Origin of the sequence: Micromonospora palythoicola, from assembly GCF_036689795.1 — a bacterium.
Lineage (GTDB): Bacteria > Actinomycetota > Actinomycetes > Mycobacteriales > Micromonosporaceae > Micromonospora > Micromonospora palythoicola.
Genome location: NZ_JBAGKI010000040.1, coordinates 1 through 52,325, shown reverse-complemented (window position 1 = coordinate 52,325; position 52,325 = coordinate 1). Strand labels below are relative to the sequence as shown.

The 52,325-nt window shown below is 70.8% G+C and carries 55 protein-coding genes and 2 tRNA genes; 19 read left to right on the top strand and 38 right to left on the bottom strand.

The features are described 5' to 3' along the window. Nucleotides 1–558: 558 nt before the first annotated feature. On the top strand, nt 559–786 hold the full coding sequence (locus V5O40_RS18270) for a hypothetical protein (protein WP_093411487.1): 228 nt from the start codon (nt 559–561) through the stop codon (nt 784–786). Between the two features lie 4 nt (nt 787–790). Here the strand turns inward: V5O40_RS18270 and V5O40_RS18265 are convergent, their stop codons facing one another. The 6 genes from V5O40_RS18265 to V5O40_RS18240 form a co-directional block, all read right to left on the bottom strand. Then, complete coding sequence (locus V5O40_RS18265) at nt 791–1,588, bottom strand: carbon-nitrogen hydrolase family protein (RefSeq protein WP_332906580.1); 798 nt, start codon at nt 1,586–1,588, stop codon at nt 791–793. 63 nt (nt 1,589–1,651) lie between these two features. Further along, nucleotides 1,652–2,947, bottom strand: coding sequence for an ATP-dependent Clp protease ATP-binding subunit ClpX (clpX, locus tag V5O40_RS18260; protein ID WP_269737835.1), 1,296 nt, complete (start codon nt 2,945–2,947; stop codon nt 1,652–1,654). A 207-nt stretch (nt 2,948–3,154) separates the two neighbouring features. Next, entirely contained in the window at nt 3,155–3,817 is a 663-nt protein-coding gene (locus V5O40_RS18255; RefSeq protein ID WP_093411492.1) for an ATP-dependent Clp protease proteolytic subunit, read from the bottom strand. A gap of 14 nt (nt 3,818–3,831) precedes the next feature. Beyond that, a complete protein-coding gene (locus V5O40_RS18250) occupies nt 3,832–4,473 on the bottom strand; it encodes a ClpP family protease (protein ID WP_204015390.1) in 642 nt (213 codons plus the stop codon). Between the two features lie 170 nt (nt 4,474–4,643). Then, on the bottom strand, nt 4,644–5,990 hold the full coding sequence (gene tig, locus V5O40_RS18245; protein ID WP_332906579.1) for a trigger factor: 1,347 nt from the start codon (nt 5,988–5,990) through the stop codon (nt 4,644–4,646). Nucleotides 5,991–6,147: 157 nt separating this feature from the next. Next, a tRNA-Pro gene (locus V5O40_RS18240) sits at nt 6,148–6,221 on the bottom strand. Nucleotides 6,222–6,502: 281 nt separating this feature from the next. On the opposite strand from V5O40_RS18240, the gene V5O40_RS18235 reads away from it, so the two are divergent. Next, nucleotides 6,503–6,576 (top strand) — tRNA-Gly (locus V5O40_RS18235). A 271-nt stretch (nt 6,577–6,847) separates the two neighbouring features. Here V5O40_RS18235 and V5O40_RS18230 read toward each other — a convergent pair. From V5O40_RS18230 to V5O40_RS18220, 3 genes are all read right to left on the bottom strand, one after another. Further along, nucleotides 6,848–7,417 carry a hypothetical protein gene (locus V5O40_RS18230; protein ID WP_332906578.1) on the bottom strand — a complete coding sequence of 190 codons (570 nt, stop codon included), beginning with the start codon at nt 7,415–7,417 and terminating at the stop codon, nt 6,848–6,850. 296 nt (nt 7,418–7,713) lie between these two features. After that, nucleotides 7,714–8,094, bottom strand: coding sequence for a VOC family protein (locus tag V5O40_RS18225; RefSeq protein ID WP_332906577.1), 381 nt, complete (start codon nt 8,092–8,094; stop codon nt 7,714–7,716). A gap of 300 nt (nt 8,095–8,394) precedes the next feature. Further along, nucleotides 8,395–8,907 (bottom strand): hypothetical protein, encoded by a 513-nt coding sequence (locus tag V5O40_RS18220; RefSeq protein WP_332906576.1) that lies wholly within the window; start codon nt 8,905–8,907, stop codon nt 8,395–8,397. Between the two features lie 150 nt (nt 8,908–9,057). On the opposite strand from V5O40_RS18220, the gene V5O40_RS18215 reads away from it, so the two are divergent. Together V5O40_RS18215 and V5O40_RS18210 are read left to right on the top strand one after the other, a co-directional pair. Beyond that, entirely contained in the window at nt 9,058–9,630 is a 573-nt protein-coding gene (locus V5O40_RS18215; protein WP_332906575.1) for a hypothetical protein, read from the top strand. Between the two features lie 31 nt (nt 9,631–9,661). Continuing rightward, nucleotides 9,662–9,943, top strand: coding sequence for a hypothetical protein (locus tag V5O40_RS18210; RefSeq protein WP_332906574.1), 282 nt, complete (start codon nt 9,662–9,664; stop codon nt 9,941–9,943). 213 nt (nt 9,944–10,156) lie between these two features. Here the strand turns inward: V5O40_RS18210 and V5O40_RS18205 are convergent, their stop codons facing one another. Continuing rightward, the gene (locus tag V5O40_RS18205; protein ID WP_332906573.1) at nt 10,157–11,191 is read right to left on the bottom strand and encodes a fatty acid desaturase family protein; all 1,035 of its coding nucleotides are present in this window, start codon (nt 11,189–11,191) and stop codon (nt 10,157–10,159) included. Between the two features lie 137 nt (nt 11,192–11,328). Between V5O40_RS18205 and V5O40_RS18200 the strand changes: the two genes are divergently transcribed. Next, nucleotides 11,329–12,609: a sensor histidine kinase gene (locus V5O40_RS18200; protein WP_332906572.1), complete on the top strand. Its 1,281-nt coding sequence runs from the start codon at nt 11,329–11,331 to the stop codon at nt 12,607–12,609. Continuing rightward, nucleotides 12,561–13,196 carry a response regulator transcription factor gene (locus tag V5O40_RS18195; protein ID WP_332906571.1) on the top strand — a complete coding sequence of 212 codons (636 nt, stop codon included), beginning with the start codon at nt 12,561–12,563 and terminating at the stop codon, nt 13,194–13,196. Before V5O40_RS18200 ends, V5O40_RS18195 begins: the two co-directional genes overlap by 49 nt. 25 nt (nt 13,197–13,221) lie before the next feature. Here the strand turns inward: V5O40_RS18195 and V5O40_RS18190 are convergent, their stop codons facing one another. Further along, nucleotides 13,222–14,280, bottom strand: coding sequence for a hypothetical protein (locus V5O40_RS18190; RefSeq protein WP_332906570.1), 1,059 nt, complete (start codon nt 14,278–14,280; stop codon nt 13,222–13,224). Continuing rightward, nucleotides 14,277–14,606, bottom strand: a complete 330-nt coding sequence (locus V5O40_RS18185) for a PadR family transcriptional regulator (RefSeq protein WP_332906583.1) — start codon at nt 14,604–14,606, stop codon at nt 14,277–14,279. The genes V5O40_RS18190 and V5O40_RS18185 overlap by 4 nt, the downstream gene beginning before the upstream one ends. A 122-nt stretch (nt 14,607–14,728) precedes the next feature. Between V5O40_RS18185 and V5O40_RS18180 the strand changes: the two genes are divergently transcribed. Beyond that, nucleotides 14,729–15,403: a DUF1028 domain-containing protein gene (locus V5O40_RS18180; RefSeq protein WP_332906569.1), complete on the top strand. Its 675-nt coding sequence runs from the start codon at nt 14,729–14,731 to the stop codon at nt 15,401–15,403. 222 nt (nt 15,404–15,625) lie between these two features. Here V5O40_RS18180 and V5O40_RS18175 read toward each other — a convergent pair whose 3' ends face one another. Then, nucleotides 15,626–16,165: a hypothetical protein gene (locus V5O40_RS18175; protein ID WP_269737847.1), complete on the bottom strand. Its 540-nt coding sequence runs from the start codon at nt 16,163–16,165 to the stop codon at nt 15,626–15,628. A 110-nt stretch (nt 16,166–16,275) separates the two neighbouring features. On the opposite strand from V5O40_RS18175, the gene V5O40_RS18170 reads away from it, so the two are divergent. Both V5O40_RS18170 and V5O40_RS18165 read left to right on the top strand, forming a co-directional pair. Continuing rightward, complete coding sequence (locus tag V5O40_RS18170) at nt 16,276–17,505, top strand: GNAT family N-acetyltransferase (RefSeq protein ID WP_332906568.1); 1,230 nt, start codon at nt 16,276–16,278, stop codon at nt 17,503–17,505. Between the two features lie 130 nt (nt 17,506–17,635). Further along, nucleotides 17,636–17,962, top strand: a complete 327-nt coding sequence (locus V5O40_RS18165) for a hypothetical protein (protein WP_332906567.1) — start codon at nt 17,636–17,638, stop codon at nt 17,960–17,962. 67 nt (nt 17,963–18,029) lie between these two features. On the opposite strand, the gene V5O40_RS18160 is transcribed toward V5O40_RS18165, so the two are convergent. The 4 genes from V5O40_RS18160 to V5O40_RS18145 form a co-directional block, all read right to left on the bottom strand. Continuing rightward, a complete protein-coding gene (locus tag V5O40_RS18160) occupies nt 18,030–18,497 on the bottom strand; it encodes a ribose-5-phosphate isomerase (protein WP_332906566.1) in 468 nt (155 codons plus the stop codon). A gap of 69 nt (nt 18,498–18,566) precedes the next feature. Then, entirely contained in the window at nt 18,567–19,763 is a 1,197-nt protein-coding gene (locus tag V5O40_RS18155; RefSeq protein WP_332906565.1) for a DUF1015 family protein, read from the bottom strand. Nucleotides 19,764–19,875: 112 nt separating this feature from the next. Next, nucleotides 19,876–20,217, bottom strand: coding sequence for a hypothetical protein (locus tag V5O40_RS18150; RefSeq protein ID WP_332906564.1), 342 nt, complete (start codon nt 20,215–20,217; stop codon nt 19,876–19,878). 168 nt (nt 20,218–20,385) lie between these two features. Continuing rightward, nucleotides 20,386–20,985, bottom strand: coding sequence for a mycothiol-dependent nitroreductase Rv2466c family protein (locus V5O40_RS18145; RefSeq protein ID WP_408631905.1), 600 nt, complete (start codon nt 20,983–20,985; stop codon nt 20,386–20,388). A gap of 240 nt (nt 20,986–21,225) precedes the next feature. Here V5O40_RS18145 and pepN point away from each other — a divergent pair, with 240 nt between their 5' ends. Both pepN and V5O40_RS18135 read left to right on the top strand, forming a co-directional pair. Further along, nucleotides 21,226–23,775 (top strand): aminopeptidase N, encoded by a 2,550-nt coding sequence (pepN, locus tag V5O40_RS18140; RefSeq protein ID WP_332906562.1) that lies wholly within the window; start codon nt 21,226–21,228, stop codon nt 23,773–23,775. Nucleotides 23,776–23,853: 78 nt separating this feature from the next. After that, the gene (locus V5O40_RS18135; protein ID WP_281582095.1) at nt 23,854–24,417 is read left to right on the top strand and encodes a Uma2 family endonuclease; all 564 of its coding nucleotides are present in this window, start codon (nt 23,854–23,856) and stop codon (nt 24,415–24,417) included. 58 nt (nt 24,418–24,475) lie between these two features. Here V5O40_RS18135 and V5O40_RS18130 read toward each other — a convergent pair whose 3' ends face one another. From V5O40_RS18130 to V5O40_RS18055, 16 genes are all read right to left on the bottom strand, one after another. Then, nucleotides 24,476–24,889, bottom strand: a complete 414-nt coding sequence (locus V5O40_RS18130) for a DUF5130 family protein (RefSeq protein ID WP_332906561.1) — start codon at nt 24,887–24,889, stop codon at nt 24,476–24,478. Further along, on the bottom strand, nt 24,876–25,184 hold the full coding sequence (gene ctaJ, locus V5O40_RS18125; RefSeq protein ID WP_456299391.1) for an aa3-type cytochrome oxidase subunit CtaJ: 309 nt from the start codon (nt 25,182–25,184) through the stop codon (nt 24,876–24,878). The genes V5O40_RS18130 and ctaJ overlap by 14 nt, the downstream gene beginning before the upstream one ends. A gap of 46 nt (nt 25,185–25,230) precedes the next feature. Then, a complete protein-coding gene (locus tag V5O40_RS18120; RefSeq protein ID WP_332906560.1) occupies nt 25,231–26,694 on the bottom strand; it encodes an amidase in 1,464 nt (487 codons plus the stop codon). 121 nt (nt 26,695–26,815) lie between these two features. Beyond that, entirely contained in the window at nt 26,816–27,244 is a 429-nt protein-coding gene (locus V5O40_RS18115; protein ID WP_332906559.1) for a PIN domain-containing protein, read from the bottom strand. Beyond that, nucleotides 27,241–27,459 carry a type II toxin-antitoxin system VapB family antitoxin gene (locus V5O40_RS18110; RefSeq protein WP_332906558.1) on the bottom strand — a complete coding sequence of 73 codons (219 nt, stop codon included), beginning with the start codon at nt 27,457–27,459 and terminating at the stop codon, nt 27,241–27,243. Before V5O40_RS18110 ends, V5O40_RS18115 begins: the two co-directional genes overlap by 4 nt. A gap of 28 nt (nt 27,460–27,487) precedes the next feature. Then, nucleotides 27,488–28,498 (bottom strand): amidohydrolase family protein, encoded by a 1,011-nt coding sequence (locus V5O40_RS18105; RefSeq protein ID WP_332906557.1) that lies wholly within the window; start codon nt 28,496–28,498, stop codon nt 27,488–27,490. Further along, a complete protein-coding gene (locus V5O40_RS18100) occupies nt 28,498–29,022 on the bottom strand; it encodes a 3-hydroxyanthranilate 3,4-dioxygenase (RefSeq protein WP_332906556.1) in 525 nt (174 codons plus the stop codon). Before V5O40_RS18100 ends, V5O40_RS18105 begins: the two co-directional genes overlap by 1 nt. Next, nucleotides 29,019–29,447, bottom strand: a complete 429-nt coding sequence (locus V5O40_RS18095) for a RidA family protein (RefSeq protein WP_332906555.1) — start codon at nt 29,445–29,447, stop codon at nt 29,019–29,021. Before V5O40_RS18095 ends, V5O40_RS18100 begins: the two co-directional genes overlap by 4 nt. 247 nt (nt 29,448–29,694) lie before the next feature. Continuing rightward, entirely contained in the window at nt 29,695–30,468 is a 774-nt protein-coding gene (locus tag V5O40_RS18090; RefSeq protein ID WP_332906554.1) for a 2-keto-4-pentenoate hydratase, read from the bottom strand. Beyond that, the gene (gene dmpG / locus V5O40_RS18085) at nt 30,465–31,520 is read right to left on the bottom strand and encodes a 4-hydroxy-2-oxovalerate aldolase (protein ID WP_332906553.1); all 1,056 of its coding nucleotides are present in this window, start codon (nt 31,518–31,520) and stop codon (nt 30,465–30,467) included. The genes V5O40_RS18090 and dmpG overlap by 4 nt, the downstream gene beginning before the upstream one ends. Continuing rightward, on the bottom strand, nt 31,517–32,446 hold the full coding sequence (locus V5O40_RS18080) for an acetaldehyde dehydrogenase (acetylating) (RefSeq protein ID WP_332906552.1): 930 nt from the start codon (nt 32,444–32,446) through the stop codon (nt 31,517–31,519). Before V5O40_RS18080 ends, dmpG begins: the two co-directional genes overlap by 4 nt. Further along, nucleotides 32,443–33,237 (bottom strand): 2-keto-4-pentenoate hydratase, encoded by a 795-nt coding sequence (locus V5O40_RS18075; protein ID WP_332906551.1) that lies wholly within the window; start codon nt 33,235–33,237, stop codon nt 32,443–32,445. The genes V5O40_RS18080 and V5O40_RS18075 overlap by 4 nt, the downstream gene beginning before the upstream one ends. After that, nucleotides 33,234–34,715, bottom strand: coding sequence for a 2-hydroxymuconic semialdehyde dehydrogenase (locus V5O40_RS18070; protein WP_332906582.1), 1,482 nt, complete (start codon nt 34,713–34,715; stop codon nt 33,234–33,236). Before V5O40_RS18070 ends, V5O40_RS18075 begins: the two co-directional genes overlap by 4 nt. A 20-nt stretch (nt 34,716–34,735) precedes the next feature. Beyond that, the gene (locus V5O40_RS18065) at nt 34,736–36,067 is read right to left on the bottom strand and encodes an FAD-dependent oxidoreductase (protein WP_332906550.1); all 1,332 of its coding nucleotides are present in this window, start codon (nt 36,065–36,067) and stop codon (nt 34,736–34,738) included. Next, nucleotides 36,064–37,347 (bottom strand): kynureninase, encoded by a 1,284-nt coding sequence (gene kynU, locus V5O40_RS18060; RefSeq protein WP_332906549.1) that lies wholly within the window; start codon nt 37,345–37,347, stop codon nt 36,064–36,066. The genes V5O40_RS18065 and kynU overlap by 4 nt, the downstream gene beginning before the upstream one ends. Nucleotides 37,348–37,363: 16 nt before the next feature. Beyond that, complete coding sequence (locus tag V5O40_RS18055) at nt 37,364–38,257, bottom strand: tryptophan 2,3-dioxygenase (protein WP_332906548.1); 894 nt, start codon at nt 38,255–38,257, stop codon at nt 37,364–37,366. A gap of 148 nt (nt 38,258–38,405) precedes the next feature. Between V5O40_RS18055 and V5O40_RS18050 the strand changes: the two genes are divergently transcribed. The 3 genes from V5O40_RS18050 (at nt 38,406) to V5O40_RS18040 (ending at nt 40,350) form a co-directional block, all read left to right on the top strand. After that, on the top strand, nt 38,406–38,885 hold the full coding sequence (locus V5O40_RS18050; protein ID WP_332906547.1) for an Lrp/AsnC family transcriptional regulator: 480 nt from the start codon (nt 38,406–38,408) through the stop codon (nt 38,883–38,885). Nucleotides 38,886–38,958: 73 nt separating this feature from the next. After that, nucleotides 38,959–39,504, top strand: coding sequence for a hypothetical protein (locus V5O40_RS18045; protein ID WP_332906546.1), 546 nt, complete (start codon nt 38,959–38,961; stop codon nt 39,502–39,504). Between the two features lie 12 nt (nt 39,505–39,516). Beyond that, on the top strand, nt 39,517–40,350 hold the full coding sequence (locus V5O40_RS18040; protein ID WP_332906545.1) for a class F sortase: 834 nt from the start codon (nt 39,517–39,519) through the stop codon (nt 40,348–40,350). Nucleotides 40,351–40,397: 47 nt separating this feature from the next. Here V5O40_RS18040 and V5O40_RS18035 read toward each other — a convergent pair whose 3' ends face one another. Then, nucleotides 40,398–40,904, bottom strand: a complete 507-nt coding sequence (locus V5O40_RS18035; protein WP_332906544.1) for an HNH endonuclease — start codon at nt 40,902–40,904, stop codon at nt 40,398–40,400. A gap of 251 nt (nt 40,905–41,155) precedes the next feature. Here V5O40_RS18035 and V5O40_RS18030 point away from each other — a divergent pair, with 251 nt between their 5' ends. The 3 genes from V5O40_RS18030 to V5O40_RS18020 all read left to right on the top strand — a co-directional run bounded on the left by V5O40_RS18030 (nt 41,156) and on the right by V5O40_RS18020 (nt 44,303). Next, nucleotides 41,156–42,208: a mechanosensitive ion channel family protein gene (locus tag V5O40_RS18030; RefSeq protein WP_332906543.1), complete on the top strand. Its 1,053-nt coding sequence runs from the start codon at nt 41,156–41,158 to the stop codon at nt 42,206–42,208. A gap of 223 nt (nt 42,209–42,431) precedes the next feature. Next, the gene (locus V5O40_RS18025) at nt 42,432–43,811 is read left to right on the top strand and encodes an MFS transporter (protein WP_332906542.1); all 1,380 of its coding nucleotides are present in this window, start codon (nt 42,432–42,434) and stop codon (nt 43,809–43,811) included. A 63-nt stretch (nt 43,812–43,874) separates the two neighbouring features. Next, a complete protein-coding gene (locus tag V5O40_RS18020; protein ID WP_332906541.1) occupies nt 43,875–44,303 on the top strand; it encodes a globin in 429 nt (142 codons plus the stop codon). Nucleotides 44,304–44,345: 42 nt separating this feature from the next. Here the strand turns inward: V5O40_RS18020 and V5O40_RS18015 are convergent, their stop codons facing one another. From V5O40_RS18015 to ettA, 4 genes are all read right to left on the bottom strand, one after another. After that, the gene (locus tag V5O40_RS18015; protein WP_164447459.1) at nt 44,346–44,930 is read right to left on the bottom strand and encodes a type III secretion system chaperone family protein; all 585 of its coding nucleotides are present in this window, start codon (nt 44,928–44,930) and stop codon (nt 44,346–44,348) included. 130 nt (nt 44,931–45,060) lie between these two features. Further along, nucleotides 45,061–45,741 (bottom strand): hypothetical protein, encoded by a 681-nt coding sequence (locus tag V5O40_RS18010; protein WP_332906540.1) that lies wholly within the window; start codon nt 45,739–45,741, stop codon nt 45,061–45,063. Beyond that, on the bottom strand, nt 45,738–46,181 hold the full coding sequence (locus tag V5O40_RS18005) for an acyl-CoA thioesterase (RefSeq protein WP_332906539.1): 444 nt from the start codon (nt 46,179–46,181) through the stop codon (nt 45,738–45,740). Before V5O40_RS18005 ends, V5O40_RS18010 begins: the two co-directional genes overlap by 4 nt. Before the next feature lie 14 nt (nt 46,182–46,195). After that, complete coding sequence (gene ettA / locus V5O40_RS18000; RefSeq protein WP_332906538.1) at nt 46,196–47,872, bottom strand: energy-dependent translational throttle protein EttA; 1,677 nt, start codon at nt 47,870–47,872, stop codon at nt 46,196–46,198. A 342-nt stretch (nt 47,873–48,214) separates the two neighbouring features. Here ettA and V5O40_RS17995 point away from each other — a divergent pair, with 342 nt between their 5' ends. Both V5O40_RS17995 and otsB read left to right on the top strand, forming a co-directional pair. Beyond that, nucleotides 48,215–49,615: an alpha,alpha-trehalose-phosphate synthase (UDP-forming) gene (locus V5O40_RS17995; RefSeq protein ID WP_119579773.1), complete on the top strand. Its 1,401-nt coding sequence runs from the start codon at nt 48,215–48,217 to the stop codon at nt 49,613–49,615. A gap of 41 nt (nt 49,616–49,656) precedes the next feature. Continuing rightward, the gene (otsB, locus tag V5O40_RS17990) at nt 49,657–52,218 is read left to right on the top strand and encodes a trehalose-phosphatase (protein ID WP_332906581.1); all 2,562 of its coding nucleotides are present in this window, start codon (nt 49,657–49,659) and stop codon (nt 52,216–52,218) included. Nucleotides 52,219–52,325 lie beyond the last annotated feature (107 nt).

Here is a 52,325-nt window from a genome sequence, read left to right as displayed (position 1 = left end):
AACTCAGCTCCACCCGGTGAAACCTCGTTTGGGGCAACCGCTCCAAACTATCCGAGCCGCGCGTTCAGGTCAACCTGAAGATCAGGCTTCCGGAACTTGGCTCAGGCCCACGCCACCGCCCGCCTTTCGGCGGTAACGACTGTCGCGGAGAACCGCAGACCGGCCGATCACCACTGAAGGCGACCCGCCCGGCTCCTGCCGGCTCCAGAACACTACCCGGTCAGCTTCGCGATCGCAACTCCATCTCGCAGAGTCGCCCCGCACCGCCCGGTCTCAGCGGCGCGTCGATCTGATCGTCGCGCAGCTGGCGCCCGTTCTCGGCCGGTTTGCCCCGGCCTCCCGCGTGCAGAGAGAAAGTTACGCGGACGCCCGAGAGAAGGCAAATCAGCCCACGTCGATGCGCTGCTCGGTTCGATCATTGCGGGCGGGCGGACGTGCCCTGCGGGCGGCCCGACGTGCGGCAGGGTCACCGAGACCTGGCCGGGGACTGACGCGGTTCTCGCTGAGTATCTTCGCGCCGACGACCACCATGGGTTCCGGCGTGCCAGAGTGTCTGGCATGGATGACGTGTCCCGGCCCGTAAGCCCGGTCCTCGCCGAGGACGCGCTGCTCGGCCTCCTCTTACCGATATGGCAGCTGCTCATCGGAGCGTTCGTACTCTTCGCGGTCCTCGTTTCGATCGGCCGCCTGGCCCGACGCGGCCCGTCCCGGATGAGTACCGCCCTCCTGATCACCGCCGCCGCCATCGCCGGCTTCGCACTCGTCGGTGTGTTGCTTCAGGGATAGGGCGTCAGAGCCGACGGTTCGCCAGGCTCGGCAACTCGACGCGGATCCGCTCCAGGCAACCCAGGTCGATGTCGGTCACCGCGAGCCCGGGGCCGTCGGGCACCTGGGACAACACCGTCCCCCACGGATCGACCAACATGCTCCGCCCGTAGCAGGTGCGGCCAGGTTCGTGGTCGCCGGTCTGTCCGGCCGCCGCGACGAAGCACTGGTTCTCGATCGCGCGGGCCCGCAGCAGCACCTCCCAGTGGTCCCGGCCGGTGTGCATCATGAAGGCCGCCGGCACCACCAGCAGCTGGGCACCGCCGACGGTGGCCAGTTGTCGGTAGAGCTCCGGGAAGCGCAGGTCATAGCAGATGGTCAGACCCACCCGAAGCCCCTCGACATCGACCACAACCGGCTGGTCTCCGGGGGCGACCGTCGCGGACTCCCGATAGGAGACGCGGCCAGGAATCTCCACGTCGTACAGGTGGATCTTGCGGTAGGCGGCGGCGAGCGTGCCGGAACGGTCGAAGACCAGGGTGGTGTTCCAGGTACGGTCCGGATCGGGGCCGGCCTCGTGGAAGGAGCCGGCGATCAGCCAGACCCCGCGCCGACGGGCGGCGGCGGCGAAGAAGCTGCCCACCCGGCCGTCCACGGACTCCGGCGCCGGCATTCCGGCGCCTGGGCCGAGATAGTCGACGTACTCCGGCAGCAGCACCAGGTCCGCGCCGGCCTCGGCCGCACGGTCGATCAGGCTTTCCGCGGCGGCGAGATTCGCCTCTCGGTCATGCCGGGAGTTGAGCTGGCAGACGGCGACGCGCATGGCTGCCAGCGTACGGGTGAGCGGGCGGCCGGGCACAGTCTGCGGTCGTGGGCCCAGCCGGGATCAGGCGGACTTCTCCTCGCGCTCGCGCCGGGCGCGGCGCCCCGTGAACTCGCGCGGAACGATCGTCGGGTTGACGTTCTCCAGTACGGCCTCTCGGGTGATGAGCACCCGGGCGGCGTCAGGGTTGCTGGGCACCTCGTACATCACGGAGAGCAGGACCTCCTCCATGATGGCGCGCAGCCCGCGGGCGCCGGTGCCCCGCAGCATCGCCTGGTCGGCGATTGCTTCGAGGGCCGGCCGCTCGAACTCCAGCTCGACGCCGTCCAGCTCGAACAGGCGCTGGTACTGCCGGACCAGGGCGTTGCGCGGCTCGGTGAGGATCCGCACCAGCGCGGTGCGGTCCAGGCTCCGGACACTCGTGATCACCGGCAGCCGGCCGATGAACTCGGGGATCAACCCGAATTTGAGCATGTCCTCCGGCATCACCTGGCTGAAGATGTCGTCGGTGGAGCGGTCCGAGACGGCGCGGAGCCGGGCGCCGAAGCCGGTGCCGCCGTGCCCCGTCCGGGCCTCGATGATCTGGTCCAGGCCGGCGAAGGCCCCACCGCAGATGAACAGCACGTTCGTGGTGTCGATCTGGATGAACTCCTGATGGGGGTGCTTGCGACCGCCCTGCGGGGGCACGTTCGCGACGGTGCCCTCGAGCATCTTCAACAGCGCCTGCTGGACACCCTCACCGGAAACGTCACGGGTGATCGACGGGTTCTCCGACTTACGGGCGATCTTGTCGACCTCGTCGATGTAGATGATGCCGGTCTCGGCCCGCTTGATGTCGTAGTCCGCCGCCTGGATCAGCTTGAGGAGGATGTTCTCCACGTCCTCGCCGACGTAGCCGGCCTCGGTGAGGGCGGTGGCGTCGGCGATCGCGAAGGGCACGTTCAACATCCGGGCCAGGGTCTGTGCCAGGTGGGTCTTGCCACACCCGGTCGGACCGAGCAGCAGGATGTTCGACTTGGCCAGCTCCACTCCGTCGGTACCGGAGCCCGGAGCGCCGGCCGCCTCGGCCTGGATCCGCTTGTAGTGGTTGTAGACCGCGACGGCGAGCGCCTTCTTGGCCCCCTCCTGCCCCACGACGTAGTTGTCGAGGAACTGGCAGATCTCCATCGGCTTGGGAAGCTCTTCCCACTTCACCTCGCCGGACTCGGCCAACTCCTCTTCGATGATCTCGTTGCAGAGATCGATGCACTCGTCGCAGATGTAGACCCCGGGGCCCGCGATGAGCTTCTTGACCTGCTTCTGCGACTTCCCGCAGAAGGAGCATTTCAGTAGGTCGCCGCCGTCACCGATCCGTGCCACCTACGTTCTCCCTGCACTCATCGGCCGGAGCTCCGGCCACGACTTGCGGACGCTGACGCTCCGCCCGTCTTACTCCCACCCGCCGGTCGCCCGGCGAAGCGGTACGGAACCGACGTTACCCGCTGCCGGAGGTTTCTCCGACCCCCAAAACGGGTGTGTCAGAGGTCGGTCGGCAACGAGCCCGACCGACCTCTGACCCGATAAGGGTCAGCTGGCCGCGTTCGCGGCCAGCAGACCCTTCTTACGACTGGTGAGGATCGTGTCGACCAGCCCGTACTCGCGGGCCTCCTCAGCCGTCATGATCTTGTCGCGGTCGATGTCCTTGCGGACCAGGTCGACCGGACGGTTGCAGTGCCGGGAGAGCATCTCCTCCAGCTGCGTACGCATCCGCAGGATCTCCTTGGCCTGGATCTCGATGTCCGATCCCTGCCCGTAGCCGCCCTCGGTGGCCGGCTGGTGGATGATGATGCGCGAGTTCGGCAGGGCCATCCGCTTGCCCGGAGTGCCCGCCGAGAGCAGCACCGCGGCGGCCGAGGCGGCCTGGCCGAGGCAGACCGTCGAGATGTCCGGCCGGACGTACTGCATGGTGTCGTAGATCGCCGTCATCGCGGTGAACGAGCCACCCGGCGAGTTGATGTACATGATGATGTCCCGGTCAGGATCCGTCCCCTCCAGGGTGAGCAGCTGGGCCATCACGTCGTTGGCCGACGCGTCGTCCACCTGCACGCCGAGGAAGATGATGCGGTCCTCGAAGAGCTTGTTGTACGGGTTGGACTCCTTGACCCCGTACGACGTGCGCTCGACGAACGACGGCAGAACATAGCGGTTGTGCACGGCCGCGAACTGGGGCGGCAGGCTCAGGTCGGTCATCGTCTGCTCCTCGATCAGCTCAGGGTCCCGGCGCCCTCGGGAACCTGGGCGGCCCCCGTGATCACCTTGTCGATGAAGCCGTAGTCGACGGCCTCCTGGGCGGTGAACCAGCGGTCCCGGTCCGAATCCGCCTCGATCTGCGCCGGCTGCTGACCGGTGTGGTAGGCGACGCGCTCCTGGAACATCCGCTTGGTGTACAGCATCTGCTCGGCCTGGATCGCGATGTCGGCGGCGGTGCCGCCCATCCCGCCGGAGGGCTGGTGCATCATGATCCGGGCGTGCGGGAGGGCGTAACGCTTGCCCTTCGTGCCCGCGCAGAGCAGCAGCTGGCCCATGGACGCGGCCATGCCCATCGCCACGGTCGACACATCGTTGTCGATGAACTGCATCGTGTCGTAGATGGCCATGCCGGAGTAGACCGAGCCACCGGGCGAGTTGATCCAGAGGTTGATGTCGCGGTCCGGGTCCTCCGCGGCGAGCAGCAGCAGCTGCGCGCAGATGCGGTTGGCGACCTGGTCGGTCACCTCGCTGCCCAGGAAGACGATCCGCTCCTTGAGCAACCGGTTGTAGACCGAGTCGTCGAGGTTGCCAATGGTGTCACCGCCGCGGGCCTCGATCGCCCGTAGCGGCTTCGCTGGGATGTGCATGTCGGTCATGGCAGCCCTTCGCTCTCCGTACCGTCGTGTCCGACACTAACCGTTCGGCCGGTCGCCGGACTCCCGGTCCGGGCACTGTTCGCTCTCAGCGCAGCAGGCCGAAGGCGTACCCGGAAAAGGGATCGGGCCACCACCCACCGCGACCGGCGGACGGTGGCCCGACCCGGCGATCAGTGCTCGTGCGAGTGCTCCTGCTCGCTCGCCTCACGCAGCGCGTCCATGGTCACCACGTTGCCGGCCGAGTCCTTGATCGTGATGCGCTCCATCACCGAGGCCAACGCCTTGCCCCGCCGGACGTCGCCGTAGACCGCGCCGGCGGTGCCGGAGCGGACGAGCTGGTCGTAGTACTGCTGGGGGGCCATGCCGGCACGCTGGGCCCGGTGGACGATCTCGTGACCGAACTCGTCGTCGGAGACCTGCACGTCCTCGGCGTCGGCGAGGGTGTCCAGCAGCAGCTGGACCTTGACGCCCTGGGTGGCGGCGTCGGTCAGCTCGGCGTCGATCTGCTCCTCGGTCTTCTCCTCGGCGGCGAGGTAGTCCTCCATCGAGGCGCCGATGCGCTCCAGCTGGTCGGCCATCGCCTCCTTGCGGCTCTCCACCTCGTCGCGGATCACGCCTTCGGGAGCCGGCACCGCGGCGGCCTCGACGAGCTGCTCCAGAGCCTTGTCGCGGGCGGCGTAGATCTGCTCGACCCGCTTGCCCCGGGTGACCCGCTCACGCAGATCCGCCCGCAGTTCCTCGATGGTGTCGAACTCGCTGGCGAGCTGGGCGAACTCGTCGTTCAGCTCCGGCAGCTCCTTCTCCTTGACCGTCCGCACGGTCACCAGCACCTCGGCGTCACGACCGGCGAAGTCGCCGCCCACGAGCTGGGTGGTGAAGGTGGTGTCCTCGCCGGCGGAGAGGCCGACGACCGCCTCGTCCAGGCCCGGCAGGAGCTGCTTGCTGCCCACCTCGTGCGAGATGTTGCTGGCCGAGCCGCCGGGCACCTCCTCGCCGTCGACGGTGGCCCGCAGGTCGATCTGGACGTAGTCGCCCTCGGCTGCGGCACGCTCGACGGTCTTCAGGGTGGCGAACCGCTCACGCAGGCCGTTCACCTGCTCGTCGATCTCGCTGTCGTCGATCTGCAACTCGTCGACGGTGACCTCGATCGAGGCCAGGTCGGGCACGGTGATCTCCGGCCGGACATCCACCTCGGCGGTGAAGTTGAGCGAGTCGCCGTCGTTGAACTCGGTGATGTCGACCTCGGGACGGCCAAGAGTCTTCAGGTCGTGCTCACGCACCGCGGCGAGGATGTTCTGCGGGATCGCCTCCTGCACCGCCTCGTTGAGCACGGCACCCCGGCCGACCCGCTGGTCGATGATCGCCGGCGGCACCTTCCCCTTGCGGAAGCCGGGGATCTGGATCTGCTGGCCGATCTCCCGGTACGCCTTCTTGAGGCTCGGCTCGAGCTCGACGAACGGCACCTCGATGGCGAGCCGCACGCGCGTCGGGCTCAGAGTCTCGACGGTGCTCTTCACAGGCGTACTCCTTGACGGATCTCGGTTGATTCTGGGCGCACTTTCGGCCCATCGAGTGTAGGCGAGCCGGCACGCCGGACCAGCAGCGCCCGGGGCCGGCGGCGGACCTGCCCCGCCTGCCGGTCGTCCAGGTGCCGCCGTCTGGTGCTTGCGGCAGTCGGGGTGGCGGGATTTGAACCCACGGCCCCTCGCTCCCAAAGCGAGTGCGCTACCAAGCTGCGCCACACCCCGTGGCGACGAGCAGTCTATGCCGTCCCTCCGACAACCGGATGCCGGGGCGTCACCCAACGCGCCGAACGAGGACGAACCGGGCGGCGGGCGGCGGGCGGCGGGCGGCGGGCGGCGGGCGGCGGGCGGGTGCAGTTTCCCCGATGTTGCGGCCTCCGGACGGCCCGAGAGGACAACATCCCGGATGTTGCGTGGATCGATGCGACGCGACACCGGGATACGGCCGCGCGGTGGCGGCGGGTATTGGGTAGGCTGTCGGGCGCACCCGGTCCTCCCGGGTGCACGCGGGCGTAGCTCAATGGCAGAGCTTCAGTCTTCCAAACTGACGGTGCGGGTTCGATTCCCGTCGCCCGCTCCAACTGCGTCTGGCCAGGTCGGAGGCCGCATCCCTCGATCCTGGGTCGACCGGCCATTCCCCCGCTTCGATCTTTCGGGCCATCAGCTGCTTCGGCCGCCTTTGCCTTGGGTCTGCCGGGCGATCCGCCGGTCCACGGCCGAGGCGATCTCCCGGTCCCGCCGCTGGTCAAGTGTTGATAGATCAACGCCGCCCGCATGCTCACGTGCCCCGTCCGCTGCGTCAGCTCGCGAGTGCTTGCCAGAGGCTGCGGTGCGGGTGTTGCCGGTATGCGTCAGCCCGCCCTGGTGGGGTGCGGGTCGCACATGCTCTGTGCATCGCGCTCCCAGTCGCTTCCTACGAGAGCGACGGGGTGGGTGACCTCTCTGACCTGCCCGTCTTCCGTCTCAACCGAAAGCCGTAGCGACAAGGGCTCTGGCTGGAAGGCGATCGAGCACTCGAAACGCAGCTCGACCAGGAGCTGACCGGTGCCGCCAGGGGGTAACAGCCGGGGTTGTCCCGTGCCGCGTACCACGGCGCCCGGCCTCTCTGCCTGAACTCCCCGAACCGTGATCGGCGCGGGACCGGCGTTGATCAACATCAACTGCCCAGACAGTTGGATCGATCCCTGGGCGGACGAGCCTCCGAAGTCGGCCGATCGAGGTAAGGCCACGAGTGCGACCACAGCGCTGCGCTCTCGCTGATCACGCGAGTCGCGCAGCTCGCTGACACCGAAGCCGCCGAGCACAACGCCGACCACGAATGCAGCGACGAGACGCAGGACCATTTTCCGCCTGGCGACGAGCCGGCCGGAGATGGTGCCTGTCTCCGCCTGCCGGTGATCCTGCTCGTCCAAGTCGATCACAGCATGCTCTCCGACATGGGCGTGAGCTTAGGGTCACTCCGCTCCGGCCCGTCGCCCGGCCGTGCAGCCCCCTGTACAGCCGAGGCCATCCGCCGATGTCGGCAAGCCCGACGACAACAGACAGTCTGACGGGGCGCGGCGGCAGGATCAGCCATCCGCGATCTTCTTCCAAACCGGAGGCGGGAAGGGGCCATCCGCAGGCCGGCGACGGTGGCGCGTGGCGGGTACGAGCGCCTCCGGGCCGACCTTTGCCCGCAGGCGTTTCGGGCCGCACGACCGCTTGAGCACGATGGCCGTCAGAGTGCGTCGAGGCGGCGCCTGAGCAGGCAGAACTCGTTGCCTTCCGGATCGGCGAGGACGTGCCAGGACGCATCCGCGGGCTGACCGATGTCGGTCAGTACGGCCCCGGCGGCCAGGAGGCGTTCGAGCTCGGCGTCCTGATCGCGGTCCGTGGGGTTGACGTCTATGTGCAGTCGGGCATGTCCGTTCTGCGGCTCGTCGTCGCGGATGAGGAAGATCGTCGGCTGCGGGCCGCCGAAACCTTCGCGCGGTCCTATCTCGATGTAGACCTCCTCCTCACGATCGAGTTCCACGAAGTCGAGGACCTCGCACCAGAACCGCGCCAGCACCTCAAGGTCGCGGCACTTGAGCACGAGCTCACCGATTCGGCATGCCATTGACGAGACCTACTCTCAAGCATGGGCACTGTCGGGGCGGCGGCACGTCGATCTCGTGGGCTTCCCGCAGTGCGTGCGAGTTCGCGATCGTACCGGGCGGGGCGAGTGGGCTCCGAGTTCAGGCGCTCGCGTGGCCTGGGGCGGAGGAACACGCCAACTCAACCAATTCCACAGCAGGCCGGCCACCGCCTGGCGACGAACGATCTCCCGCGACATGCCCGCCCGACAACCGGGGCGACCGGATGACAGGCGCAGGGTCCGACAGCGGTCCGTCGCCGAGGCGATTGCGGTCCGGCTCGTTCAGGTGGCGGCCCGCAGGGCGGCGGTGACCACGACGAACAGCGCGATCAGCGCGACCGAGCCGGCTCGGATGGGTCGTGATCGGCTGAAGACCCCCACCACGAGCGCCACTCCCAAGCCCAGGAGCCAGTGGCCGACCTCGGAATGCCGGTGTGGGTCGAAGCCCAGATGACCAAGGTTCCCCCGGCCGTAGCCGACCAGTGCGGCTCCGCCGGCCCAGATGAGCAGGGTCCAGCCGCACCGGCCACCGGGACTTTCGGTCAGCCGCGAACCGTGGCGGGTCAGCGTGCCGAGCAGGTAGGTGATCGACAGCAGCGTCACCGCACCGACCAGCAGCACGGCGTGCAGCCCAACGAAAATTACGAACAGGAGCCACCCGCCGTCGGTAGAACCTCTCAGAAACAGGGCAGCTGCCGCACCCACCACGACCATCTGCCCCACCGCGAGGCGGTGTGGATTCGCCAGGCGAGGCTCGGCCGGCACCGACCGTGGTGGGGCCGGGTGCTCCGCCATGTCCTGTCCCCCTGTTGCGCCTGTCCGCCCCAAGCCGGAACAGCAAGGGCCAGCCAGCCGTCAGCGTGGCAGACGCGGCGTACTGTCGCTGTCCCGCGATCAGAGAAATACCGGCGCCCCCGTACGCGTGGTGCTGTCACGATTGCCTCCGTGACTGTCGACCGGCCGACCGGTGACTCCCGCGCCTGGCGTAGCGCGCTGCTGGCTCGCGTGGTCGCGGAGATCGAGGCGGAGATCCGTCGGGCGTGGGAACGTCTTCTGCTCGATCTCGAGGTCGAGCCCGATTCCGCCGAGGCGGTCGAGTTGGCCTGGCTGGTGGCCGAAGATCCGGCGGCCTACGACTGGCGGACCGTCGACGGTGCGCTCGACCGGTTGAGCTGTCCGACGTGCGGATCACGACTGACCCAGGGGCCGGCCGCGTGCGAGACGTGCGAGTTCCATCACCGGATGCGCTTCGGTGCCCGGGAGGTGGACCGTCGGCACGTGCCGCCCGGCAACGAGCATGCCTTGCGGGTGGCGAGCGCGGTGACGCGTACCCGTCATCGTTGTTCGGCCAGGGCCCGGGTGGGCTATGAGCTGACGCTGCCGGACCTGGTTGCCGGTGCGCTGCCCACCACCAGGCAGGCGCAGGCCGGCAAGGCCCTGATCAACAAGCTGACCGATGATGAGTGTGACCGCGTCGTCAGCTTCGCCCAGGTCGAACAGTTGGCGGGCGGTCGCTGATCCCGACCGTCCACGAGCTTCTGGAGTGGCCATGTCCGGTGCACCGGAGCCGGGTTCGCAGCCCGAGTGGCTGCGGCCCGACCAGGAGCAGAGTGATCCGATCCTGGTGACGGTCGACGGGCAGGACTTCCGGGTGTGGGCCCGGGCGGACCCGCCCGGCACGTACGACTTCGACTGGCTCAGCGGGCCGCACGAGTACGGTTTCGGGCTGTCCGGCTCCGACGGCTCGGTAATGAGCCTGGCCGAGATGGAGACGGCGATCCGCGAGTTCCTCGCCGAGATCGACCCCGCCACCGGCTACCTGGCGGAGTGACAGCCGCCGGCAACGACGACAACGACAGAGCCGCAACGACACCAACGGCGGAGCCGGCGCCGTCGCCGGAAGCAGAGCCGGCGCTGTAACCAGGTGACGATCAGTTCGTCGAAGCCGGGGGCGCGGGCGGCACGGACCCGGATGTTGTGGTCGGCACCGGGGAAGACCACGATCTGGTGTCCTCGTGACCGGCCTCGCGGAGGACGGTGGGGATTATCCACGCCGCGCCGAGGCACGCCGTGCGGCGTGTTCCGCGCGGGCGGGGGCGCCGACCTCGTGCAGGTGTCGTAGCGCCTGACGGTAGGAGTCGAGGAGACCGGTCTGTTCGTAGGCGACGCCGATCTCGGCGCAGTACGCCTGCACGATGGGCTGGGCCCGGCGCAGGTTGGGGGTGGGCATGCCGGGGAACAGGTGGTGTTCGATCTGGTGGTTCAGGCCGCCGAGCGCCACGTCGGTGAGCCAGTTGCCGCGCACGTTGCGGGAGGTCAGCACCTGCTTGCGCAGGAAGTCCTCGGTGCCGGTCGGGTGCGGCATGCCCTTGTGGTTGGGGGCGAACGTCAGGCCCAGGTAGACACCGAACAGGGCCTGGTGCAGCAGCAGGAAGGCGACGGCCTGAAGTGGTGTGAGGACCACCAGCAGAGCTGTGAGGTAGCCGACGGCGTGCAGCACCAGCAGGGCGCTCTCCACGCCTCGGCGCCGCACCGTGCCGTCGCGCAGGGCCTTGACGCTGGACACCTTGAGGCTGACCGCCAGCAGCGTCAACAGCGGGAAGAACAGCGCGGCCTGGTGTCGGGTGATGAAGCCTTTCAGGCCCCGCCGGCCGGCCGCCGTCTCGGCGGCCCAGACCAGCACCTCGGGGGCCACGTCCGGGTCGAGGTCGTCGTGGTTGGGGTTGTTGTGGTGGCGGGTGTGCTTGTCCATCCACCAGCCGTAGCTCATGCCGACGCCGAGGTTCCCGGCGAGCAGCCCGGCGAGTTCGCTGGGTCGCCTGGTGCGGAAGACCTGACGGTGTGCCAGGTCGTGTGCCACGAGGGCCACCTGGGCGAACGTGACGGCGAGGAAGACCGCCGTGAGCATCTGCCACCAGGAGGAGCCGATGACGAGGAACGCCGTCCATCCGCCGACGTACATGAGCGCGACGGTCCCCAGGCGGACGAGGTAATAGGCGGGCCGGCGCCGCATCAGTCCCGCTGCGGTGATCCGGCGGGCGAGCGCGGCGAAGTCGCTGCCGGTCGTCGTGGTCGTCATGACTCCAGCGAACCGTCCCCGGTCCGCGCCGTCAGGAGCGCTGTCTCCCGCTGTCGTGGGGGTGCTGGCACCACCGACGAACGGCGGCCGCCGTGGGCAGAATGTGACCTGTGGACGTGGCCGGAGCTGGTGAACGGATGGCCCCGTGGGTCCGCCGAGGGCTGCGGTCGGTGGGCGCCGGGTTGGCCGCGATCGGTCTGTCGCTCACGAACGTCCCGCTGCTCGTCCTGTCGGTCGTCGCGTTGGTGCTGGTGCCGGTGCCCTTCCTCGGCATGGCGCTGGTGCCCTGGACGACGAGGCTGGTCAGGAGACGCACCGATCTTGAGCGGCGGCTGGCCGCCCGGGCCGGCGTGCCGGTGGCGCGCCCGTACCAGCCGCCGCCGCAGCGGAGCGTGCCCGGCGGGTGGCGTCGTTTCCGGTGGGTCGTCACCGACCCGGCCACCTGGCGGGATCTGGCCTGGCTGGTGCCGGGCGCCCTCGTCGGCATCGTCCTCGGCACGATCACGCTGGCCGTACCGTTGTACGGGCTGGCGGGGCTGACGCTCACACCGGTGTGGATCTGGCTCGGCACCGACTGGTACGGCTACGGCACCGTCTGGTCGGTCGACACCGTGGGCGAGGCGCTGCTCTGCGTCCCGCAGGGTGCGGCGATCCTGGCCGTCGGCCTGTGGTCGGCGCCGTGGTTGCGGCGCGTCGACGCCTTCTTCGACCGGCTCCTCCTCGCGCCGACCAGGGCCGCCGAACTCCGGCTGCGGGTCACCCAGCTGACCGTGACCCGCGCCGACACGGTGGACGCTCAGGCCGCCGAGCTGCGTCGCATCGAACGCGACCTGCACGACGGCGTCCAGGCCCGACTGGTCTCGCTGGGCATGATGATCGGACTCGCCGACGAGCTGATCGACCGGGATCCGGCCGCGGCGCACGGGCTGCTCGCCGAGGCGCGCGAGTCGAGCGGCACGGCACTCGTCGAGCTGCGGCACCTGGTACGCGGCATCCACCCACCCGTACTGGCGGAGCGTGGTCTGGAGGGTGCGGTGCGGGCGCTGGCGCTCAGCCTGCCCGTGCCGGTCGCGGTCGACGCCGAGCTTCCCGGCCGGCTCGACACTCCGGTCGAGTCGGCGGCGTACTTCGCCCTGGCCGAGACGTTGACGAACGTGGTCCGGCACAGTCACGCGCAGCACGCGTGGGTGTCGCTGCGCCACGCCGGGGAACGGCTGACGATGGTGGTGACCGACGACGGTGCCGGCGGCGCCGACCCCACCGCCGGCACCGGCCTGCGCGGTATCGAGCGTCGCCTCGCCGCCTTCGATGGCACGATGGCGCTGTCGAGCCCGCCCGGCGGGCCCACCGTCGTCACCATGGAGCTGCCGTGCGCGCTGTCATCGCCGAGGACCACGCACTCCTTCGCGACGGACTGACCCGGATCCTGCAGGCCTTCGACTTCGACGTCGTCGCGTCCGTCGACAACGGCCCGGCCCTGCTACCCGCCCTGGTGACCCACAAGCCCGAGGTGGCGGTGGTCGACGTCCGCCTCCCACCGACGTTCACCGACGAGGGCCTGCAGGCCGCGATCGCGGCCCGCACCCGGATACCCGGGCTGCCGATCCTCGTGCTCTCCCAGCACGTCGAGCCGCTGTACGCCCGGGAACTGCTCAGCACCCCCCAGGGCGGCGTCGGCTACCTGCTCAAGGACCGGGTCTCCAACGTCGGCGAGTTCGTCGACGCCGTCCGCCGCGTCGCCGCGGGCGGCAGCGCCATGGACCCCGAGGTGATCTCGCAGCTGCTCGCCCGCCGCGAGCCGTTGGCGGTTCTCACGATCCGCGAACGGGAGGTGCTCGGCGAGATGGCCGAGGGGCGCTCCAACGCGGCGATCGCCGCCAAGCTCCGCATCACCGAGAAGGCGGTGAGCAAGCACATCAACAACATCCTCACCAAGCTGGACATGCCGCCCTCCGACGACCACAACCGCCGGGTGCTGGCCGTGCTGGCGTACCTCAACGCCTGAGGCGCGACGCGTGTACCGGCTTCGATCAGTCAGCGGTGTGCTGTGGGTGCGTGGCAGCCGACACCGGCGGCAGTTGGCGCAGCACCCGGAAGGCCAGGACGGCCAGCGGCACACCGACCGCCAGGACGGCGACGACCTGCGCGGCGGCGATCGTCAGGAGCGCCGTGCGCTGTGTCTGACCGACGAGGTCGGGCAGGGTCGCGGTGCGCTGGACGAGTGCGGTCGCGGCGAGTATGACGAGTGCCAGCGACCAGGGCAGGGTGCGAGACGGTGGGCGGAATGCCCGTACGCCCAGGTGGACCGCGATCGCGACGACGACCAGCACGCAGCACAGGCCCGGCCAGTCCAGCAGCCGCAGCGCCGGCATGCTCGCCTGGGCGACGAACAGCGGTACGGGAACCGCCAGGATGCCCACCGGTAGAGCGAGCAGCCAGCGTCGTCGTGCCGCCGGTGCGCTGTCGCGGTGCACGGCCGACATCGCGACCAGCAGGAGAAGTTCGATGAGCAGCATCAACCACGCCGCCACGGTCAGCGGGGCGGGGCCGCTGGCCTGCTCGACGGCGACGGTGACGGCCTGCGGCACGATGGCGATCAGTGCGACGGCCTGGGCCACCCGCCGGTGCCCGAGGACCAGGGCGAGGAAGGCCGGCAGCCAGGCGTACCCGGCGACGTGCAAGGTGGCCTGCCACGTGCTGCGGTACGGCACGGGAGCCCATTCGGACGTGGGGACGGGCAACCAGCTCAGCGCGCCGGTGAGCCACAGCGTGACGGCGAGACCGACGGTGGCCATGGTCGCCTGGGTCAGCACTCCGGCCAGCACCGCCAGGCGGACCGCCTGCCCCCACGCGTACGGTCGCGGTGGCGCGTCGGGCCCGCCGATCCGTAACCGGACGGCGAGCGACAGGACGCTGGCCAGCTCCGCCGCGCTCGGGCGGCCGTGGTCCGCGAGGTACTCATCGGTCTCGGCGTCGCCGGTCTGCATGGTTTCCAGGAAGGCGGCGACCATGTCGTCCTCCCACTGCCGCCGGTATCCGGCGGGCAGCAGCCGCAGCACCCGGCGGTAGCGCTCCTCCAGCCGGCTCATGCGGACGTCCCCTCGATCGGGTTCTGCCGGCGCAACCGGATCGAGGCGAGCCGGGCGTTGGCGGCCAGCCGTCGGGCCTCCGCGTCGAGGGCGTGGCGTCCCCGTTCGGTCAGCCGGTAGTACCGGCGCAGCCGGCCCTGCCAGGCCTCCTCGCGGTCCAGCTCGATCAGGCCGCCACCGACGAGCCGGTCCAGCGCTCCGTACAGTGACCCGATCTTCAGCCGCACCCGGCCCTGGGACAGCTCCGTCACGTCGGCGACGATGCCGTAGCCGTGACGCGGGCCGTCGAGCAGCGCGGTGAGGACGAAGAAGGTCGGTTCGGTCATCGCCCCGGAACTCATCGGGCCAATATAATGTCGAACACGATATCTTGGCCAGCACGCGGCTGACACAACCAGCGCCTCCGGATGGGCGGCATGCCCGGTGTGCTGCCGGGTACGCGGCGGCGGTGACCTTCTCGATCGTCGCCCGCTGTGGGCGTACCGGGCAGTTGGGCGTGGCGGCGCTGACCGCGAAGCCGGGTGTCGGCAAGCTGGTGGCGCACGTCCATCCCCACGGCGCCGTGGCCACCCAGGCGCTGCCCAACCCGTTCCTCGCCTACGACGGTCTGCCGCTGCTCGGCGACGGCCGTACGCCGGAGGACGTGGTGACCGAGCTGCTCGACCGCGACCCGGGTCGGGACGTACGGCAGGTTGGCATGGTCGACCGGGACGGACGCTCGTACGCCTTCACCGGCTCCCGCACTCTGGACTGGTCGGGCCATCGCACCGGCACCGGCCATGCGGTGCAGGGCAACCGGCTGGTGGGCGCCGAGCCTCTCGACGAGATCGTGCGGGCGTACCAAGGCGGCGAGGATCTCGACCTGGCCGAACGGCTGCTGCTCGCGATCGAACTGGGTGAGAACGCCGGCGGTGACCGGCACGGGGCGCGCTCGGCGACCGTCATGGTGATCGGCGAGCAGCCGTATCCGCTGTGGGACCTGCGGGTCGACGACCACGATCATCCGGCGAAGGAGCTACGCCGGCTGTACGACGTCTTTCACGAGGAGGTGGCCACCGCCGTACGGCAGCTGCCCACCCGGGACGACCCGATGGGCGAAGCCGCCCGGCGGGCGCTCGGTTGATGCGATGGCCGGGAGCTCACCGGCCGTTGCGGCCCGGACGGGGGCTGCCGGAGTACCCACCGGCGGGGATGAATCGCGCCGGGCTGGGTAAGCAGGCCGCCGTCCTGGTGGAGTGACGACCTCGGTCGCGGTGTCGCGGCCACCTCCCGGGCGGGCCGGCCGACGGACCGGCCCGCCCGGCGGCCGGGAACCTCACACGGGTGTCCCGCCGCCGGACAGGGTCTAGTTGGTCAGCCAGTTCCAGGCGTCCATGATCCACTGGGTCTGTTGCAGGAACGCGACACCGAGGCCGGCCAGGAAGACCGCCGTGACCAGGTGCGCGCCCCGGGCGGTGCGTCGTACCCGACCCAACTGCCGCTCCAGCACCACCCGGCCGAGCAGCCGGGCCAAAGTGAACAACCCGGCCGCCACCAGCAGGCTCAACACGAAGATCACGATCGGCCCGACGAGGTCGCCACCGCCGGAGATCGCCCAGATCCCCCAGCAGACGAACGCGAACAGGGCCCCGGCGAAGCTCCACTCGCCGCCACGCTTGAGTCGGGCCACGTGCCAGCTCAACGGCTGGCGCGGCACCGGTTCGCCCGGCCAGCCGGTGCCGGTCGGCGCATGCTCCACCGTCGGGAACGGCTCGGTACGCGGCGCGCGGGCGCCGACCTGGGCCACACCCCGGCGGTACGGGTCGCGCTGCGGCGGCACCCCGCCACCGGGCTGCGGTGGCACCTCGACGGTCCGCTCCGCCCACGGTTGCGTCTGCTCGGCCATGTCGTTCCCTCCCCTTCACCGACGGCGCCCCCGGACGCCGCTGGAGACTTCGAGGGTAGCCAGCCCGCAAATCGGTCGCCGTACCCACACCGATCGGCTAGACACGAGCGGTGACCACCTCCACTCTGCCGATCGAGACCACCAACGCCGACTTCGACGAGATGAACGGGTTCCTCGGTTCCCTGTTCCACCACCCGGTCGACAGCGAGGCCCAGGAAGTCGAACGTCCGATCTTCGAAGCGGAACGCGCCCTGCAGATCCGCGACGGGTCCGACCTGGTCGCCACCGCCATCGCGTTCACCCGGAAGCTCGGCGTGCCCGGTGGTGACCTGGCCGCCGCACACGTGAGCATGGTCGGGGTCGCGCCCACCCACCGTCGGCGGGGCCTGCTCACCGCGATGATGCATCACCAACTGCGTCAGATCTACGACAGTCGCCGGGAGCCGGTCGCGGTGCTCTGGGCCAGCGAGGGTCGGATCTATCCGCGCTTCGGCTACGGCCTGGCCTCCCAGCGGTACCACGTCTCCGGCGAGACCGCCGAACTGCGGCTACCGGCACCGACGCCGGGTGAGGGCCGGCTGCGCCTGGACCGGCCGACCGACCGCCAGGCCGACCTGGCCCGGGTGTACGAGCGCGTACGCGCCGATCGCCCCGGCTGGTCGGCGCGCGACGACCGGTGGTGGCGGTACGTGCTTGTCGACCCGCAGGCGCACCGCGGTGGCGCCACCGAGCGGCGGGTGGTGCTGCACGAGGGACCCGACGGTGTCGACGGCTACGGGCTGTTCCGCACCAAGGCCGAGTGGGACGACGGCGGCCCGAACAGTCTCACCACGGTCGACGAGGTGGTGGCGAGCACCCCGGCGGGGTACCTGGCGATCTGGCGGATGCTGCTCTCGCTCGACCTGACCCGACGGCTGGCGTGGATGCGGGCAGCGGTGGACGAGCCGCTGCTGCGACTGCTCGACGAACCGCGCCGGCTCAACTGCCGGCTCGTCGACGCGCTGTGGGTACGGGTGGTGGACGTGCCGGCCGCGCTCGCCGCCCGGCGCTACGCCACCGACGTCGACGTGGTCGTCGAGGTGACCGACGACCTGCTGCCGGAGAACACCGGTCGGTGGCGGCTGCGCGGCGGGCCGGCCGAGGCGACCTGCACACCGGCGACCGGACCGGCCGACCTGGCCTGCGACGTACGCTGCCTCGGCGAGCTGTACCTCGGCGGCGTGAACCCGACCGCGCTGGCCGACGCCGGTCGGCTCCGCGAACTACGCCCCGGCGCGCTCACCGCCGCCGGTCCCGCCTTCACCTGGCACCGGGCGCCCTCCGCCATGGAGATCTTCTGACCCGTAACCGCCCGCCGCCGATCATGCGGCAGTGGTCGGGGATATGAGGTCTTTCTGACCCTCTGTCACTGCCACAACTGCATGATCGGCGAAGCGGGGCAGCGGCCGGCGATGGGGGTACGGTCGGGGGGTGGCGGATGGCGGGGAACGGCGGCGACGGCGGCACCGGCAGCACGGCAGCACCGGCGGTGGAGTCGACGGTGGTGCGGCGGCCAGCACGGCGGGGGTGCACGACGGTGGTGAGACGTCGCGTGGGCGACGCAACGGCGCTTCCGAGGAAGGCGAGCGAGGGCTGCGCGGTCTCGTCGGTTCTGGTTCGTCACAGGTCAGCGTGACCGCGGCGATGCGGGCGCGGGACGCCGCCCGGCCCACCGACGATGATCTCGCCGCCGCGGCGGACCGGGTCGTCATCGTCCGCCGTAACTGGACCCCGCGCGAGGAACTGCCCCGCCGCTGACCCGTCCCGATCCGGGTTCGGGTGTCCCCGACCCCGGATCAGGAGCGACGGTCCGAAAGGTCGCGGATCAGGGCAGGTCGGGCAGCTGCCGGCTGCGCTCGTACTCGGCGACCTGGGCGATGCGCCGAGCGTGCCGGTCACTGCCCGAGAAGGACGTGGTCAGGAACGCCTCGACGATGGCGGTGGCCTCGTCGAGGGTGTGCTGGCGGGCACCGACGGCGACCACGTTGGCGTCGTTGTGCTGCCGGCCCAGCTGGGCGGTCTCGACGTTCCACGCCAGCGCCGCCCGCACCCCCACCACCTTGTTCGAGGCGATCTGCTCGCCGTTGCCCGAGCCACCGATGACCACACCCAGGCTGCCCGGGTCGGCCACCACGCGGGTGCCGGCGTGCAGGCAGAAGGCCGGGTAGTCGTCCTCCGGGTCGTAGGCTTGCGGGCCGATGTCGACCACCTCGTACCCCTGCTTGGCGAGGTGGTTGGCCAGGTGCACCTTCAACTCGAAACCGGCGTGATCGGATCCCAGGTAGACGCGCATACCGGGCAGTCTGTCAGGCCCGTCCCACGAGGCGGCGCCGGGGCGGTGCCCCGTGGGACGGGCACCGGATCAGGCCAGTTCGGCGACCACCAGGCCGCCGCGCGCCTTCGGGGTGAACCAGGTGCTCTTGCGGGGCATCTTCTCCCGGGCCAGGTTCACCGCGACGAAGTCGTCGACGGTCACCGGCGCGATGAGGATGGCCAGTTCGGCCCGACCGGACCGCACCTCACCGGTGAGCCAGCTCGCCGGGTAGTCACCGCCGACGTAGGTGATCCGCTTGTCGCCCGGATCCAGACCGAGGGCGTCGCGCAACAGCAGCCGCTCGACCAGGGCGTGGTCGAGGTTCTCCAGACGACCGTCGCCGGTGTGCGGCAGCGTCACCGCGTACGCCTGATCGGGAAGCTGGAGCACGACGGTGCCGCCGGTGGTGGGGACCTCGGCCGGGCCGTCGACCGGGGTGATCCGCGCCCCGGCTGCGGTCAACCGCTCCAGCAGCTCCTCGTGCGTGGTGGTCAGCTCGCTGACCAGGCGGTTGTACGGCTGGATGGCAACCGACGCCGGGGTGGTGACGACCGCCAGGAACCGGGGCATCCCGCCGGTCTGCGCGGCCAGGCTGCGGTGGTTGCCGTCGGCGACGACCAACTCGCCACCACCGGCCAGGGCGGTCAGCTCGTCCTGCTGCGCGCCGGGACCGACCAACCAGATGGCGTGGGTACGTCCGGCCTGGTCGGTGTCGGTGGCGGCGGGCGCCCCGGCGGTGTCGGTGGCCGCCGCGAGGGCGGCGTGCAGCTCGTCGCCGCGGCCGGTCTGCAGCAGCAGTACGGGCGAGAGCAGGTGCCCCAACGCCTCGGCCAGCGCGACCCGTTCGCGCACCTTCGCGATGAAGACGTCCTCGTTGCGGATGACCAGGCCGGGCTCGTCGGCCCGGGTGGAGATCTGGTCGGTGTCGACCATGGCGAACAGCCCGTAGGCCGGCTCCTCGCCCGGCGCGCTGATCCGGTACAGCACCACCACCTGTTCGGCCGGGGTGTAGCTGCCGTCGGCCTTCGCCTCCGCGAGCCGGCTCACCGCGTCCGGCAGGGCGTCGGCGAAGGACCTGCCGAGGCTCTCCGGCGCCTTGTGGGGCATCTCGATGCCGAGGGCGCTGTGCGGATTCGCCTCGATGATCGCGGTGATCTCCGCGTCGTCGGCGAACTCGTCGTAGTTCTGGGCGCCGGTACCACCGGTGGTGATCCAGGCGCGGGAGATCGGGTGCACGACCGTCATGACCGTTGACGCTACCGGCGGCGCGTCGGGTGCCGCCGCCGGACCCGCCCCGAGCCCACCAGATGAAAGCCGGGTCACCGGCCCGAGGCTTCAGGTGTGGCGAGGTCCGTCGTCAGCACTCCGCCTCCGCCGAGCGTCGGTGCCGGCCGGTCGGCGCCGGCACCACGGCGGGACGACGCGTCGGGGCCGGTCGTGGTCCCTGGTTGCGGATGTCGCGACCGGGCGGGGTCAACCGCGAGGTGGCGGGAACCGAGGCGACGCCCACCGCGCCGTCGCGCCCGAACCCGCCGGCCGCGTTCGGGCTGCGATCCTGCCGGGGAGCGGACCACCCGCCGGCCCGGCCGTTCCCCGAGGTCGGCGCGGTCCGGCCCGCCGCCGGCCCGAGCACACCCCCACCGCCGCCGCCCTCCTCCCGACTCCAGCGGTCGCCGATCGGAGCACGATGTTTGGCCACCAGGCACCTCCACGAGCGGTGGGCTGCGGACATCCGGACAAACGAGTCCGCGACCGCACCGGTGACGCCGGGCCCGGCAGCGGTGTGGCTGCCGGGCCTCGGACCGGCGGCGTCAGGACTACTGCCTGCCGGAACCGGTGCGTCGGCGACGTGCGGCTCGGGTAGGGCTCAGTCGAAGATGGGGTCGAGGTCGCGGCTGCGCTTGAGCTCGAAGAAGCCGGGGGTACCGGCGACCAGCAGGACACCGTCCCAGAGCCGACCCGCGGCCTCGGCCTTGGGCGCCGGGGTGACCACCGGCCCGAAGAAGGCGACCTGCCGACCGTCGGGGCCGGGGGCGTGGATGACCGGGGTGCCGACGTCGGTGCCGACCGGCCGCATACCGGCCTCGTGGCTGGCCCGCAGCGGCGGGTCGAGGTCGCTGTCGCCGGCCGCCTCGGCCAGCGCCGGGTCGAGTCCGGCGTCGGTCAGGGCGGCGACGTACAGGTCCGGTCCGAGCGGCTCCTTGCCGAGATGGATCCGCGTACCCAGGGCCGTGTAGAGCGCCCGTACGGCGTCGGCGCCGTGGCGCTGCTGCACGGCGACGCAGACCCGCACCGGTCCCCACCCGTTGCGCATCAGCTCCTGGTAGTCGTCGGGCAGTTCCCGACCCTCGTTGAGCACCGACAGGCTCATCACGTGGAAGCGGACGTCGACGGGGCGGACCCGCTCCACCTCCAGCAGCCACCTGGACGTGAGCCACGCCCACGGACAGATCGGGTCGAACCACATGTCTACGCTGGCGCGCTCGTTCACGACGAGATCCCTTCGCGATGGTGACGCCGACTCACCGGCGTACCTCCGATCTTTCCTCGACCATGCGCAATCCCGCGAGGATCGACCCGTGACCTCAACCACCACCGCATACCCGTACATGGAAGACTCAGGCCCGGACCGGCCGTCACGAGCGGTCGACGGACCGTGCGGCCGTGACGGACGGCGAGAGTGGGATGGAGACGAACAGTGCCGGGAGTGCGCAACCTGACACAGGTCGAGGCGACCGAGCGGGCCCGCCTGCTCGACGTGACCGGGTACGACATCAGTCTGGATCTGTCCAGCGCTGTTCACGCCGCCGACGGTCGTACCTTCCGGTCGACCACCGAGGTGCGGTTCCGCTGCGCCGAGCCGGGAGCCAGCACGTTCATCGAGGTGGCGGCCGACTCGGTACGCTCGGCGACGCTCAACGGCACCCCGGTCGACCTGGCCGACTTCACTGCCGAGAAGGGCCTCACGCTGACCGGGCTGGCCAGCGAGAACACGCTCGTCGTCGACGCCGACTTCGCGTTCTCCAACTCCGGGCAGGGGCTGCACCGGACCGTCGACCCGGTCGACGGTGAGACCTACCTCTACAGCCAGTTCGAGACGGCCGACGCGCAGCGGGTCTTCGCCTGCTTCGACCAGCCCGATCTGAAGAGCGTCTACACCTGGCACGCCACCGTTCCGGAGCACTGGAAGGTGGTCTCCAACATGCCGGTGGAGCGGGAGGAGGCGGCCGGCGAGGGCCACAAGACGGTGCACTTCGCCACCTCCGCCCGGATGAGCACCTACATCACCGCGCTGTGCGCCGGGCCGTACCACGAGGTCAGGCACACCCACGACGGCATCGACCTGGGCTACTTCTGTCGCGCGAGCATGGCGCAGTACCTGGACGCCGACGACCTCAACCTGGTCACCACGCAGGGCTTCGACTTCTTCCACGAGCAGTTCGGGGTGCGCTACCCGCTGCCCAAGTACGACCAGCTCTGGGTGCCGGACTTCAACGCCGGGGCGATGGAGAACTTCGGCTGCGTGACCCACGCCGAGTCGCACTACCTGTTCCGCTCGCAGGTCACCGACTTCGAGTACGAGCAGCGGGCCAACACCGTCCTGCACGAGCTGGCGCACATGTGGTTCGGCAACCTGGTCACCATGCGCTGGTGGAACGACCTGTGGCTGAACGAGTCGTTCGCCGAGTGGGCCAGCCACTGGTGCAACACGCACGCCACCCGGTTCACCGAGGCGTGGACGACCTTCCTGTCCATCCGGAAGAACTGGGGCTACCGGCAGGACCAGCTCTCCTCCACCCACCCGGTCTACTGCGAGATGCCCGACCTGGAGGCCGTCGAGGTCAACTTCGACGGCATCACGTACGCCAAGGGCGCCAGCGTGCTCAAGCAGCTGGTCGCCTACGTGGGCGAGGAGTCCTTCCTGGCCGGTCTGCGCGCCTACTTCGACCGGCATGCCTGGGGCAACGCCACCTTCGACGACCTGCTGTCCGAGCTGGAGACCGCCTCCGGTCGCAAGTTGACCACCTTCGCCTCCCAGTGGCTGGAGACCGCCCAGGTCAACACGCTGCGCCCGGAGCTGACCATCGACGCGGACGGCACGTACCAGCGGGTGGCGGTCCGTCAGGAGGCGCCGGAGGGCTACCCGACCCTGCGTACCCACCGGATCGGGGTGGGGCTGTACGACCTCGCCGACGGTCGGTTGGTGCGCCGCGAGCGGTACGAGGTCGACGTCGACGGCGAGCTGACCGAACTCACCGACCTCACCGGCGTGCCCGCGGCCGACGTGCTGCTGCTCAACGACGACGACCTCAGCTACACCAAGCTGCGGCTGGACGAGCGGTCCATGGCGACGGTGGTCCAGCACATCGCCGGTCTCGACTCGTCGCTGGCGCGGGCGCTTTGTTGGACCGCCGCCTGGGACATGACCCGCGACGCCGAGTTGGCCACCCGCGACTACGTCGCCCTGGTGCTGGCCGGGCTACCGGCTGAGACGGACATCAACCTGGTCACCGCGACGCTGCGCCAGGTCAGCAGCGCGCTCACCTTCTACGCCGACCCGGCCTGGGCCCCGACCGGCTGGGCGGACCTGGCCCGTACCGCGAGGACCGCGCTCGCGGCAGCCGAGCCGGGCAGCGGTTTCCAGCTGGCCTGGGCCCGGGCGTACGTCTCCGCGGCCCGCTCCGGCGAGGACCTGGCCGTGCTGCGCGGCTGGTTGGAGGGCACCCAGGTGACCCCGGGGCTGACCATCGACACCGAGCTGCGGTGGAGCGTGTTGCAGGCGCTGGTGGCCAACGGCGTGGCCGGAACGTCGGAGATCGAGACGGAGCTGTCCCGGGACAAGACCTCGAGCGGTGAGCGGGAGGCCGCGTACGCGCACGCACTGGTGCCGACCGAGGCGAACAAGGCCGCCGTCTGGGCGCAGCTGACCGGCCCCGAGGCGCTGCCGAACTGGCGGCACCGGGCGCTGTTGCAGGGCTTCAGCCACCCCACCCAGGTGGAGCTGATCACGCCGTACCGCGACCGGTTCTTCGCCACGGTCGGGCAGGTCTGGGCGACCCGGGACAGCGAGCCGGCGCAGGAGTTCGCCATGCTCATGTACCCGGCGTATCTGGTGCAGGACGACACTGTCGAGGCCACCGACGCCTGGCTGGCACAGGAGGGTCACCCTGGGCCGTTGCGGCGGCTGGTCGCCGAGGGCCGCGACGGCGTGGTCCGCGCGCTCGCCGCCCAGGCCCGGGACGCCCGAACGGCCTGACCGCGTTCCACCGGCCCGGGAGCGTCGTGAGCACACGATGCTCCCGGGCCGTTATCGTGGCCTAGGGAGGTGGACGTGATGGCACAACCGACGTACGAGTGGCGCCCACCGGAACGCGGCTGGCGGGAGCAGGATCTCGCCGATCTGCCGGACGACGGAAATCGCTACGAGATCATCGACGGGAGCCTGCACGTGACCCCACCAGCCGGCTATGGACACCACTGGCTGGCGGACGAGATCCGGTCGGCTATCCGTGCGTCGGCACCAACGGAGTGGATGATCATTCGCGAGGCCGGAGTCCGCGCCCCGGGCGGCAACCTGATTCCGGATATCACGGTCCTCAAGCCGGGCGCGCCGCCTGACGGCATGTGGGCGGATCCGGCACACGTCGCACTCGTCGTGGAGATCGAGTCGCCCAGCAGCCGGCGCCACGACCGGTTCACCAAACCCGCGCTCTACGCCGAGGCGGGCATCCCGTTCTACTGGCGGGTCGAACGCGGTGATTTCGGCCCCGTGGTGTACCGCTACGAGTTGGTCAAGGGTGTCCACTACAACCTTCTCGGCACGGTCGGGCCGGACGATCCGGTCGAGGTGACCGAACCGTGGCCGATGCGGCTGGACCCTGCCGCCTGGCCCCGCTGAGACGTTCACGACGCGAGCCCGGTCCCCGCGGGGACCGGGCTCGCGCGTACGGCAGTGGTCAGCCCTTGCCGGCGTAGCGGGAGAGCTGGTCGAGGCCCTGGATGATGCCGCCGGCGAGATCACCGCCGCCGAACGCGGCCACCATCGACAGGGCGGCGATCTTGGCGTACGTGTCCGGGACGCGCTTGCGGGCGTACCGGCCGGTGACGATCTCCAGCTGACGCTGGTTCGGTGAGATCGCGATCAGCACCGACCGGTCGGGCTCGGCGAGCTGCCGGTGCAGCCGCTCGGCGTGTTCCCGGACCGGCTCGTCGAGGCCGCCGACGAAGACGGAGAAGACCAGACCGGTCGTCCGGTCGGCCACCCGCAGCGCCTCGTCGATGCGCAGCAGCTGGCGGGTCGAGAACGGCCCGTCGAGCACGTCGGGCGGGTTCTCCGTCCCGGCCGCGTGCTGCCTCTCACCAACGGTCACTTGCGCCTCCGGTTCCAGCGGCCGGCGCCTCGACGCCGGCCTGTTCCTGCGTGCGGCTGGTCAGCGCGGGCGCCTGTGCCCCCGCCGACAGCGCGGTGCCCGCGGAGTCGGCCAGTTCCTCGGGGCGACCGAGGAACCACACCGGCGTGAAGGTGAACGGCCGGCCCGGCCGGTAACGCTTGGCACCGCCACCACCGCCCTGGCTGCCCGCGTAGACGAGGCCGGCGATCACCAGCACGATGGCTGCCGGGATGCCGACGAAGACCAGCAACGTGTCGGTTACAGACAATCCCAACGCCCCCAGGCGGAAAGAGAGATCTTCGATCGGATCGGGTGGCAGATCACCGGGGTGACCTCCCGACTCCGCTGTCATTCACGTTAGCGGAGCCGACGCTCCGCCAGACTGCGGGGTGCCGATCCCATCCGCCACTGGAGGCCTCCAGTTGCGCAGCGGTGGCGATCAGCCTCGCGTCGTCGCCGTAGCGGCCGGTGAGCAGCACGCCGACCGGCAGTCCCTCGGCGGTCACGCCGACCGGCAGCGAAACCGACGGTTGGCCGGTGACGTTGAAGACCGCACAGTACGGCGAGAAGCGACGCTGCCGGTCGAAATCCTCCGCCGGGGTGCGCCCCTGGTTGAACCAGCCGAGCGGTGCCTGCGGGGCCGCCAGGGTGGGACAGAGCAGCAGGTCGCAACCGGCGGTACGGCGGGCACCGAGGCGTACCTGGGCCTGGATCTCGCCGAGGGTCGCGGTGAGCGTACCGGCGGAGATCCCGGCGGCCCGGGCCCGCAGGAAGCGGGTCAGCGGCAGCAGCTCGGATTCCCGTTGCGGCGGCACCGGGGCGAGCGCGAGGACGTACCAGACGATCTCGAACAGCGGCCAGACCTGCGGACCGAGCGGCGCCGGCACCTCGACGACCTCGTGCCCGGCGGCGGCGAGCAGCGCGGCGGCCCGGTCCACCGCCGCGACGCAGTCCGGGTGGACCGGCTCGTCGGCGAGCATCGGGGTGGTGAACCGGCCGATCCGTAGCGGGCCGGGCTCGGCGGTCCGGGCGGCGGCGAGATAGCCGCCCGCCGGCGGGGTCGGCGGCAGATACGGCTCGCCGGGCACCGGTTCGGCCAGCACGTCCAGCAACGCGGCCACGTCGGCGACGCTCCGACCGAGCGGCCCGTTGGTCGGCAGGCCGAAGGCGCCGAAGCCGAGTGGACCGCCGGAGACCAGGCCGCGACTGGGCTTGTAGCCGATCAGGCCGCACAGCGACGCGGGGATCCGCACCGAACCGCCGCCGTCCGAACCCTGCGCCACCGGCACCAGGCCCGCCGCCACGGCCGCGGCCGCGCCGCCGCTGGAACCACCGGCGGTGTACGCCAGCTGCCACGGGTTGCGGGCCGGCGGAGCGACAAGCGTCTCGGAGTACAGCGAGCAGCCCAGCTCGGAGGTGGTGGTCTTGCCGAGACTGACCAGCCCGGCGGCCCGCATGAAGCGCACCACGTCGGCGTCGACGGGCGCTACGAAGTCCGCGAAGGCGGCCGAGCCGAACGTGGTGCGGACACCCGCCGTCAGGGTCAGATCCTTTATCGCGGTCGGTACCCCGTGCAGTGGCCCACGCCGATCGACCGGAGTCGCGTCGGCGGCGCGGGCGGCTTCGCGCGCCAACTCCGCCGTGACGGTGACGAAGGCACCGACCGTGTCACCGAGCGCGTCGACCCGCCGCAGGTGGTGCTCGACGAGGTCCACGCTGGACAGCTCGCCACGGGCGAGCGCGGCGGCCTGTTCCAGCGCCGTCAGGTCGTGCGGCTCGGCCATGCCGCCATCCTGCCCGCTCAGGCCACTCGTTGCCGCAGCGACACGAGCCGCACGGCAGCCGAAGGCGTTCGACGCCGCCGGTGGGACTCGATTCCCAACGGGCGAGCCACCTCGCACGCTCTCAGGAAAGGGTTCCCGGTGGCGACACCCACTCGGACCGGGGTCCACCGACCTCCGCCAACAAGTCGAAATCCCGGTCGTAGTGGAGAACGGTGGCCCCGTACTCAGCGGCAGAGGCCGCTACCATGAGATCCACCGGACTCGCTGCCCGGTGGTGTCCCTGGGCGGTCAACGCGAGTTGCAGGTCTCGCGCTCTCGTCGCCACGGCCGTGGTGATCGGAAGGTCGATCATCAGCTCCGCGCGCCGGGCACGTACCGTCATCGCGTTCCTGAAGTCGCGGGCGCTACGCCCGTCCTCCAGGTCCAACGGAAGGCAGGTCGCGGCCAGCCTCTCCTCGAGCAGCGCCAGGATCCGCTTTCCGACGATCGGCTGACGAAGGCGACCCCAGGCCGAGGTGTCGATCAGGTACAGGCCGGGCGGAGGGGTCACGCCGCGTCCCACTTGTCGCCGGGTGTCTTGTCATCCTCCAGCAAGCCGGTCCAGTCCCGATCGATGGAGAGCAACTCCCGGATCGCCTCAATCCGCTCACTGCGCTCGGCAACCATCCGGAGCGCAGCGTGAATGGTGTCCTTCTTGCTCTTGGTGCCCAGTTCACGGCGGGCTCGTTCGAGCAGGTCATCATCGAGATCAATAACCGTCTTCACCAGCCGAGTGTATACGATTACCCCGTCTTTATATACCGTCACGACCGAGGAAACGGAGGGCGTTGGTGGAGAGCAGGTCGCTGCGCTGGGCGTCGGTGAGGAAGTCGGCCTGGCGGACCACCGCGCCGGCCGGGCGCTCACCCAGAGGGTACGGATAGTCGCTGCCCACCAGCACCCGGTCGGCGCCCATGGTGTCCACGAGGAGCCGCAGCGCCGGAGTCGAGAAGACCACCGAGTCGACGAGGAACCGGTCGACGTAGGAGCTGGGCGGGGCGGCGGAGGCACCGCGTACCAGATCGCCACGGCGGTGCCAGGCGTTGTCGGCGCGCCCCAGCCAGAACGGGAAGCTGCCGCCGCCGTGGGCGAAGCAGATCCGCAACGTCTCCGGCACCCGGTCGAACACCCCGCCGAGGATCATCGCCAGCACCGACAGGTGGGTCTCGGCGGGCATGCCGGTGAGCCACCGGGCCATCCAACGGTCCAGTCGGGGACCGCCGGCCATGTCCCACGGGTGGACGAAGACCGGCGCACCGACCTCGGCGCAGTGGGTCAGGAACGTCACGATGCCGGCGTCGTCGAGGTCCCGGTCGCCGACGTGGTTGCCGATCTCCACACCGACGTGACCGGCCGCGAGGCAGCGGTCCACCTCGGCGCAGGCCGCGTCCGGGTCCTGCAAGGGCACCTGGCAGAACGGCAGCAGCCGGTCCTCGCCCGCGGCGGTGACCTCCAGGGTCAGGTCGTTGAAGATCCGGGCCACCTTCACCGCCTGGTCGGCCGGGCGGTCGTAGCAGAAGAAGACCGGGGTGGGCGAGACCACCTGCACGTCGACCCCGTCGGCCGTCATGTCGGCCAGCCGGGTGTCGGCGTCCCAGCATTCGGCGCCGACCGGGCGGAACGGCGCTTCACCGACCATGATCATGGCGGCGCGCTCCGAGTCGATCCGCAGCCACGGCCAGCCGGACCCGCCGCACGCCGCGGCCAGGTCCGGCCAACCCTTCGGTACGACGTGCGTGTGCACGTCCACCACCGGAGCCGCCATCAGCCCTTGCCCGGGTGCAGGGTGCCGCAGTTGTCGCAGGTACGCGCCGACTCGTCGGCGTAGAACGCGGCGAAGACCGGCGGCAGGTCGGCGGCGATGTCCCGGACCTGCAACTCGACCTCGTGCACCCGGTGGGAACACTCGGGGCAGTACCACTGGAACTTCTCCAGCGTGCCCTCCTCGCGTACCCGCTCGATCACCATCCCGATCGAGCCGGGCTCCGGTCGCTGCGGCGAGTGCGGCGTGTTCCGGGGCAGCATCCACATCTGCCCCTCGCGCACGTGCACCGTACGCGGCCCCTCGGGCAGCATCAGGTTGATGTGCATGTTGCCCTTGACCTGGTAGAAGAACTCCTCGTACGGGTCGACGTGAAAGTCGGTGCGCTGATTCGGCCCACCGACCACCATCACGATGAAGTCCTCCGAGCCGGGCAGCATCTCCTTGTTGCCCACCGGCGGCTTCAGCAGGTGCTGGTGCTCGGCGATCCAGCCGGGGAAGCTGAACGGCTCGGCGATCTCACTCATGACTGGCCTCCTTCTGGGAGCAGGGCGACGGCCTGCATCTCGATCAGCAGGTGCGGATGCGGCAACTGGTGCACGGCGACCGTCGTCCGGGTCGGTCCGGTCGCGTCGAAGAACTCCGCCCACACCTCGTTGTATCCACCGAAGTCGTTCATGTTGACCAGATAGGTGGTCACCTGGACCAGGTCGGTCAGCCCCGCACCGACCGACCGCAGCAGGTCACCGATGTTCTCGATCACCGCCCGCGTCTGCGCCCGGATGTCCAGGTCGGTCGTGCCGAACTCGTCCACCGACACGCCCGCGAACGTGTTGTCCGCCCGCCGCGACGAGGTCCCCGACACGAAGACGAACCCGCCCGCCACCTTGACGTGCGGAAACGCCCCCCGAGGCACCGCCTTCCCAGCCACCACCCGCGCCCCGTCAGTCATGGCAACCACTTGGCACCACCACGCGAGCAGCAACCACCTCAGACCCCCATCCCAGCCGGCACCGACACCACCCACTCCAGACCGATTCCACCCGACACCGGCACCGGCCACACCAGATTCACCCCACCTGGCACCGGCGCGGCAAGCCCGACCACGTCAGGGGTTCCGGGCAGCCCGACCGGCGCAGGGATCAAGCCTGACCGCCCGGAGCCGGTCGGGCTGCCCGGAACCCCAACACCCGGACCACTCACGACGCACTCCGCAACGAAGCCGTGCCCAGCTTCTCGACAACCGCCCGCACATGAGCACCAGCACGCAACGGAACAGCAGCCGTCGCCGCGCCGGCCAGGAAGACCCAGCCCGAGCGCAGCCGCACCCCGTGCCGCCCCGCCAGTCGGATGCCCTCGTCCAGTGCCCGTCGCGGATCGCCGAGGATGGCCGCCGTCGAGCCGACCTGGGCCAACCGTCCGTCGATCTCCAACAGCACACCCAGGTTGTCCAGCCCGTCCGGCACCGGTGACCAGGGCCCGATCACGAACGCGCCGGCCGACGTGTTGTCGGCGATGACGTCCGGCAGGGAGAAGGTGAAGTTCGCGTACCGGGAGTCGATCAGCTCGATCGCCGGAGCGACCGCCCGCACCGCGTCGGTGAAGTCGCCGACCGGTTCACCCGGCTCGGGCAGGCGGTCCAGCAGGAACGCCACCTCCGGCTCGACCCGGGGATGGATGAACTCGGCCACGTCGACCGTGCCGCCGTCGGGGATCCGCATGGTGTCGGTGAGCCGGCCCCAGATCACCTCGTCCACCCCGACCTGGGCCATCTTCGCCTTGCTGGTCAGCCCCATCTTCAGCCCGACCAGCCGCTCCCCCCGATCCAGCCGGCGCTGCACCAGCGCGGTCTGCACCGCGTACGCGGCGTCGACGTCCAGCCCGGTCTCGGCGGCGAGCTGCGCCGTCGCGGTGGCCGTGTCGGCGGCCGTACCGAGCGTCTCGGCGATTCCCGCGATGTCCGGCCCGATCATGAGTTCTCCTTGCCGGCCAGGTCCAGCGCCACGTCGACAATCATGTCTTCCTGGCCGCCGACCATCCGGCGTCGGCCCAGTTCCACCAGGATCGACCGGACATCCACGCCGTAGCGCGCCGAGGCCCGTTCGGCGTGGCGCAGGAAGCTGGAGTAGACCCCCGCGTACCCCAGGGAGAGGGTCTCCCGGTCGACCTGGACGGGCCGGTCCTGCAACGGGCGGACGATGTCGTCGGCGGCGTCCATCAGCGCGAAGACGTCGCAGCCGTGCCGCCAGCCGTGCAGTTCCGCGACCGCGACGAAAACCTCCAGCGGCGCGTTGCCGGCACCGGCGCCCATGCCGGCGAGGGAGGCGTCCACCCGCACCGTCCGGCCGGCCGGTGACCCGGGCGGGCCGTCGCCGGCGATCCGGCCGTGTTCGACGGCGATCACGCTGTTGGCCACCCCGAGGGACAGGTTGTGGTGGGCGTGGATGCCGATCTGCGTGCTCGGTTCGAGGACCTGCCGGTACGCGTCGACGCGCTGCGCCACGTCGGACATCAGCAGCCGGCCACCGGAGTCGGTGACGTAGACGCAGTGCGCCCCGTACGACTCCATCAGCTTCGCCTGGGCGGCCAGCCCGGCCGGGTCGTTCATGTGCGACATCATCAGGAAACCGGCCACGTCCATGCCGTTCTCCCGGGCCCAGGAGATGTGCTGGGCGGAGATGTCCGCCTCCGTGCAGTGGGTGGCGATCCGCACGCTCGTCACGCCGAGCGACCGGGCGGCCTTCAGGTCGGCGATGGTGCCGATGCCGGGCAGCAGCAGGGTCGTCAGCTTCGCCCTCGTCATCACCTCGGCCGCCGCCGCGATCCAGTCGGCGTCGCTGGCCGCGCCGTGGCCGTAGTTGACGCTGGACCCGGCCAGACCGTCACCGTGGGCCACCTCGATCGCGGCGACCCCGGCGGCGTCCAGTGCGGCGGCGATGGTGCGGACCTGGTCGACGGTGTAGCGGTGGGCGATGGCGTGCATGCCGTCGCGCAACGTCACGTCCTGGATGTACAACTCGGTCACTGGGCCAGCACCTCCGCCCGCAGGGCGACCAGTCGCTGCGCGGTACGCAGCGCGGCCGAGGTCATGATGTCCAGGTTCCCGGCGTACGCGGGCAGATAGTGCCCGGCGCCGGAGACCTCCAGGAAGACCGAGACCTGCAACCCGGTGAGCTGCCGTCCCAACGACGGCACGTACGTGTCGACGCGGTCGAACTGCACGTCCTGCTTGAGCCGGTAGCCGGGCACGTACTCCTGCACGCCGGCCACCATGTCGCCGACGGAGGCGGCGATGGCGGCGCGGTCGGCGTCGGCGTCCGGGCAGAGACAGTAGACGGTGTCGCGCATCAGCAGCGGTGGGTCGGCCGGGTTGAGCACGATGATCGCCTTGCCTCGCTCGGCGCCGCCGACCACCTCGATCGCCCGGGCCGTGGTCTCGGTGAACTCGTCGATGTTGGCCCGGGTACCCGGGCCGGCCGACCGCGAGGCGATCGACGCGACGATCTCCCCGTACGCGACCGGGGTGACCCGCCGCACCGCGGCGACGATCGGCACGGTCGCCTGCCCGCCGCAGGTGACCATGTTCAGGTTGGTCTCGCCCAGGTGCTCCTCCAGGTTGACCGGCGGCACGACGTACGGGCCGATCGCCGCCGGGGTCAGGTCGATCACGGTCCGCCCGTGCGCGCGCAGCACGGCGTCGTGGTGCCGGTGCGCACCCGCCGAGGTGGCATCGAAGACCAGTGCCACGTCGGCGAATTCGGGCATCGCGACGAGTCCCTCGACGCCCTGCGCGGTGGTCGCCACGCCGAGCCGCCGGGCCCGGGCCAGCCCGTCGGAGGCGGGGTCGATACCGGCCATCGCCACCATCCGCAGCGAGTCCGACAGCCGCATCACTTTGATCATCAGGTCGGTGCCGATGTTGCCCGACCCGATCACCGCCACACCCGTCATCCGTGCACCTCCTTGCTGAAACAGGTCCGCACCGAGCCGAGACCGGAGATGCGTGCTTCGTACGCCGCGCCCGGGGTCACCGCCACCATCGGGCCGAGCGCGCCGGACAGCACCACGTCACCGGCACGCAGTGGATCACCGGCGCGGGCCGTCGTACCGGCCAGCCAGGCCAGCGCGTGCAACGGATTGCCCAGGCAGGCCGCCCCGGCCCCCACCGACACCGGTTCACCGGCGTGTTCCAGGACCATCCCGCACAGCCGCAGGTCGACCTCGGCCGGCCGGCGGGGCGTGGTGCCGAGCACGAACAGGCCGCTGGAGGCGTTGTCGGCCACCGTGTCCACGATGGAGATGTCCCAACCGGCGATCCGGGAGTCGACGATCTCGATGGCCGGCAGCAGGTGGTCGACGGCGCGCAGCAGGTCCGCGGTGGTGATCCGGTCGTCGGGCAGGTCGGCGCCGAGCACGAAGGCGACCTCCGCCTCCACCCGGGGTTGCAGCAGGCGACCGATCGCCACCTCGGCGCCGTCGGGCACCGCCATCGCGTCGGTGAGCACTCCGAAGTCCGGCTCGTACACCCCGAAGCTCTCCTGGACCGCCCGGGAGGTCAGCCCGATCTTCGCGCCCACCCGGCGCTGCCCGGACGCAAGCCACTCGCCCACCTGGCGCTGCTGCACCCGGTACGCGGCCTGGACGTCCCCCTCCGGCAGCAGCCGCCCACGCAACGGCGGACACGGTTTACCGCCGGCGCGGGCCTCGGCCAGCTCCCGCGCCGCCGACTCGACGTCGTTCATGACAGCTCCACGCAGACGTTCGTCAGCTCCGAGTAGAAATTCAGCGAGTGCACGCCGCCCTCCCGACCGATGCCCGAGGCCTTCACCCCGCCGAACGGGGTCCGCAGGTCACGCAGGAACCACGTGTTGATCCAGACGATGCCGGCGTCCAACCGGGCACCGGCCCGGTGCGCCCGACCCACGTCGCGGGTCCAGACGGTCGCCGCCAGGCCGTACTCGGTGCCGTTGGCCAGGGCGTACGCCTCATCCTCGTCGTCGAACGGGGCCACGTGCACCACCGGCCCGAAGATCTCCTCGCGGTTGGTCCGCGCGTCCGGGCCGAGCCCGGTCAGCACCGTCGGCTGCACGTACGCGCCACCGTCGCGAGCGTCGCCGAACCGGGGCACCCCGCCGCCGGCGAGAACCCGGGCGCCCTCGGCCCTCGCCAGGTCGTAGTGCCCGAGCACCTTGTCCCGATGACCGTGCGAGATCAACGGCATGTTCACCGTCGCCTCGTCGGCCGGCCAACCGTACGCCAGCTCGCCGGCACGCTCGGCCAGCCGCGCGGTGAACTCCTCGAACACCGGCCGCTGCACGTAGATCCGTTCGGTGCAGAGGCACACCTGACCGCCGTTGGTGAAGCTCGACCGGACCGAACCGGCCACCGCCGCGTCCAGATCCGCGTCGGCGAAGACCAGTCCGGCGTTCTTGCCACCCAACTCGAAGCTGACCGCCTTCACCCCGTCGGCGGCCGACCGCATGATGGCGCCGCCGGTGGCCGACTCGCCGGTGAAGGTGATCGCGTCGACGTCCGGATGGCGGGTGAGGAACTCGCCGGCCGAGCCAGGTCCGAAGCCGTGCACCAGGTTGAACACGCCGTCGGGCACCCCGGCTGCCGCCATCACCTCGGCGAGCAGCGTGGCCGAGGCCGGCGTCTCCTCGCTCGGCTTGACCACCACCGCGTTGCCGCAGGCCAGAGCGGGGGCGACCTTCCAGGTGAGCAGTAGCAGCGGCAGGTTCCACGGCACGATGACCGCGACCACGCCGACCGGCTTGCGCACCGCGTAGTTGAGCGCCCGACCACCGGTCGGGGTGACCGTGGTGAACGACTCGGTCGGCGCGGTCGCCACGATCTCCGCGAAGGCCCGGAAGTTCGCCGCGCCGCGCGGGATGTCCAGGGTGCGGGCCTGCGAGATGGACTTGCCGGTGTCGGCGACCTCGGCGGACACCAGGTCGTCGAAACGACGCTCCAGCTCGGCGGCGATCCGGCACAGCACCTCGGCGCGTTCCCGCTCCCCCGCCCGACCCCACGGGCCCCGCAACGCCGCCCGGGCCGCCGTCACCGCGTCGTCCACCGTGGACCTGTCCGCCTCGACCACCTCGAAGACCGGTTCACCGGTCACCGGGCTGCGTTTGGTGAACCGGGTTCCGGCGTCGACGAACTCGCCGCCGACGAAGTTCCTCAGCAGTCCCGGGCCGTCCGGTGCCCGCCCGGCCATCAGCCGGGGATCCCAGAGCGTCATCCGCGCCTCCTCAACCCGAACGCCACCGCCGCGCCGACCACCGCCGCCAGGCCGGCCGCCGCCAGGCCGACCACCTGGTACTGCCGGCGGACCCGACGGCGCACCTGCGCGTACGGCACGGTGGAGAAGGACACCAGCTCGTACTGGGAGACGTACCGACCGGGCAACGCCCGCTCCAGGGCGTGCTCGACCTGCTTGCGGGCCCGGAAGACCGGGGAGGCGACCTTGTCGCGCATCTCCACGAAGTTGGCCAGCGCCATCCGGGCGATCGCCTCGGCGTTGTCCTGCCGGCGGTGCTGGAACAGCGGCAGCGCCGCAGCCCAGTCCCCGGCACACTCGTCGAGGCAGCGGTCCAGCTCCACCACGTCCTCGAAGGCGCAGTTCGCGCCCTGGCCGTAGAACGGCACGATGGCGTGCGCCGCGTCGCCGAGCAGGGCGACCCGGCCGTCGACCTGCCACGGGTCGCACCGCACCGTGCCGAGCACGCCGACCGGGTTGTGCTGGTAGTCGTCGACCAGGTTCGGGGCGATCGGCGGCAGGTCCGGATAGTGTTGCGCGAAGTGCCGCTCGATCGCCGCCGGGCTGCCCAGCGAGGCGAAGCTCGCGGTGCCGTGGGTGGGCCAGAAGAGGGTGCAGGTGAACGAGCGGTCCGGGTTGGGCAGCGCGATCATCATCGAGGTGCCGCGCGGCCAGATGTGCAGCGCACCCGGGTCGAGGGCGAAGTCGCCGTCCAGCGGCGGGATCGTCAGTTCCTTGTAGCCGTAGTCGAGGAAGTCGACGCTCTCGGTGACCAGGCCGTGGGCGAGCAGCTGCCCGCGTACCGCCGAGCCGGCACCGTCGGTGCCGAGCACCACCCGCGCGCCCTCGGTCACCGTGCCCTGCGGGGTCTGGAAGGTCATCGTGCCGGTCGCCGGGTCGAGCCCGACCAGCCGGTGCTCGAAGGCGATCCGCACCCCCGGCAGCTTGGCGGCGGCCGCCAGCAGGGCGTTGTTCAACGCACCCCGGCTGATCGAGTTGATCGCCCGATCGCCGGAGACGCTGTACGACTGGAATCCGGTCGGCCCGTCGACCGGATGGATCATCCGGCCCCGCATCGGCAGGGCGTCCGTCATCACCTGCTCGGCCAGTCCGATGCGACGCAGCGCGTCGAGCCCTCGTTCGGAGAGCGCCAGGTTGATCGACCGGCCCCGCTCGGGGGTGCCGCCGCGCGGGTCCGGGCGTCGCTCGTAGAGCGCCACCGGATGGCCCCGGCGGGCCAGGAAGCAGGCCAGCAGGCAGCCGGCCAGCCCGGCGCCCACCACCGCGATCTCGTCGCCCTCTCCGGTCACCGGGCCACCCCCGAAACCGTCGCGCGCAACGCCTCGGCGACCCGCCAGCAGTCGTGGTACGTCGAGTACAGCGGCACCGGGGCGAACCTGACCACGTCCGGCTCCCGGGCGTCGGCGATCACCCCGTGCTCGTGGCGCAACCGTTCGGTCAGCTCGTTGGCGCTGCCCGTACCGATGCGTACCGAGAGCTGGCACCCGCGCCGGCGCGGCTCACGTGGGGTGATCATCCGCAGCGGCCGGTCGGCGGTGACTTCGTCCAGCAGCCGCTCCAGGTAGCCGGTGAGCCGCAGGCTACGCGCCCGCAGCGCCGGCATGCCGACCGAGTCGAACAGTTCCAGCGAGGTGCGGACCGGCCCCATCGCGAAGATCGGCGGGTTGGAGATCTGCCACGCCTCCACGGTGGCCGGTGGTCGACTGACCGGAGCCATCTGGAAGCGGGTCGCCGCCGCCGTGCTCCACCAGCCCTCGAAGCGGGGCAGCGTCGCGTCGCCGTGGTGCCGTTCGTGGACGAAGACCCCGGCCAGCGCGCCAGGCCCCGAGTTGAGGTACTTGTACGAGCACCAGGCGGCGAAGTCGACGTCCCAGTCGTGCAACGACAGCGGCACGTTGCCCGCCGCGTGGGCCAGGTCCCACCCGACGACCGCGCCGGCGGCCCGGGCCGCCGCGGTGATCGCCGGGATGTCCATCAGCTCGCCGGTGAGGTAGTTGACGCCACCGAGCAGGACCAGCGCCACGGTGTGGCCCTCGGTCGCCAGGTACCCGGTGACGTCCTCGGTGCGCAGGGTGTCCTCACCGGGGCGCGGCGTGAGCCGGACGACCGTGGTGTCGGGGTCGAGGCCGTGGAACCGTGCCTGGCTGCGCACCGCGTAGCTGTCCGACGGGAAGGCGCTGTCCTCGATGACGATCCGGGTCCGCTCGCCCGCCGGCCGGTAGAAGCTGACCATCAGCAGGTGCAGGTTGACCGTCAGCGAGTTCATCACCACGGTCTCCGTTGGCAGGGCGCCGACCAGTCGGGCGGCCGGCGCCGTCAGCAGCTCGTGGTACGGCAGCCAGGGCCGTTCCGCCGCCAGATGCCCCTCCACGCCGAGCCGGCGCCAGGCGTCCAGATCGGCCAGGAGTTCGTCGCGGGTGGCCCTCGGTTGCAGGCCGAGCGAGTTGCCCGCCAGGTAGGCGGCCTCCGGATAGCGCCCACCGTCGGCCGGCGGCACGTGGAACAGGTGCCGGTGCCCCGGTTCGGCCGCGTCGAGGCGGAGCGCTTCGGCCTCGGTGTCGTTGCTCATCGTCGTCACAACCGCCTCACATCGCCGTCCGGGCCGACCACAGTTCGGGGAAGACCACCCGGGCCATGCTGCGTTGCAGCCACGCCAGCCCGGCGGAGCCGCCGCTGCCCACCTTGGCACCCATCGTCCGCTGCACCGCCTTGATGTGGTGGTGCCGCCAGTCGCCGAACTGCTCGGCCACCTCGGTCAGCGCCTCGCCGAGCATCCGCAGGTGGTTGTCGGGCCCGGCATCGGCGTAGATCCGCACCCAGGCCGCCTCGACGGCGGGGTGCGCCTCGTGTTCGGTGGCCACGTCCCGCTCCAGCAGGTCCGCAGGCAGGTCGTGACCGTGCCGGGCGAGCAGGGCGACCACCTCGTCCCAGACGCTCGGGGTGGCCAGGGCGTCGGTGAGCTCGGCGTACACCTCGGTCTGCCGCCGGAACGGGCGGATGAGTGCCGGGTCGCGCAGCCCGAGCAGGAACTCCAGGTGGCGATACATCGCCGACTGGAAGCCCGACCCCTCGCCGAGCAGGTTGCGGAAGCGGTTGAAGTCGGCCGGGGTCATCCAGCGCAGTCCCCGCCAGGCGGCGTTGAGCCCTTCCAGGTGCAGCGCGGCGCGGCGCAGCGGCGCCAACGCCTCCCACACCCGGTCGGCGCGCAGCAGCCGGGACGTCTCCCGTAGTTCGTGACAGGTCAGGCCGAAGTACAACTCCATGATCTGGCTGACCATCAGGAACGACATCTCGCCCGGGTCGGCGCTGAGCGGCTGTTGCAGCCGATGCAGCGTACTGGCCTGCACGTACGCGTCGTACGGCACCCGCTCGGCGAACTCCAGGGTCGGTTCGCCGCCGTTGCGGGCGGCGCGCGCCACCCGCTGCCGTGCGGTGACCGGACGCACCTCCGTCCGGGGCCGCAGCTCCGTCTGCTCCATGCGTCCGCTCCTCCCGGCTCGCCCGTCCAGTCATGATCTCCCGTGCGGTTGGCCAGATGGAATGCCTGTTCAACGGCGCTTTCGGTGGTCGACCTAAGGAACGGAAGCCGCTCGCCGCCATTGACCTGCCGGACGTAAGGTCGCGGGCATGGACGAGATGGACTGGGCCCTGCTCCGCGAGTTGCAGGCCGACGCGCGGTTGTCCTTCAGCGAGTTGTCCCGGCGGGTGCACCTGTCCCCACCGGCGGTCGCCGAGCGGGTCCGCCGGTTGGAGGAGACCGGCGTGATCAGCGGGTACCACGCCCACGTCGACCTGGCCCGGGCCGGTCGCACCGTGGTCGCGCTGATCCGGATGTCCTGTTACGGCGCCCGGTGCATCCTGCACGATCCGGAGGTCGCGCGGTGGCCGGAGATCCTGGAGATCCACCGGATCACCGGGGACGCGTGCAGCGTGTTGAAGGTCGCGGCCGGCTCGATCGGAGACTTCGAGGCGGTCATCGACCGTCTCGCCCCCTACGGCCAGCCGTCGAGCACCATGGTGCTCTCCACTCCGCTCGCCTGGCAGCCGGTCACCGCTACGGAGGGCCCCCCTGCTGACAGCCGTCCCCGTCGCCGGGAGCCGGGTTAGCCACCGGAGCAGGGGGAAAGCCACGCGGGTCGCCCCAGCAGGAACCGGTACGCCGGTGCCGGGAGGGAGGATCATGCGAGGTCTGCGACCGTACGGAGGCGTCCAGCACGCCCCGTCGACCATCGCCCGACTGTTCGGGGCGTTCGTCCTGATCGCGGCGTTCGCCCTGGCCGGGCTGCTCCTGCCCGGCACCGCGCCCGCCAGAGCTGGTGAGAACACCTTCGTCGAGGTGACGCCGAACAGTGTCCAGGCCGGCTCCCGGGTGAACATCCGGGCCAGTTGCGACAACGCCAACGACCGCCAGGCCGAGGTGACCTCGGACGCGTTCGACCGGGTGTACCTCCGGCCGGACAACGGCTTCCTCACCGGCTGGGTCACCGTGCCCGGCAACAAGGCGGCCGGCGACTATCCGGTGCACCTGCGCTGCGACAACGGCCGGACCGCCAGCACCACCCTGACCGTGCTGAACATGGACCAGCCCACCAAGGGGCCGGCGACCGGTGGTGGCGGTACGGCCGACCGGGGCACCGGGTCGATGCTGCTGCTCGGTGGCGTCGCCACGGTGACCGCGGCGGTGGTCTTCGGCCTGTTCAGCAGCCGGCGCCGGGCCGGTTCCTGACCCACCGTCACCATGGCGGGCTTCCGCGTACCCGCGCCGGAACCGGGCCCCGGTCCACGCCGTGCCGACCGTCGGGGCCGACGTGCCTGGCGGCGAACGGTCGCCGCGGCCGGCCGGCTGGTCCGGGTCGCCGCGCAGGCCGGTTCGGCGAGCGTCGCCACGCCCGATCCCGCGGCCGCGCCGCTACCGCCCAGGCGACGCCCGGCCCGGGCGGTGGGAACGAGACGTTCCGGTCACTCCGGTCCGGGACTACCGGTACTGGTGATCGGCTCGCTGATGCTGCTGATCATCGCGATGCTCGGCGTCGAGCGGATGACCGGGTTGAGCGTGCTACCGGACCGGTTCATCGCCGGGCTGGCACCGCCGCCCAGGAAGTTTCCGCTGCTGGCGGCGAGCGAGCCGGTCGGTATCGAGATCAACAAGATCGACCTGGCCGCCCCGGTGCACAACGTGGGCATCGCACCCGACGGCAGCATCGCCGCGCCGCCGGCCGAGCGGGCCCAGGAGGCCGGCTGGTACGACCAGGGGCCCACCCCCGGCCAGTACGGCCCGGCCGTCATCGTGGGGCACGTCGACACCACCACCGGACCCGCGGTCTTCCACCAGCTGCCCCAGTTGCGCGCCGGCGACCGGGTCGAGGTCGCCCGCTCGGACGGCTCGGTGGCGATCTTCGAGGTCGACCGGGTCGACCGGTTCGACAAGGAACAACTACCCACGGACGACGTCTTCGGCGACTTCAGCCGTCCGCAGCTTCGGTTGATCACCTGCGGCGGACGCTGGGTGGGTGGGCAGACGGGGTACGCGGACAACGTGGTGGTCTTCGCTTCGCTTGTCGAGGCCCGGTAGGGCTCGCTGTGGGGGGTTTTCGGGGGAGCCCGACCCGCTCCGGGCGGTCAGGCTTGATCCCTGCGCGGGTCGGGGGCGCGATGGCCGAGCACGCGCCAGGCGATCCCCTTCGGGGCGGTCGGCAACGAGTGCAGTCGCCAGCCCAGCTCGGCCGGGGTCTTGTCGCCCTTCGTGTGGTTGCACCTGGCGCAGGCGGCGACCACGTTCTCCCAGGCGTGCCGGCCGCCGCGGCTGCGGGGGAAGACGTGGTCGATGGTCTCCGCCGGCCCACGGCAGTAGGCGCACCGCCAGCCGTCCCGGGCGAAGATCGCCCGCCGGGACAGGCCCACGTGGGTGCGGTAGGGCACCCGGACGAACCGGGTGAGCCGGACGACCGAGGGCACCGGCAGCGCACTGCGGGCACTGTGCAGGATGCCCTCACCGTCGGCGACACAGACCGCCTTGGCCGAGAGCACGAGAATCGCGGCCCGACGTACCGACACGACACACAGCGGCTCGTAGGTGGCGTTGAGGACCAGCGCGCCGGAGCCCACCGTGGGTCGTATGTCAGGCATCGCGTCACCCTTCCGGTCAAACGGCTTACCACTCGCCACCGCCGACCGGCGTCGGGCACAGCCCCACACCACGTCGACGCCGGCCGGATCACCGACGTCCGCTGCGCCAATCGTCCCTGATCGGACCCGGGAATGCACGTACTAATCCTGGGTAGCGCCGGTGCTTTCCCTCCGCCCCGCCCGACCGGCCGGGCGTCACCGACCGGTGGGTCGACGGCGGGGCCGCCCGTCGGTTGCGGTACGAAAACAGGGTGACCGTCAGCAGCCTCAGCCCCACCCCCGCCCCGTCCCGCCCGGAGCCGGTCGACACGCCAAGCCCGGAGTGCCTGGACGAGACGCTGTGCAAGATCGTCTTTAACTGGACCGACTCGGTGTGGTTCGCCGAGGGCAGCTTCTGGATCCTGGTCAAGCCACTACGGATCATCATGATCCTGCTGCTGGCGTTGGCCGCCCGGTGGCTGGTGCACCGCACGATCCGCCGCCTGGTCCGCACCACCAGCGACGCCGAGGTGCCGACCATGCTCCGCCCGCTGCGCGAGCGCATCCCGACCGCCGCCACCGAGCCGGGCGAGTTCGTCCCGGAGCGTCGCCGGCAGCGCGCCGAGGCGATCGGCTCGGTGCTGCGGAGCCTGACCACCGCGTTCATCTTCGGCATCGCCCTACTGATGGTGCTCAAGGAGTTCAGCTTCGACCTGGCGCCGCTGCTCGCCAGCGCGGGCATTGCCGGCGTCGCGCTCGGCTTCGGCGCGCAGAGCCTGGTCAAGGACCTGATCGCCGGGTTGTTCATGCTGATCGAGGATCAGTACGGGGTGGGCGACAACGTCGATCTCGGCGAGGCCTCCGGCGTGGTCGAGGCGGTCGGACTGCGGGTCACCACCGTCCGGGACGCCCGAGGGGTGCTCTGGTACATCCGCAACGGCGAGATCGTCCGGGTAGGCAACAAGAGCCAGGGGTGGGCATTGGTGGTGGTCGACCTGCCGATCGGTTTCGCCGGTACCGAGGAGGCGACGGCCGTGCTGCGTACCGCCGCCGCCTCGATCGCGGTGGACCCGGAGCTGGCCCCGTCGATCGTCGAGCCGCCGGAGGTGCTGGGCGTCGAGCAGGTCACGGTGGAGGGCACGGTGATCCGTACGGTGGTGAAGACCACCGCCGACGGACAGTTCGGGGTGGGCCGCGAGCTGCGTCGTCGACTTGCCGAGGCGCTGGAGAACTCCGGTATCACCGCGAGGATCGCGGCAGGCCGGCTCTACCCCGGGCTACCTACTCGAACGGACTCCGAGACCGGTCAGGGCGGTGCCACCTGAGCCGACCGGCGGGGGTCGCGGCCGAGCGACCCCCTCGGGTATCGTCCGTTCGTTCAGTCGGAGATGCGACCAACCAACCGTTCGCCCTAGCCAGTTGTCAGACGATCGGGCAGAATCCGGTGCACACGCTTACCGAGCGGTGTCACGTCCTCGCTGATCTGCAGACCTGACGATGGTCCCGGGCCGCCATCACGAGTGGCCAGACACCGGGACGATGGAGGCGATGGTGTCCGACGAGCGACCTTCTCCGGAAGGGCCGGCCACCTTCCGGGAGGTTTTCGCCCAGCGTGAGTATCGGGCCGTCTTCGCGGCCAACACGCTGACCTGGGTCGGTGACTACGTCGCCCGCGCGGCCGTCACCCTCCTGGTCTATCGGGAAACCGAGTCCGTGGCGCTGTCGGCGGCCGCCTTCGCGGTGAGCTACCTGCCCTGGCTGGTCGGCGGCCCGTTGTTGGCCACGATCGCCGAGCGGCACCGGTTCCGTCAGGTGATGGTGATCTGCGACCTCATCCGGATGGCGCTGATGCTGCTCGTCGCCGTCCCGGGGATGCCGGTGCCGGTGATCCTGGCGCTACTGTTCGCGACCACGCTGGCGAATCCACCGAGTCAGGCCGCACGGTCGGCACTGCTGCCGTTGATCCTGCCCGGGGACCGGCTCGTCGTCGGGTTGTCCGTCAACAGCAGCGTGGGACAGGCCGCCCAGGTGGTCGGCTACCTGCTCGGCGCCGCCGTCGCGACGGTCAACCCCACCGCCGCACTGCTGATGAACGCGGGTGCGTTCGCACTGTCGGCGGTGCTCGTCCGACTCGGGGTGCGCGACCGGCCACCGGCGATGACCAGCGCTCACCGTAGTCACCTGCTCCGGGAGACCGCCGCCGGCTTCCAGATGGTCTTCCAGACACCGGTGCTGCGCGCGATCGCCGTCCTGGTCTTCAGCGCCATGCTCTTCTCCATCGTGCCCGAGGGACTGGCCGCCGCCTGGGCCAACGAACACGCCGGGGAGAACATGGACCCGGGGCTGGCGCAGGCGGTGATCATGGCCGCCACCCCGACCGGCTTCATCCTCGGCGGGCTGATCATCGGCCGGACCGTCGCACCGGCCCGCCGGCTGCTCCTGCTCCGGCCACTGGCCGTGATCGCCCCACTGGCGCTGGTGCCCGCACTGCTGGACCCGCCGCCGGTGGTGGTGGCACTGCTCGCCGCCGTCAGCGGGTTCGCGGTGGCCGGACTGCTCCCGACGGCGAACGGGCTCTTCGTCCAGGCACTCCCGGACGGCTTCCGAGCCCGGGCGTTCGGTGTCATGGCGACCGGCGTGCAGGTCATCCAGGGTGCGGCCGTACTGGTCACCGGGTTGCTCGCCGAGCGGTTTCCGATTCCGCTCGTGGTGGGCCTGTGGAGCATCGCCGGGGTGATGTTGATGTCGCTCGTCGTCCTGCGCTGGCCCGACGAGCGGACCGTGGCCGCCTCCGTCGAGATCGCCCGGGCCGCCTCCACCGCGACCGACGGGACCATCGGTCCCGCCCGCGGGTCGCAGGACGGTTCCTCCGACGAATCCGGTCCGGGGCACGTGGGGCCGGGCCGGCCCCGGCACGCGGTGCCCTGAGCCACCCTCGTTCACCCGGTGCCGGCCGGGCGGGCGCCGGGGCGGGCCTGGCAGGATGGAACGGTGAATCCCGCAGGTGAGTCCGAAGGCCACGGCGAGGCGGTCACCTTCTTCGACGCCGTCGGCGGTGAGCCCACGTTCCGCAGGCTGGTCGAGGAGTTCTACGCCGGCATCGCCGCCGATCCGCTGCTGCGCCCGATGTATCCGGAGGAGGATCTGGGCCCGGCCGCCGACCGGATGCGGCTGTTTCTCATGCAGTACTGGGGTGGCCCGAACACCTACTCGACACAGCGGGGCCATCCCCGGCTGCGGATGCGCCACGCCCCGTTCCGGATCGGTGCCGCCGAACGCGACGCCTGGCTGGGTCACATGCGCCGGGCGGTCGACCACCTCGACCTGCCTCCGGCGCTCGCCACGGAACTGTGGAACTACCTGGAGCGGTCGGCGTACTTCATGGTCAACGACATGTCGGACCCGGCGGCACACGGCTGACCGCCGTCCCACCACCCGACGGGGCTGATGACGCCGCCCCGGTCAGAGCAGGGCGCCCTCGTCGTGCAGCCAGTCGACGAAGCTGGTGGCCACCGCGGCACCGCAGTCGAGCAACTCGACCAGCAGCGCGTCGTGGGCACCGGCCGCGAGCGGCACCTGCAACTCGGCGTAGATCGGCAACTGCCCACGTTCGGTGGGATCACCCACGTACGCCTTGCAGAAGCGTCTGGTGTGATTCCACTCGTTGACCACCCGGTAGGCGCGGTCCGCCCAGTCCGGCGGCACGGTCGCGTGCGGCCGGGCCCGCAGCACGAGGATCTCGTCCTCCGGCCCCTCCAGGGTGACCAGCACCGCGTGCCGCTCCCACATGGCCAGCAGGTTGCCGTCGCCGTCGGCCAGGTAACGCACGTCGAGCAGGTCCAGCGCGTCGCAGATCCGGCGCAGGGTGACCTGTTCGACGGTGGCTGGCATGTCGGCGATCAACGGACGCTCCGCAGCCGGGCAGTCGTCGCCCGGTTGGCGGGGCGCCGGCGGGCCGACCCGGACGGTACCTTCCACCATGATCCTGCTTCGAGTTTCCGGGTCACCGCCACTGGCGGGACCTGGACGCCATGACCACCACGGCATCGCTCGCGCACCTCACTCCCCAGCGGATCCGGTCGCCTACAGTGGGTGGATCCGAGGATGGACGGTACCCGGACAGCCGGAACGAAGCACCCCCCCAACGCCAGCACCAAACCGGAAGGATGGGTAGCGGTCAGCCGTTCGGATGAGTCGCGGATGGCCGTACGGCAAGATCCGTGGCCTTCTGCGACCAGATGGCTCCGTACGGTCCCACCAGTCCGACCCATCGGCCAGCCGCCCGCACCTGCACGCCGTCGGCGTCTGACGAGTCCTCCGAGGCGGCGAGGAAACCCATGCGAACCAGACCCTGCACCATCCGCTGAGTCACCTCCACCGGACGGTCAGGCTCGTCGTCGGGGGTGACCACCACCGCCACGTGGTCCAGCAGGGCGTCGCGCAGCACCCGCTGCCCCACCGCCCGCCCACCGACGCCGTGCTCGGCCGCCGCGCGCAGGGTGCCCGCCGCCGCCTCGGCCAGCCGGCGCAGTTCCCCGCCCGGCAGCGTCTCGACCCGACGACTGACGGCCGGCGGCAGGGCCCACCGCCACTGGGCGTCGTGCCGGGCCGGCAGGTCCGCGCCGCCGGCCGCGAGTTCGGCGAGCAACTGCCCGGCGGCGACGGTCACGTCACCAGGGCACGCCCCGGCCACCGTGCGCACGGCCAGCACCTCCCACGGCAGCCGCGCCCAGAGGGCGGTACGCGCGCCGGCAGCGGCCGGCCTCAGCCGAACCAGGGCGGCGCGCTCCAACCGGACCAGCCGGGCCAGGAACGCCCCCGCGTCGGCGCTGTCGACGATGCCGTGTCCGACACTCATGACACCGCCTGCGCCGCGTAGCCGAGCAGGAACGTCCGCTCCGGCTCAGTCAACCGCCGGGGTACCTGCTGGGCCAGGTCGAACGGCACCAGCACCGAGCGGGCCCGACTGATGAGCAGCTCGCCGTCGTACATCTCGTAGCCGACGGTGAACGAAGCGGCCCGCAGCTGCTCCACCCACAGCTCGATCCGGACGGTGGGCGCGGTCTCGACGGTGGCCCGGTCGAGGGCGTAGTCCACCGGCCGCAGGTAGTCGACCTCGTGCCGGCGGATCACCACGCCCTCGGCGAACGAGTCCACCCCGTACGCCCGGGCACCGACGAACATCAACGCCACCCGGGCCTCCTCGTACAGGGTGAGGAAGCGGGCGTTGTTGACGTGGCCGTACGCGTCCAGGTCGGACCAGCGCAGCGTGCAGCGGTAGACGAACCGGTCAGCCACGACGGATCGCCCGATCAGTCCCGGGTCAGCTTGCGGTACGTCACCCGGTGCGGACGGGCCGCCTCGGCGCCGAGCCGGTCGACCTTGTTCTTCTCGTACGCCTCGAAGTTGCCCTCGAACCAGAACCACTTCGCCGGGTCCTCGTCGTCGCCCTCCCAGGCCAGGATGTGCGTGGCGACCCGGTCCAGGAACATCCGGTCGTGGGAGATCACCACGGCGCAGCCGGGAAACTCCAGCAACGCGTTCTCCAGGCTGGACAGGGTCTCCACATCCAGGTCGTTGGTCGGCTCGTCCAGCAGGATGACGTTGCCGCCGATCTTCAGCGTCAGCGCCAGGTTGAGCCGGTTGCGCTCGCCGCCGGAGAGCACCTTCGTCGGCTTCTGCTGGTCGGGGCCCTTGAAGCCGAACGCCGCGATGTAGGCCCGCGAGGGCATCTCGACCTTGCCCACCATGAGGTGGTCCAGCCCGTCCGAGACGACCTCCCAGACGGTCTTGTCACCGTCGAGGCCCTGCCGGTTCTGGTCGACGTAGGACAGTGACACCGTCTCGCCGACGCGGACCGAGCCGCCGGTCGGCTCCTCCAGCCCGACGATGGCCTTGAACAGGGTGGTCTTGCCGACGCCGTTCGGCCCGATGATGCCGACGATGCCGTTACGGGGCAGCGAGAAGGAGAGGTTGTCGATCAGCAGCCGGTCGCCGAAGCCCTTGGTCAGGCCGTTCGCCTCGATGACCGTGTTGCCCAGGCGCGGGCCCGGCGGAATCTGGATCTCCTCGAAGTCCAGCTTGCGGGTCTTCTCCGCCTCAGCGGCCATCTCGTCGTACCGGTCGAGACGGGCCTTGGACTTGGTCTGCCGAGCCTTGGCGTTCGAGCGCACCCAGTCCAGTTCGTCGGCCAGGCGCTTCTTCATCTTGGCGTCGCGGCGACCCTCGACCGCCAGCCGGGCGGCCTTCTTCTCCAGGTAGGTGGAGTAGTTGCCCTCGTACGGGTAGGCCCGGCCGCGGTCCAGCTCCAGGATCCAGTTGGCCACGTTGTCCAGGAAGTAGCGGTCGTGGGTGATGGCGACGACCGTGCCGGCGTACTTGGCCAGGTGCTGCTCCAGCCACTGCACGCTCTCGGCGTCCAGGTGGTTGGTGGGCTCGTCGAGCAGCAGCAGGTCGGGCGCCTCCAGCAGCAGCTTGCACAGCGCGACCCGGCGGCGCTCACCACCGGAGAGCTGGGTCACGTCGGCGTCCGGCGGCGGGCACCGCAGCGCGTCCATGGCGAGTTCGAGCTTGGAGTCGATGTCCCAGGCGTCGGCGTGGTCCAGCTCCTCCTGGAGCCGGCCCATCTCCTCCATCAGCTCGTCGGAGTAGTCGGTGGCCATCTGCTCGGCGATCTTGTTGAACCGCTCCAGCTTGACCTTCGTCTCCGCCACCGCCTCCTCGACGTTGCCGAGCACGGTCTTGGCGTCGTTGAGCGGCGGCTCCTGCGCGAGCATTCCCACGGTGAAGCCGGGCATCAGCCGGGCCTCGCCGTTGCTCGGCTGGTCCCAGCCCGCCATGATCTTGAGGAGGCTGGACTTACCGGCGCCGTTCGGACCGACCACCCCGATCTTGGCGCCCGGCAGGAAGTTCAGCGTCACGTTGTCGAGCACGACCTTGTCGCCGTGCGCCTTGCGCGCCTTGTCCAGGACGTAGATGAACTGGGCCACGGTGCGGGCTCCTCCGTCGCTGTCGATCGCCGATTTCGCGTGCCACGGGCGCGGGCCGGGGCCGCCGCCCGCCGTCGTCGGCCGGCAGTCGGCCGCACGCACGCCGTCGTCAATCCTGACAGGTACGCCGGACCGCGCCCACATCGCCCCGCCAGACGGTGTCCGGCGGGTCCGGCCAGCGCCCCGACCACCGGCGGCGGGAGCGCACCTGTAAACATGATCACGTCCAGGGTTCGCCGAGTTCGGCACGGGTAGGTGAGTCCGGCACAGGGGAACAGACACCGCAGCTACGCTCAGTACGCTCATCGCGGTGGACCCGTCAGCACCCGGAGGTGGCCGATCGTGACCGTCCGTAGCTCCTTTGTCGTAGTGGCGAACCGACTGCCGGTCGACGAGGTGAGCACACCCGAGGGACGGCAGTGGCGACGCAGCCCCGGCGGGCTGGTCACCGCGCTGCATCCCGTTCTCGCCGAGCACCAGGGCACCTGGGTCGGCTGGGCAGGCGGCACCGGCGCGGCCCCAGAGCCGTTCGACCTGGAGGGCATCCGGCTGCATCCGGTGCCACTGAGCGCCGAGGAGCTGGAGCGCTACTACGAGGGGCAGTCCAACGCCACGATCTGGCCGCTCTACCACGACGCCGTCGAGACACCCGCCTACAAGCGCCGCTGGCGCGAGGCGTACCGCCTGGTCAACGCCCGGTTCGCGGAGGCCGCGGCGGAGGTCGCCGCCGAGGGGGCCACGGTCTGGGTCCAGGACTACCAGCTTCAACTGGTGCCGGCGATGCTCCGGGAGTTGCGCCCCGACCTGCGGATCGGCTTCTTCCTGCACATCCCGTTCCCGCCGATCGAGCTGTTCATGCAGATGCCGTTCCGCACCGAGATCCTGCGCGGCCTGCTCGGCGCCGACCTGGTCGGGTTCCAGCAGCGGCTCGCCGCGCAGAACTTCGTCCGGCTCGCCCGGCACCTGTTGGGGCTGCGGTACGAGGGCCAGATGATCCAGGTGGACGGCCGTCAGGTCAAGGCCGGCGCGTTCCCCATCTCCATCGACACCAAGGAGATGGAACGGTTGGCCGCCGACCCGGCGATCCAGGCGCGGGCCAAGGAGATCCGCGAGGAGCTGGGCAATCCTCGGACGATCATCCTCGGCGTCGACCGGCTCGACTACACCAAGGGCATCGAACTGCGCCTCAAGGCGTTCCGCGAGTTGCTGGCTGACGGAAAGTTGACAGTCCCCGACGCGGTTATGGTGCAGGTTGCCACGCCGAGCCGCGAGCGGGTGGAGCACTACCAGGCACTTCGCGTCAAGGTTGAGCGCGAGGTTGGTCGGATTAATGGCGAATTCGGCCGGGTTGGCGTGCCGGCGGTGCATTATCTGCATCAGTCGTACAGTCGGACCGAACTGGCTGCGATGTACGCCGCCGCCGACGTGATGATGGTCACTCCGCTGCGAGACGGAATGAACCTGGTGGCCAAGGAGTACGTCGCATCAAGGGCGGACCACGGGGGCGCACTCGTACTCAGTGAGTTCGCCGGCGCCGCCACCGAGCTGCGTCAGGCGTTCCTGTGCAACCCGCACGACCCAGACGCGGTCAAGGACGCTCTGCTACGGGCCGTGCATGTGGAGAAGCCGGAGGCTCGTCGCCGTATGCGGACAATGCAACGCCATCTGCGCACCCACGATGTGGGGCACTGGGCGAAGTCCTTCCTCACCGAACTCGGTGTGCCCGACATGGAGGCAGCGTGAACGCGGCGTCCAACGAGAACAGCACTTCCGTCGCGGGCCCGATGGACCCGGAACTGCGCTCCGCCATCGGGCGCATCGCCCGGGTACCCCAGCTCCTGGTCGCCTGCGACTACGACGGCACGCTCGCGCCGATCGTGGAAGATCCCAGCAAGGCCGTACCGCTGCCGGAGTCGGTGGCGGCGGTGCGGGCCCTGGCGGCGCTGCCGCAGACCACCGTGGCGGTCGTCTCCGGCCGCGCGCTACGCGACCTGGCCGCCCTCTCCCGGTTGCCGAGCGAGGTCCACCTGGTCGGCAGCCACGGCTCCGAATTCGACATCGGCTTCGTCGAGCGGCTCTCCCCCGAACTGATCGCCGTCCGCACCCGGCTGCGCGACGCCCTGCGGGACATCGCCGCGGCCCACCCCGGTGTCCGGCTGGAACGCAAGCCGGCAAGTGTCGCCGTACACACCCGGGGGGTGGATCCCCAGGTCGCCGCCGCCGCCATCGACGCGGTCCGCAACGGCCCCGCGACCTGGCCGGACGTCACCGTCACCCAGGGCAAGGAGGTCATCGAGATCTCCGTCGTGGCCACCCACAAGGGCACCGCCGTCGACCAGCTGCGCACCCAGCTCTCGGCCAGCGCGGTGCTCTTCATCGGCGACGACGTGACCGACGAGAACGCCTTCGGCAACCTGCACGGCCCGGACGTGGGCATCAAGATCGGCCCGGGTGAGACGAAGGCCGGTTACCGGGTGGCCGAGCCGATCGAGGCCGCCCGGGCGCTGGGGTTGTTGCTGGAGACCCGACGGCACTGGTTGTTCGGTGAACGGGCGGTGCCGATCGAGCGGCACTCGATGCTGGCCAACGGCCGGACGGTGGCACTGCTCACCCCGGACGCCAAGGTCAGTTGGCTGTGCAACCCCAAGCCCGACTCGGCGGCGATCTTCGCGGACCTGGTCGGTGGCAGTCCGGCCGGGCATTTCAGCGTCGCACCGGAGCGGGGCGGCATCCCGCTGGGCCAGCGCTACCGATCGGGCACGATGACCGTGGAGACCCGTTGGTCCGGGCTCACCGTCACCGACTGGCTGGACAAGCCGGACCCCAAGGCCACGCCGGACGGCCCGGCGATCATCTCCGGTGACTCGACCCTGATCCGGGTACTCACCGGCACCGGTCGGGTTCGTCTTGAGTTCGCGCCCCGGCCGGAGTTCGGCCAGGTCGCCGTGCAGCTCCAGCCGCTCGGTGACGGCCTGCTGGTGCTCGGCTCCAACGAACCCGTCGCGCTCTACTCCCCCGGCGTGCAGTGGGAGGTCGGCAACGACGGCGGATACGAAACCGCCAAGGCGGTGGTCGACCTCGCCGCGCTCGGCGGCCAGGTGGTGCTGGAGCTGCGTTTCGGTACGCACAGCCTGGAACACCACCGGCTGCCCATCCACGAGCGGCAGGCCGCCGCCGAGCGCCCCTGGAAGGAGTGGGTGGCCTCGCTGCGGCTGCCGACCACCGCCCGGGACCTGGTCGCGCGCAGCGCGCTGACCCTGCGCGCCCTCTGCCACGAGGCAACCGGCTCGATCCTGGCGGCGGCGACCACCTCGTTGCCCGAGGAACTGGGCGGAGTACGCAACTGGGACTACCGCTACTGCTGGCTGCGAGATGCGGCGATGACCGCCCGGGCCCTGGTCGACCTGGGCTCGATCGCCGAGGCCGAGGCGTTCCTGCGCTGGGTCGACGGCTGTGTGGAGCGCACCGGTGGGCATCCCGAACGGCTGCACCCGCTCTACACGGTCGACGGATTCGAGCTGGGTGCCGAGGCGGTCATCGACACCCTGCCCGGCTACGCCGGGTCCCGCCCGGTACGCGTCGGCAACCTCGCCAACCACCAGCTCCAGCTCGACGTCTTCGGCCCGATCGCTGACCTGATCGCCGCCACCGCCGACGTGCGCGGCTCGGTACGCGCCGAGGAGTGGCGGGTGCTGGAGAACATGGTCGAGGCGGTCCGCCGTCGCTGGCACGAGCCGGATCACGGCATCTGGGAGGCCCGCCTACCACCCCGGCACCACGTCTTCTCGAAGGTCATGTGCTGGATGACCGTCGACCGGGCGCTGCACGTGATGCGTCAGCACGGCGGCGAGGACCGCCCGGAGTGGGTGGAACTGCGCGACCGGATCGGCGCCAACGTGCTGGAGTACGGCTGGCACGAGCACGCCGAGGCGTACAGCGTCGCGTACGGCGACGAGGACATGGACGCCTCGTCCCTGTGGATCGGGATCTCCGGACTGCTGGCCGGTGACGACCCCCGCTTCCTCTCCACCGTGTTGAAGATCGAGGCGGATCTGCGCAGTGGGCCGGTCGTCTACCGCTACCACTGGGACGACGGGCTGCCCGGCCGCGAGGGCGGCTTCCACATCTGCACGGCCTGGCTGATCGAGGCGTACCTGCGCACCGGCCGGCGGACCGACGCCGAGGAGCTGTTCCTGCAGATGATCGACACGGCGGGTCCGACCGGTCTGCTGCCCGAGCAGTACGACCCGCTGGCCGAGCGCGGCCTGGGCAACCACCCGCAGGCGTACAGCCACCTCGGCGTGGTCCGCTGCGCGCTGCTACTCGACAACATGCTCAAGCAGTAACAAATCACCCACACCAAAGCGGCCGGAGACCCCCCGTCTCCGGCCGCCTCCACCCCCACCTCACCCACCTCACCCACCTCACCCCCGGCTGATCCTCGTTGATCATG

Excerpts from the sequence above, each read along its gene's own strand:
- V5O40_RS18185 (WP_332906583.1), bottom strand. The coding sequence starts at position 14,606 with ATGACCGAACCGACCTTCTTCGTCCTCACCGCGCTGCTCGACGGCCCG.
- V5O40_RS18090 (WP_332906554.1), bottom strand. The coding sequence starts at position 30,468 with ATGATCGGGCCGGACATCGCGGGAATCGCCGAGACGCTCGGTACGGCC.
- V5O40_RS18190 (WP_332906570.1), bottom strand. The coding sequence starts at position 14,280 with ATGAGCCGGCTGGAGGAGCGCTACCGCCGGGTGCTGCGGCTGCTGCCC.
- V5O40_RS18080 (WP_332906552.1), bottom strand. The coding sequence starts at position 32,446 with ATGACGGGTGTGGCGGTGATCGGGTCGGGCAACATCGGCACCGACCTG.
- kynU (WP_332906549.1), bottom strand. The coding sequence starts at position 37,347 with ATGAGCAACGACACCGAGGCCGAAGCGCTCCGCCTCGACGCGGCCGAA.
- V5O40_RS18070 (WP_332906582.1), bottom strand. The coding sequence starts at position 34,715 with ATGGCCGGGCGGGCACCGGACGGCCCGGGACTGCTGAGGAACTTCGTC.
- V5O40_RS18050 (WP_332906547.1), top strand. The coding sequence starts at position 38,406 with ATGGACGAGATGGACTGGGCCCTGCTCCGCGAGTTGCAGGCCGACGCG.
- V5O40_RS18055 (WP_332906548.1), bottom strand. The coding sequence starts at position 38,257 with ATGGAGCAGACGGAGCTGCGGCCCCGGACGGAGGTGCGTCCGGTCACC.
- V5O40_RS18145 (WP_408631905.1), bottom strand. The coding sequence starts at position 20,985 with ATGTGGTTCGACCCGATCTGTCCGTGGGCGTGGCTCACGTCCAGGTGG.
- V5O40_RS18255 (WP_093411492.1), bottom strand. The coding sequence starts at position 3,817 with ATGACCGACCTGAGCCTGCCGCCCCAGTTCGCGGCCGTGCACAACCGC.
- V5O40_RS18040 (WP_332906545.1), top strand. The coding sequence starts at position 39,517 with ATGGCGGGCTTCCGCGTACCCGCGCCGGAACCGGGCCCCGGTCCACGC.
- V5O40_RS18135 (WP_281582095.1), top strand. The coding sequence starts at position 23,854 with ATGGCACAACCGACGTACGAGTGGCGCCCACCGGAACGCGGCTGGCGG.
- V5O40_RS18225 (WP_332906577.1), bottom strand. The coding sequence starts at position 8,094 with ATGGCATGCCGAATCGGTGAGCTCGTGCTCAAGTGCCGCGACCTTGAG.
- V5O40_RS18015 (WP_164447459.1), bottom strand. The coding sequence starts at position 44,930 with ATGCCGTGGTGGTCATGGCGTCCAGGTCCCGCCAGTGGCGGTGACCCG.
- V5O40_RS18100 (WP_332906556.1), bottom strand. The coding sequence starts at position 29,022 with ATGAGTGAGATCGCCGAGCCGTTCAGCTTCCCCGGCTGGATCGCCGAG.
- V5O40_RS18010 (WP_332906540.1), bottom strand. The coding sequence starts at position 45,741 with ATGAGTGTCGGACACGGCATCGTCGACAGCGCCGACGCGGGGGCGTTC.
- V5O40_RS18175 (WP_269737847.1), bottom strand. The coding sequence starts at position 16,165 with ATGGCCGAGCAGACGCAACCGTGGGCGGAGCGGACCGTCGAGGTGCCA.
- V5O40_RS18270 (WP_093411487.1), top strand. The coding sequence starts at position 559 with ATGGATGACGTGTCCCGGCCCGTAAGCCCGGTCCTCGCCGAGGACGCG.
- V5O40_RS18095 (WP_332906555.1), bottom strand. The coding sequence starts at position 29,447 with ATGACTGACGGGGCGCGGGTGGTGGCTGGGAAGGCGGTGCCTCGGGGG.
- V5O40_RS18220 (WP_332906576.1), bottom strand. The coding sequence starts at position 8,907 with ATGGCGGAGCACCCGGCCCCACCACGGTCGGTGCCGGCCGAGCCTCGC.
- V5O40_RS18155 (WP_332906565.1), bottom strand. The coding sequence starts at position 19,763 with ATGACGGTCGTGCACCCGATCTCCCGCGCCTGGATCACCACCGGTGGT.
- V5O40_RS18205 (WP_332906573.1), bottom strand. The coding sequence starts at position 11,191 with ATGACGACCACGACGACCGGCAGCGACTTCGCCGCGCTCGCCCGCCGG.
- V5O40_RS18025 (WP_332906542.1), top strand. The coding sequence starts at position 42,432 with ATGGTGTCCGACGAGCGACCTTCTCCGGAAGGGCCGGCCACCTTCCGG.
- V5O40_RS18200 (WP_332906572.1), top strand. The coding sequence starts at position 11,329 with ATGGCCCCGTGGGTCCGCCGAGGGCTGCGGTCGGTGGGCGCCGGGTTG.
- V5O40_RS18045 (WP_332906546.1), top strand. The coding sequence starts at position 38,959 with ATGCGAGGTCTGCGACCGTACGGAGGCGTCCAGCACGCCCCGTCGACC.
- V5O40_RS18160 (WP_332906566.1), bottom strand. The coding sequence starts at position 18,497 with ATGCGCGTCTACCTGGGATCCGATCACGCCGGTTTCGAGTTGAAGGTG.
- V5O40_RS18105 (WP_332906557.1), bottom strand. The coding sequence starts at position 28,498 with ATGGCGGCTCCGGTGGTGGACGTGCACACGCACGTCGTACCGAAGGGT.
- V5O40_RS18120 (WP_332906560.1), bottom strand. The coding sequence starts at position 26,694 with ATGGCCGAGCCGCACGACCTGACGGCGCTGGAACAGGCCGCCGCGCTC.
- V5O40_RS18250 (WP_204015390.1), bottom strand. The coding sequence starts at position 4,473 with ATGACCGACATGCACATCCCAGCGAAGCCGCTACGGGCGATCGAGGCC.
- otsB (WP_332906581.1), top strand. The coding sequence starts at position 49,657 with ATGGACCCGGAACTGCGCTCCGCCATCGGGCGCATCGCCCGGGTACCC.
- V5O40_RS18075 (WP_332906551.1), bottom strand. The coding sequence starts at position 33,237 with ATGAACGACGTCGAGTCGGCGGCGCGGGAGCTGGCCGAGGCCCGCGCC.
- V5O40_RS18265 (WP_332906580.1), bottom strand. The coding sequence starts at position 1,588 with ATGCGCGTCGCCGTCTGCCAGCTCAACTCCCGGCATGACCGAGAGGCG.
- V5O40_RS18210 (WP_332906574.1), top strand. The coding sequence starts at position 9,662 with ATGTCCGGTGCACCGGAGCCGGGTTCGCAGCCCGAGTGGCTGCGGCCC.
- V5O40_RS18035 (WP_332906544.1), bottom strand. The coding sequence starts at position 40,904 with ATGCCTGACATACGACCCACGGTGGGCTCCGGCGCGCTGGTCCTCAAC.